Source organism: Mycobacterium sp. (assembly GCF_035697385.1).
In the GTDB taxonomy this organism is placed as follows: Bacteria; Actinomycetota; Actinomycetes; order Mycobacteriales; family Mycobacteriaceae; genus Mycobacterium.
The window spans coordinates 1-40,759 of the sequence record NZ_DASSCY010000018.1; the positions used below are offsets into that span (position 1 = coordinate 1).

General features: G+C 66.5%; 42 protein-coding genes and 1 tRNA gene. 23 read left to right on the top strand and 20 right to left on the bottom strand.

The genetic code is table 11. The features are described from left to right. Nucleotides 1–143 precede the first annotated feature (143 nt). Nucleotides 144–599: a GNAT family N-acetyltransferase gene (locus tag VFH65_RS01625; protein ID WP_353319382.1), complete on the top strand. Its 456-nt coding sequence runs from the start codon at nucleotides 144–146 to the stop codon at nucleotides 597–599. A 36-nt stretch (nucleotides 600–635) separates the two neighbouring features. On the opposite strand, the gene larC is transcribed toward VFH65_RS01625, so the two are convergent. Further along, on the bottom strand, nucleotides 636–1,865 hold the full coding sequence (larC, locus tag VFH65_RS01630; RefSeq protein WP_414688334.1) for a nickel pincer cofactor biosynthesis protein LarC: 1,230 nt from the start codon (nucleotides 1,863–1,865) through the stop codon (nucleotides 636–638). A 300-nt stretch (nucleotides 1,866–2,165) separates the two neighbouring features. On the opposite strand from larC, the gene VFH65_RS01635 reads away from it, so the two are divergent. The 8 genes from VFH65_RS01635 to VFH65_RS01670 are packed head-to-tail and all read left to right on the top strand — an operon-like array spanning nucleotide 2,166 to nucleotide 12,523. Next, a complete protein-coding gene (locus VFH65_RS01635) occupies nucleotides 2,166–3,839 on the top strand; it encodes a class I adenylate-forming enzyme family protein (protein WP_353319384.1) in 1,674 nt (557 codons plus the stop codon). Between the two features lie 17 nt (nucleotides 3,840–3,856). Beyond that, the gene (gene aroF / locus VFH65_RS01640; protein ID WP_353319385.1) at nucleotides 3,857–4,891 is read left to right on the top strand and encodes a 3-deoxy-7-phosphoheptulonate synthase; all 1,035 of its coding nucleotides are present in this window, start codon (nucleotides 3,857–3,859) and stop codon (nucleotides 4,889–4,891) included. A 13-nt stretch (nucleotides 4,892–4,904) separates the two neighbouring features. Continuing rightward, nucleotides 4,905–6,917, top strand: coding sequence for an FAD/NAD(P)-binding protein (locus VFH65_RS01645; protein ID WP_353319386.1), 2,013 nt, complete (start codon nucleotides 4,905–4,907; stop codon nucleotides 6,915–6,917). Continuing rightward, nucleotides 6,914–8,305 (top strand): class-II fumarase/aspartase family protein, encoded by a 1,392-nt coding sequence (locus VFH65_RS01650; protein ID WP_353319387.1) that lies wholly within the window; start codon nucleotides 6,914–6,916, stop codon nucleotides 8,303–8,305. Before VFH65_RS01645 ends, VFH65_RS01650 begins: the two co-directional genes overlap by 4 nt. Continuing rightward, entirely contained in the window at nucleotides 8,302–9,420 is a 1,119-nt protein-coding gene (locus VFH65_RS01655; RefSeq protein ID WP_353319388.1) for a branched-chain amino acid aminotransferase, read from the top strand. The genes VFH65_RS01650 and VFH65_RS01655 overlap by 4 nt, the downstream gene beginning before the upstream one ends. Further along, a complete protein-coding gene (locus tag VFH65_RS01660) occupies nucleotides 9,420–10,019 on the top strand; it encodes a DsbA family protein (RefSeq protein WP_353319389.1) in 600 nt (199 codons plus the stop codon). The genes VFH65_RS01655 and VFH65_RS01660 overlap by 1 nt, the downstream gene beginning before the upstream one ends. Before the next feature lie 18 nt (nucleotides 10,020–10,037). Continuing rightward, nucleotides 10,038–11,303 carry an ATP-grasp domain-containing protein gene (locus tag VFH65_RS01665; protein ID WP_353319390.1) on the top strand — a complete coding sequence of 422 codons (1,266 nt, stop codon included), beginning with the start codon at nucleotides 10,038–10,040 and terminating at the stop codon, nucleotides 11,301–11,303. Next, nucleotides 11,300–12,523: an ATP-grasp domain-containing protein gene (locus tag VFH65_RS01670; RefSeq protein WP_353319391.1), complete on the top strand. Its 1,224-nt coding sequence runs from the start codon at nucleotides 11,300–11,302 to the stop codon at nucleotides 12,521–12,523. The genes VFH65_RS01665 and VFH65_RS01670 overlap by 4 nt, the downstream gene beginning before the upstream one ends. Before the next feature lie 62 nt (nucleotides 12,524–12,585). On the opposite strand, the gene VFH65_RS01675 is transcribed toward VFH65_RS01670, so the two are convergent. Both VFH65_RS01675 and VFH65_RS01680 read right to left on the bottom strand, forming a co-directional pair. Then, nucleotides 12,586–12,990: an HNH endonuclease gene (locus VFH65_RS01675; protein ID WP_353319392.1), complete on the bottom strand. Its 405-nt coding sequence runs from the start codon at nucleotides 12,988–12,990 to the stop codon at nucleotides 12,586–12,588. A gap of 47 nt (nucleotides 12,991–13,037) precedes the next feature. Then, nucleotides 13,038–13,112 (bottom strand) — tRNA-Thr (locus VFH65_RS01680). A 49-nt stretch (nucleotides 13,113–13,161) separates the two neighbouring features. Here VFH65_RS01680 and VFH65_RS01685 point away from each other — a divergent pair. Further along, nucleotides 13,162–13,491: a hypothetical protein gene (locus VFH65_RS01685; protein WP_353319393.1), complete on the top strand. Its 330-nt coding sequence runs from the start codon at nucleotides 13,162–13,164 to the stop codon at nucleotides 13,489–13,491. 2 nt (nucleotides 13,492–13,493) lie between these two features. Here VFH65_RS01685 and VFH65_RS01690 read toward each other — a convergent pair whose 3' ends face one another. Further along, nucleotides 13,494–14,204, bottom strand: coding sequence for a hypothetical protein (locus VFH65_RS01690; protein WP_353319394.1), 711 nt, complete (start codon nucleotides 14,202–14,204; stop codon nucleotides 13,494–13,496). A gap of 94 nt (nucleotides 14,205–14,298) precedes the next feature. Here VFH65_RS01690 and VFH65_RS01695 point away from each other — a divergent pair, with 94 nt between their 5' ends. After that, nucleotides 14,299–15,018 carry a response regulator transcription factor gene (locus VFH65_RS01695; protein ID WP_353319395.1) on the top strand — a complete coding sequence of 240 codons (720 nt, stop codon included), beginning with the start codon at nucleotides 14,299–14,301 and terminating at the stop codon, nucleotides 15,016–15,018. A gap of 43 nt (nucleotides 15,019–15,061) precedes the next feature. Next, on the top strand, nucleotides 15,062–16,495 hold the full coding sequence (locus tag VFH65_RS01700) for a sensor histidine kinase (protein ID WP_414688333.1): 1,434 nt from the start codon (nucleotides 15,062–15,064) through the stop codon (nucleotides 16,493–16,495). Between the two features lie 3 nt (nucleotides 16,496–16,498). On the opposite strand, the gene VFH65_RS01705 is transcribed toward VFH65_RS01700, so the two are convergent. Further along, nucleotides 16,499–16,903 (bottom strand): HIT family protein, encoded by a 405-nt coding sequence (locus VFH65_RS01705; protein ID WP_353319420.1) that lies wholly within the window; start codon nucleotides 16,901–16,903, stop codon nucleotides 16,499–16,501. A gap of 73 nt (nucleotides 16,904–16,976) precedes the next feature. Here VFH65_RS01705 and VFH65_RS01710 point away from each other — a divergent pair, with 73 nt between their 5' ends. Further along, nucleotides 16,977–18,218, top strand: a complete 1,242-nt coding sequence (locus VFH65_RS01710; protein WP_353319397.1) for a glycosyltransferase — start codon at nucleotides 16,977–16,979, stop codon at nucleotides 18,216–18,218. A gap of 279 nt (nucleotides 18,219–18,497) precedes the next feature. Further along, the gene (locus VFH65_RS01715) at nucleotides 18,498–18,950 is read left to right on the top strand and encodes a TIGR03618 family F420-dependent PPOX class oxidoreductase (RefSeq protein WP_353319398.1); all 453 of its coding nucleotides are present in this window, start codon (nucleotides 18,498–18,500) and stop codon (nucleotides 18,948–18,950) included. Here the strand turns inward: VFH65_RS01715 and VFH65_RS01720 are convergent. From VFH65_RS01720 to VFH65_RS01770, 11 genes are all read right to left on the bottom strand, one after another. Then, nucleotides 18,947–19,513: a hypothetical protein gene (locus VFH65_RS01720; RefSeq protein WP_353319399.1), complete on the bottom strand. Its 567-nt coding sequence runs from the start codon at nucleotides 19,511–19,513 to the stop codon at nucleotides 18,947–18,949. The genes VFH65_RS01715 and VFH65_RS01720 overlap by 4 nt on opposite strands. 103 nt (nucleotides 19,514–19,616) lie before the next feature. After that, nucleotides 19,617–20,462, bottom strand: coding sequence for an SDR family NAD(P)-dependent oxidoreductase (locus tag VFH65_RS01725; protein WP_414688335.1), 846 nt, complete (start codon nucleotides 20,460–20,462; stop codon nucleotides 19,617–19,619). 7 nt (nucleotides 20,463–20,469) lie between these two features. After that, nucleotides 20,470–20,904 (bottom strand): nuclear transport factor 2 family protein, encoded by a 435-nt coding sequence (locus VFH65_RS01730; RefSeq protein WP_353319400.1) that lies wholly within the window; start codon nucleotides 20,902–20,904, stop codon nucleotides 20,470–20,472. A gap of 8 nt (nucleotides 20,905–20,912) precedes the next feature. Further along, on the bottom strand, nucleotides 20,913–22,889 hold the full coding sequence (locus VFH65_RS01735; RefSeq protein ID WP_353319401.1) for an NAD(P)/FAD-dependent oxidoreductase: 1,977 nt from the start codon (nucleotides 22,887–22,889) through the stop codon (nucleotides 20,913–20,915). Nucleotides 22,890–22,915: 26 nt separating this feature from the next. Beyond that, entirely contained in the window at nucleotides 22,916–24,046 is a 1,131-nt protein-coding gene (locus tag VFH65_RS01740) for an NDMA-dependent alcohol dehydrogenase (RefSeq protein WP_353319402.1), read from the bottom strand. 93 nt (nucleotides 24,047–24,139) lie between these two features. Continuing rightward, nucleotides 24,140–24,694 (bottom strand): nuclear transport factor 2 family protein, encoded by a 555-nt coding sequence (locus VFH65_RS01745; protein ID WP_353319403.1) that lies wholly within the window; start codon nucleotides 24,692–24,694, stop codon nucleotides 24,140–24,142. A 2-nt stretch (nucleotides 24,695–24,696) separates the two neighbouring features. Next, nucleotides 24,697–24,942 carry a ferredoxin gene (locus VFH65_RS01750; RefSeq protein ID WP_353319404.1) on the bottom strand — a complete coding sequence of 82 codons (246 nt, stop codon included), beginning with the start codon at nucleotides 24,940–24,942 and terminating at the stop codon, nucleotides 24,697–24,699. A gap of 9 nt (nucleotides 24,943–24,951) precedes the next feature. Further along, a complete protein-coding gene (locus VFH65_RS01755) occupies nucleotides 24,952–26,319 on the bottom strand; it encodes a cytochrome P450 (protein ID WP_353319405.1) in 1,368 nt (455 codons plus the stop codon). Then, entirely contained in the window at nucleotides 26,312–27,142 is an 831-nt protein-coding gene (locus VFH65_RS01760) for an SDR family oxidoreductase (RefSeq protein WP_353319406.1), read from the bottom strand. Before VFH65_RS01760 ends, VFH65_RS01755 begins: the two co-directional genes overlap by 8 nt. Further along, a complete protein-coding gene (locus VFH65_RS01765; RefSeq protein WP_353319407.1) occupies nucleotides 27,143–28,345 on the bottom strand; it encodes a cytochrome P450 in 1,203 nt (400 codons plus the stop codon). It lies immediately after the preceding gene. Nucleotides 28,346–28,367: 22 nt separating this feature from the next. Beyond that, a complete protein-coding gene (locus tag VFH65_RS01770) occupies nucleotides 28,368–28,952 on the bottom strand; it encodes a TetR/AcrR family transcriptional regulator (protein ID WP_353319408.1) in 585 nt (194 codons plus the stop codon). 165 nt (nucleotides 28,953–29,117) lie between these two features. On the opposite strand from VFH65_RS01770, the gene VFH65_RS01775 reads away from it, so the two are divergent. From VFH65_RS01775 to VFH65_RS01795, 5 genes are read left to right on the top strand one after another with little or no spacing between them, the layout of a single operon-like run. Then, complete coding sequence (locus tag VFH65_RS01775; protein ID WP_353319409.1) at nucleotides 29,118–30,587, top strand: aldehyde dehydrogenase; 1,470 nt, start codon at nucleotides 29,118–29,120, stop codon at nucleotides 30,585–30,587. 10 nt (nucleotides 30,588–30,597) lie between these two features. After that, nucleotides 30,598–31,350, top strand: a complete 753-nt coding sequence (locus tag VFH65_RS01780) for an SDR family oxidoreductase (protein ID WP_353319410.1) — start codon at nucleotides 30,598–30,600, stop codon at nucleotides 31,348–31,350. Beyond that, nucleotides 31,347–32,198 (top strand): NAD(P)-dependent oxidoreductase, encoded by an 852-nt coding sequence (locus VFH65_RS01785; protein ID WP_353319411.1) that lies wholly within the window; start codon nucleotides 31,347–31,349, stop codon nucleotides 32,196–32,198. Before VFH65_RS01780 ends, VFH65_RS01785 begins: the two co-directional genes overlap by 4 nt. A 4-nt stretch (nucleotides 32,199–32,202) precedes the next feature. Then, nucleotides 32,203–32,643 (top strand): carboxymuconolactone decarboxylase family protein, encoded by a 441-nt coding sequence (locus tag VFH65_RS01790; RefSeq protein ID WP_353319412.1) that lies wholly within the window; start codon nucleotides 32,203–32,205, stop codon nucleotides 32,641–32,643. After that, nucleotides 32,633–33,859 carry a hypothetical protein gene (locus VFH65_RS01795; protein ID WP_353319413.1) on the top strand — a complete coding sequence of 409 codons (1,227 nt, stop codon included), beginning with the start codon at nucleotides 32,633–32,635 and terminating at the stop codon, nucleotides 33,857–33,859. The genes VFH65_RS01790 and VFH65_RS01795 overlap by 11 nt, the downstream gene beginning before the upstream one ends. Here the strand turns inward: VFH65_RS01795 and VFH65_RS01800 are convergent. Together VFH65_RS01800 and VFH65_RS01805 are read right to left on the bottom strand one after the other, a co-directional pair. Continuing rightward, on the bottom strand, nucleotides 33,849–34,466 hold the full coding sequence (locus tag VFH65_RS01800; protein ID WP_353319414.1) for a TetR/AcrR family transcriptional regulator: 618 nt from the start codon (nucleotides 34,464–34,466) through the stop codon (nucleotides 33,849–33,851). The two genes, VFH65_RS01795 and VFH65_RS01800, sit on opposite strands and share 11 nt — an antisense overlap. 27 nt (nucleotides 34,467–34,493) lie before the next feature. Then, a complete protein-coding gene (locus VFH65_RS01805) occupies nucleotides 34,494–35,723 on the bottom strand; it encodes a cytochrome P450 (RefSeq protein ID WP_353319415.1) in 1,230 nt (409 codons plus the stop codon). 51 nt (nucleotides 35,724–35,774) lie between these two features. Between VFH65_RS01805 and purD the strand changes: the two genes are divergently transcribed. Continuing rightward, complete coding sequence (gene purD, locus VFH65_RS01810; protein ID WP_353319422.1) at nucleotides 35,775–37,049, top strand: phosphoribosylamine--glycine ligase; 1,275 nt, start codon at nucleotides 35,775–35,777, stop codon at nucleotides 37,047–37,049. Here purD and VFH65_RS01815 read toward each other — a convergent pair. Next, nucleotides 37,039–37,848 carry an alpha/beta hydrolase gene (locus tag VFH65_RS01815; protein ID WP_414688336.1) on the bottom strand — a complete coding sequence of 270 codons (810 nt, stop codon included), beginning with the start codon at nucleotides 37,846–37,848 and terminating at the stop codon, nucleotides 37,039–37,041. The two genes, purD and VFH65_RS01815, sit on opposite strands and share 11 nt — an antisense overlap. Further along, on the bottom strand, nucleotides 37,848–38,423 hold the full coding sequence (locus VFH65_RS01820; protein ID WP_353319417.1) for a TetR/AcrR family transcriptional regulator: 576 nt from the start codon (nucleotides 38,421–38,423) through the stop codon (nucleotides 37,848–37,850). Before VFH65_RS01820 ends, VFH65_RS01815 begins: the two co-directional genes overlap by 1 nt. A gap of 59 nt (nucleotides 38,424–38,482) precedes the next feature. On the opposite strand from VFH65_RS01820, the gene VFH65_RS01825 reads away from it, so the two are divergent. The 3 genes from VFH65_RS01825 to VFH65_RS01835 form a co-directional block, all read left to right on the top strand. After that, entirely contained in the window at nucleotides 38,483–39,325 is an 843-nt protein-coding gene (locus VFH65_RS01825) for an oxidoreductase (RefSeq protein ID WP_353319423.1), read from the top strand. 50 nt (nucleotides 39,326–39,375) lie between these two features. Then, a complete protein-coding gene (locus VFH65_RS01830; RefSeq protein ID WP_353319418.1) occupies nucleotides 39,376–40,005 on the top strand; it encodes a TetR/AcrR family transcriptional regulator in 630 nt (209 codons plus the stop codon). 14 nt (nucleotides 40,006–40,019) lie between these two features. Next, a partial coding sequence (locus VFH65_RS01835; RefSeq protein ID WP_353319419.1) for an APC family permease occupies nucleotides 40,020–40,759 on the top strand: 740 nt, incomplete at its 3' end.

The window sequence follows — 40,759 nt, forward strand, 5'->3', positions numbered from 1 at the left end:
GGTGAACATCGACAACGGTTATGGCGCGGGCCACCTTGCCGCTCAGATCGCCGCACCGTCCTGATCGCGAGACCCAAGTGCTTGATGATGATGACCGGCCGGGTTCTGGTTACCTCCCGGACCCTGCGGCGCCCGCCTGGTGCGTGCGACCAGTTCCCGCCGCCGAGGTGTGGCCTATCCGCCGCCAGGTGTTGCGTCCGGGACTGCCGTTTGAACGCAGCTGCTACGCCGAAGACGACCTGCCCGGCGCCCGGCATTTCGCCGCGCTCCACGGGGGCCGTCCGGTGGGTGCGGCCTCGGTGTATCACGAGGATCCGCCCGCCGAATTCACCGTGCCGGGCCTGAAACCGGGCCAAGGCTGGCATCTACGAGGTATGGCCACCCTCGACGAAGTTCGCGGCACCGGTGCGGGCAGCGCGCTGTTGCACACCGCGCTCACGCACGCGCGGCTCGCCGGCGCGGGAGCGGTCTGGTGCAAGGCCCGCACTTCCGTCGCTGGCTTCTACCGCAAACACGGATTCCAGACCCTCGGTGAGGAGTTCGAGATTCCGGGCATCGGGCGGCATTTGTTCATGTACTGGATGGACCGGAACGATTGATGACCAACACGGTTACTGCGCCGGCCACCTTGCCGCTCAGATAGCCGCACCGTCCTGAGGTTCGCCAGGCGCGCTTGACCATCGTGCGCCGGGGCGGAGCATCGCGGCGTCGGCGGCCGCGACCGCCTCGTCGAGCACCTGCCGCACCGGCACGTCGCGGGCCCGGGCCAGCGCTGCGGCGTCGTCGAACTCCGGGGTTGCGTGCACGATGCGGTCGGCCCGCAGAGCTACCTTGATCCGCACCTCGCCGCCGCGCAGCGTGACGGCCTGCCAGTCCCGGTGCAGGGCCACGCGCGACACCTGCGTCTCCCGTACGCCGATTGTCGAAGTCAGCGCAAAGACCTTGTCGCGCAGCGCTTCTCGCTTGGCCTCGTTGGCGAGTACGCACAGCGTGTGCGCGGGCCTGCCCTTCTTCATCACGATCGGCACCAGCCACGCGTCGGCGGCGCCCGCTTCGATCAGCGCGGCCAGCACAGTCGGCCACACCCGCGGATCCAGGTCGTCGATGTTTGTTTCCAGTACCCACATGCCGTCGGTCGCCGGCGCGTCGGCCATCGGAATGCCAAGGGCCACACGGACAACGTTGGCCCGGCCGGGGACGTCACGCCCGCCCGCACCGACTCCGACCGCCGTGATCTCCATCGGCGCCATCGACCCACACTCGTCTGCCAGTGCGCGGATCAAAGCCATGCCGGTGGGTGTGGCAAGCTCGCCCTCTCCGCCCGCGAGGACCTGCCACCCTCGGGCGAGTTCGAGAACCGCTGGTGGTGGCACCGGCATGTCGCCGTGGGCCGAGCCGATCCGCCCGGTGCCCACCGCTACCGGGCTGGCCGTCACACGGATTACCCCCAGCTCGGCCAGCGCGGCGCACACGCCGACGATGTCTGCGATCGAATCCCATGAACCAACTTCATGGAAATGCACGTCGTCCGTTGAGACTCCGTGCACCCGTGCCTCCGCGTCGGCAAGCCGCGCGAACGCCGCGAGCGCGGTCGTGCGGACGGCGCTGGGCAGCTCAGCGGTCTCGAGCATCGAACGGATACGTGCCCACGAGCGGTGCGGATGATCCTCGGCGCAACTTTCGACATCAACCTTTAGCGCGCGCAGGCCGGCCCGCTGCACTGTGCTCGTTCGTAGCTCGACCTCGCCGGGCACGACGGCCGATACTGCGAATTCGACTCTGTCGAGCGGTGCGCCCGCGTCGATCAATGCACCCAGCAACATGTCGCCCGCGATGCCCGCGGTGGCGTCCACCCACAGGTGCATTCCGGCAGTGTGCTCCATATCTGCCACGCTATGGCGAATTGTCGCTTTCCCATAGTCCTGTGTTGCCACCGGCGGGATTGTCAGCCGTCGGCGCGGTGCAGGGATGTTTCCTCGCAGCGGTCATACCGATCGTGAATGCGCTTGTGCCAGAAGGTAATCGCGTCTCGACGCTGAGACAGCCGCAGCACATCGAACGAGCTCGGTGCTTGCCCCGCAGATAGGAAAACGTTTCCTATCGACAAGCGAAATCTGGCTTCGCAGCGATTACGCAAGCACGACTTAATCACGACCATTTCAGTCATGACCACGTTCACACACAACACGGTCCTGACGCAGGACCTGCGGGCCAAGGTGGCCGCGGACTCCAGCATCGGCGGTGGCAACCTGCTTCCCTCGATGCTGGCCATCAATCCGTATCCGGACGAGCCGTTCATCAAGTCGCTGACTCCGGTGCCTTACACCGACGGCGAGACGCGGACCGAGTTCAGCCTCCGCGACCTCGACCACCTGATCCAGAGCTGGTCGGTGTGGTACCTGGCGCAAGGCGTGCGGCCGAAGGACCGCGTCGCGGTCTTTCTGCCCGACTCCATCGCATATTTCGTGCACTACTCGGCCATCGCTGCGCTCGGCGCCATCGCCGTGCTCATCAACTGGCGCTCGCCCCGGGAGAGCGCGGTCGCGTTGTGCGAGCGGACCGGCGCGATCGGTCTGTACACCGACGTGGAGCGGTTGGACCGGATGGCGCCCGATCTGGACAAGCTGTCGCTGCAGTGGATCAAGACCATGGAGGAGATGCCGAGTCCGGCTTCGGCGACGCTGAGCGACGAGGCACGGTTTTTTCATAGCCCCGACGACCCGGTGGGGATGATGCACTCGTCGGGCACGACGGGCCTGCCCAAGCCGGTCATCCACACCCACCGCACGATTCTGGAAGGCCCCAAGTTCCGTGCCGTCGACTACAAGGAGGAGCCCGGCGCCCGGATCATGACGGCGCTCCCGCAGTCACACCAGGGCACCATCTCGTTCACCTCCTACGCGGTGTTGACCGGACAGCCGCTGCTGGCGTGGCGGGACGTCCACGGCGAGGAGCTGGCCGCGGCCATCCCGGAGCACAAGCCGACGATGGTGATGGCCTTCGGCCATGCCTACCCCGAGCTCGCCGCGCTGGACACTCCCGCCGGCGCCCTCGACTCGGTGAACATCTGGGTCTCCATGGGGGATGCGGTGCACGAGCGGCACCTGAAGAACGTGCTCGCGCGTCGCTCTGCAGACCTCCCCCCAGCTGCCTTCCTCGACCGCCTCGGGACCACCGAGCTGGGATGGGGCGTACTGATGCAGCCACGCACCCTGACCACTCCGCGTAAGGACCGCTGCGTCGGCCGCTCGGTCGGCTTTGCAGAGGTCGCCATCCTGCGGGAGAACGGCACCCTCGCCGAGCCATACGAGTACGGCTTCCTCGGGGCGAAACCACCGTCGATGACCGTGGGGTACTGGGGCAACCAGGACACCTACTACCGGAGCATTCTCGCCGGCTACTGGCTGACCGGCGACATCGCCTACCGCGACGAGGACGGCTACTTCTACCAGGTCGACCGCGCGGTCGACGTGGTGCACACCGCCCAGGGACCCGGCTACTCAGTGCAGATCGAGGAGCTCGTCCTCAACGAGGTCGACGGCGTCAAGGACTGCACGGTCGTCGCCGGCGGGTACCGAAACGAGAAGGTGGCCGTCGCCGTGGTGACCGGAGAGGACATCTACCCGGAAGAGGTGTTGTTCGCGGCCAATAAAGCGTTGCGCGCCGCCGGGAAGCCGGAACTGGCCGTGGTCGAGGTCGCGAACGGCGAAGGAGACTTCCCGCTCGGCGTCACCGGCAAGTCGCTCAAGCGCTACCTGCGCGACAAGTACGAGGACCTCGCCCTCTACCTCGGCGACCGCCGAAACAAAAACCTCGCTACGAGCGCTGCGCTCACCTAATCCGATCGGAAATCACCGTGACTACTTCAGACACTCTGCTCGTATTCGACCAGACCGTTACCCGCGCCGGCGTCGAGGGATGGATAACGCACCTGGAATCCGCGGGCGCACCCCCCGAGATGTACTGGCTGGGCGGCACTTTGGTCCTTTCGGTATCCGATGTCGACCTCATCCACACAGCGGGGCCGAAGCTTCCTGCGCCGACCCACCGAGTGCTGAGGAACAGTGATGTCTGGTTGGGGCGCAGGGAACTGCGCCCTGGCGGGACCGAAGTCTCCTTCGGACCGACCACCATCGGCGACGGTTCTGTCGCGGTGATCGCCGGACCGTGTGCGGTCGAATCGCCGGACCAAACGCTGGCCACCGCGGCCGTCGTCGCCGAACACGGCGCAGTCGGCCTGCGGGGCGGTGTTTTCAAACCGCGGACCTCGCCACATTCCTTCCAGGGCCTTCAGTGGGACGGCCTTGAACTGCTGGCCGAGGCCAGGGAGCGGACCGGCCTGCCCGTCGTCACCGAGGTCGTCGACCCGGAACACGTCAAGCGGCTGGCCACGGTGGTCGACGCGCTCCAGATCGGGGCCAGGAACATGCAGAACTTCGCACTGCTGACCGCGGCCGGCCAGAGCGGCCTACCGGTCGTGCTCAAGCGCGGCTTCGGCTGCACCGTGGAGGAAACCCTCGCCGCGGCCGAATACCTGCTGCTCGAGGGTAATGACCAAGTGGTGCTGTGCGAACGGGGTATCCGCACGTTCGAGCCGTCGGCACGCTTCACGCTCGACCTCACCGCGGTCGCGCTGTGGAAGCAGCGCACCCACCTGCCGGTCATTGTCGATCCCAGCCATTCCGGTGGGCGGCCAGAACTGGTGGAACCGCTGTCGCTGGCCGCGGTCGCGGTCGGCGCCGACGCGCTACTGATCGATGTCCACGTCCAGCCGGAGCAGGCGTTGTGCGACGGCGCCCAGGCGATCCGCCCACAACAGTTCGCCGACCTGATGGGCCGGCTCGCTCCGGTGGCGGCTGGACTCGGCCGCCGCTTGAGCGGCGTCGAATAGATCGGGGCCGTTGGTGTTTACCGAGAAGCTGCAGCTGGCGATCGTTGGGCTCGGCCCACGCGGCTTGTCCGTCGCCGAACGCCTCTGCGCGAACGCCGAATCACTTCTGCCGCAAGGGCGGGAGCTCGTCATCCACATCATCGACCCGCATGTGTTGGACGGCGGCCAGGTATGGCGCAGCACGCAGGACCGGGTGCTGTTGATGAACACGGTCGCCTGCCAGGTGACAGTTTTCGTCGACGACACCGTCGACTGCGCCGGGCCGGTGGTGACCGGGCCGAGCCTCTACGAGTGGGCCCGCTCCATCGCCTTGATCGGCAGCCCGAATGTGCCGGAAGCCGATCGAGTCGAAGCCGCCGGACTCGGACCCGACGACTATCCGTCCCGTGCGTTCTACGGGAGCTATCTGCAGTGGGCGCGCGATCGCATGATCTGGACGGCACCCCCGGGTGTCAGTTTCGAGTCGCACCAGGCAACCGCCGTCGACGTTCGTGACACCCCAAATGGCTTGCAGGAAGTTGTATTACACAACGGGGAGATCCTCGGCGACTTGCAGGCGGTGGTGCTCGCACTCGGCCACATGCCGCATCACCTCGGCGAGTCCGAGGCGGCGCTGAGCCGATTCGCGGACCGACATGGCCTGCGGTACATCGCGCCGAGCAACCCGGCCGACGTGTCACTGGACGACATACGCGCGGGCGAATCGGTGATCTTGCGCGGTTTGGGCCTGAACTTCTTCGACTACATGGCGCTGTTCACCATCGGTCGTGGAGGCACGTTCGTGCGCGAGTCCGAAAACAGCCCGGCCACCCTGACCTACCTTCCGTCGGGACGGGAACCCAAGCTGATTGCCGGATCTCGGCGCGGAGTGCCGTACCACGCCCGCGGCAAGAACCAGAAGGGGTCGGCAGGCCGGCATCAGCCCCGGTACGTGACCGCCGAGGTGATCGAACGGCTGCGGACCCGCGCCGACGCGGGGGCACCCGCAGACTTCCGTCGCGACATCTGGCCGATGATCGACCAGGAAGTCCGCACGGTGTACTACGCGACCCTGGTGCAGGAGCGTCGATGCATCTGCGACGCAGACGAATTCACCGCGATGTTCGCCACGGCGGAGCCCGCGGCGGTGCCGATCTTCGGTGACCCACTGGCCGTCGAGGAGAGCGACGAGCAACGCACCGTGCTCGCCAAGTTCGATATCGATCCCGAACAGAGTTGGGACTGGCGCAAGATCGCGGCGCCATTCACCGACGACGACGTCTCCTCGACCCAACGGTTCCGCACCTGGCTGCGGTCGTATCTGGACCTTGAAGTCCAGGAGGCCGGCAAGGGGAACGTGACCGGTCCGCGCAAGGCCGCTCTGGACGTCCTGCGCGACCTGCGCAACGAGATCCGGCTGCTCGTGGACCACGGTGGCCTGTCGGGCGACTCCTACCGGGACGAACTGCAGCGCTGGTACATGCCGTTGAACGCCCACCTGTCGATCGGGCCGCCCGCCGAACGCATCGAGCAGTTCGGCGCCCTCATGGATGCCGGTGTGCTCGAGGTTCTCGGCCCGGACGTGCGGGTCGAGTGCTCGGACGGACGCTTCGTCGTGCACTCCGGAGCCTGTCCGGACCTCACGGTGCAGGCCGCCACGCTGATCGAGGCGCGCCTTCCGGAAACCGACCTGCACCGGACGACCGACCCGCTGCTACGCACGCTGCTGCAGCGCGGCGAGTGCCAGCCGTACCGCATTCCGATCCGCGGCGGTGGCTACTACGTCGCCGGGGGTGTCGCAGTGACCCGACGGCCGTACCGGCTGCTCGACGCTGCGGATCGCCCGCACCCGCGGCGTTTCGCGTTCGGCGTGCCCACCGAGTCGGTGCACTGGGTGACCGCGGCGGGCATCCGTCCCGGCGTCAACTCCGTGATCCTCGGTGATGCGGACGCGATCGCCCGCTCCTGCCTACGCATCGCGGCGGATGAGCGGCCACTGCTGCTCGCCGACGATCGTGGCGAACACCCGACCGGGAGATCGGCATGACGGACTACGGAATTCTGGCGCCCGCGTGGGCGGCGACAGGAGCGGCTGACCTCGTCGACGACAACGCGTTGCTGACAGCCATGCTTGCCACGGAAGTCGCCCTGGCCGAGGCGCAGGCCGAGCTGGGTGTGATTCCGCCTGGCGCAGCGAAGGCCATCAGGGACGCCGCCGTGCCCGCTTCCATCGACCTTGCGGTGGTGGCTGCGGGAGTGCGCGAGACGGCCAACCCCGTCGTGTCGTTCGTCGAGCAGCTCACCGCCGCGGTTCGGTCCGTCGACGCGTCCGCCGCCGAGTACGTGCACCGCGGTAGCACCAGCCAGGACATCCTGGACACGGCGCTGATGCTGCTGTGCGCGGCCACGCTGGACCGCATCGAAAACGATTTGATGGCATGCGCCGAAAGCCTTGCCGGACATGCCGATCGGCACCGGGACACGCCGATGGCCGGACGCACCCTGACCCAGCACGCCGTTCCGATCACCTTCGGCCTGAAGGCGGCCACCTGGCTGCATGGGGTGCTCGACGCCGTGGAGCGGGTGTGCCGGACGCGCGCCGCGTTGCCGGTCTCGCTGGGCGGCGCGGCGGGAACGCTTGCGGCATACCACCAGTACGCGCTGGACACGGTTGATCCGGCCGACGCGACGATGCGCTTGCCGGAATTGGTGGCCCGTCGCCTCGGGCTGGCGCAGCCGGCCCTGCCCTGGCACGGAGTTCGCACCCCCCTCGCAGACGTCGCTGCGAGCCTGATGGTCACCACGGGTGCGCTCGGAAAGCTCGCCGCCGACGTCCTCGTGCTCACCCGCACCGAGATCGGAGAGGTCACCGAAGAGCAGGCGCCGGGCCGTGGGGCGTCCTCGGCCATGCCGCAGAAGCACAATCCCGTGTTCTCGACGCTCATTGCGACCGCGGCCAGGCAGCTTCCACCCATCGCCCTCGTCCTGTTCGGCTCCATGGCCGTTGAGGATGAGCGGTCGTCGGGCGGATGGCACGCCGAGTGGCAACCCCTGCGGGAGTGCCTGCGCATCGGTGCCGGTGCCGCCGCCAATGCCGCTCGCCTCGCGGCGTCGCTACGGGTCTCGCCCGAGGCGATGGAAGCGAATTTGCGGCTGACCCGCGGCGCCATCGTCTCCGAGCGCGTCAACGTCGTTCTTGCGCCGCTGCTCGGCAAGGCCAACGCCAAACGCTTACTGGCCGAGGCGACTTCGGCGGCCGAGCGGGACGGTGACGATCTCGCTGACCTGCTCGCCGTCGCGCTTGAGGAGGCCGGAGTGGCTGTCGGCAACGTGCCCGGGCTACTCGATCCGTCCGGCTACACCGGTATGTCTGGTCCGCTGGTCGACCGCGCGCTCGAGCGTCTCGGAAAAGTTCGACAAGGAGAGTTCGCATGAATGATGTTGCCGCGCTGGAGTTCACCCGGCAGTATGCACAGCCGGTCGCAGCCGAGCGGCGGGACGAGCTGCTCGCGACGCCCGGATTCGGCGACACCTTCTCCGATCACATGGTGACGGTGCGGTGGTCCGCCGATGTCGGCTGGCACGACGCAAGCGTTGGGCCGCTCGCCGCGTTGTCGCTTCACCCGGCCACGATGGCATTGCACTACGGCCAGACGATTTTCGAGGGTTTGAAGGCGTTCTGGCGCCCGCACGGTCAGCGGGCCCTGTTCCGGCCCGCCGATCATGCCCGCCGGTTCAACAGCTCGGCGCGCCGGATGGCCATGCCCACGCTGCCCGAGGAGGACTTCGTCGCGGCGACCGACGCGCTGCTGCGGGCCGACGGCGACTGGGTGCCGCGCGTCAGGGGACAGGCTTTCTATTTGCGGCCGTTCATGATTGCGACGGAGACGGGCCTGGGCATCCGCCCCGCAGCCGAATACCTGTTCGCAGTGATCGGCACCCCGGCGCGGCCCGCATGCTCCGTGGACCCGAAGCCCATGCGGTTGTGGGCAGCCACGGAGTACGTCCGTGCGGCGCCGGGCGGCACCGGCGGCGTCAAGTGTGGCGGCAACTACGGCGGCTCCTACATCGCCCAGCGACAGGCCGCGGCAAACGACTGCGACCAGGTCGTGTGGCTTGACGCGCGGGAACGCCGGTACATCGAGGAAGCCGGCGGTTCCAACTTGTTCTTCGTGGAGTCGACCGCCCAAGGCGCCCGCCTCCGCACGCCGCCGCTGAGTGGAACCCTGCTGGCCGGCATCACCAGGGACTCGATCCTGCGATTGGCGACGACGCTCGGTTACCCGGTCGCCGAGGAGCCCCTCACGCTCGATGAGTGGGAGCAAGGCTGCCGAGACGGGCGCATCACCGAGACGTTCGCGTCTGGCACCGCCCGAGCCATCGCCCCGGTCGGGCACGTCGTCTCCGCGCAGCGGGAGTGGCAGGTGGGTGACGGCACCGCGGGCCCGGTCACGTCGCGCCTGCTGGACGCATTGATCGACATCCAGTACGGCCAAACTCCGGACGAATTCGGCTGGATGCGGCTCGTCGACACCGAGAGTGAGGCCTGATGACCACCGTCGATTTCTACTTCGACCCCGCCTGCCCGTTCGCCTGGATCGCCTCCCGGTGGATCCTCGAGGTGGAACCCAGGCGGGACATCGATCTGCGGTTCCGGGTGATGAGCGTGTCCGTGCTCAACGAGGACCGCGAGATCTCCGAGTGGTACCGAGACTTCTGCGACCGTGCGTGGGGGCCTGCCCGCGTCTGCATCGCCGCCGCCCAGCACCACGGGGAGGAGGTGCTGCGCGACCTCTACACCGCGCTTGGCACCCGAATCCACAAGGGGCGCAACAAGAATTACCCGGAGGTGATCGGGCAGGCCCTCGCCGAGGTGGGCCTGCCGCCCGAGCTTGCGGACGCCGCGCACGGGACCGACTACGACGAGGCGCTGCGCAAGAGCCACGCCGCGGCGCTGGAACCGGTCGGCGCGGATCTCGGCACCCCGGCCATCCACATCGACGGCATCGGGTTCTTCGGGCCGGTGCTGACCGCCATCCCGCGCGGCGAGGAGGCGGCACGCATCTTCGACAGCGCCAGGACGCTGGCCGCCAACCCTCATTTCTTCGAGCTGAAGCGGGCTCGCTCCGGCGACCTGAACTACGACTAAGAGAACGGACGAGTGCACATGAAACACATCGGGTTTGTGGAGTCGAACCGCTCCGGATCCGGGTTCGACGCGTTACGTGCGGCGCGGAAGCTGGGTTTGCACGTCACCTTCTTCACCTGCGGGCTGGATCGCTATCACGCGACACCCGGCGGCACGGAGGTACTGGACACCTGCGTCGACGAGGTCGTTTACTGCCCCACCCATGAGCTGGCGCAGCTGCTGGCCGCGGTGAAGGAACTCGACGCGACACATCCGCTCGACGCGTTGCTCTCAGTCGCCGAGTACGAGGTGGTTCAGACCGCCGAGGTGGCCCGCCAGCTCGGCCTGCCCGGCCCCGATCCGGACGCCATCCGAATCGCGCGCAACAAGGCCGACCAGCGGCGGCGCTGGGCAGAATGCGGCGTGCCTATCCCGGCATTCCGCGCCGTGACGACGGCCGAGCAGGCCGCGCAGGCCGCCGAGGAAATCGGACTGCCGTGCGTGGTGAAGCCGGTCGACGAGACCAGCGGGGCCAATGTCGTCCGGTGTACGACCGTGGCCGAGGTGGTCGACGGATTCTCGGCGGTGCGGTCCGAACCGACCAACCGCCGCGGTCAGCCCCGTCATCCCGAGGTGCTCGTCGAGGAATGCCTTGTCGGCTTCGAGGTCAGCGTCGAGGTGCTGGCCGAGGCCGGATCCGTTCGCGTGCTCGGGGTGACCGACAAGCTGGTCGGCGGCGGCAACCGGTTCATCGAACTCGGACATAGCTTTCCGACCGCGCTGCCGACCCGGATCCGGGAGGAGCTGGAACGGACCGCGGTGGCCGCGACCGCGGCGGTGGGCTTCGACCTCGGCATCGCGCACGTGGAGCTCAAGTACACGGCGGCGGGTCCCAAGCTGATCGAGATCAATCCACGACCGGCCGGTGACCAGATCACCGAGCTGATGGACCGCAGCTTCGGGCTGTCCACCATGGAGCTGCTGATCCGCCAGTACCTTGGCGAGGCCGTCGGCGCCATCGAGGCGAATCCCGTACGTGGCGCGGCGATTCGGTACGTCACCGCACCTGCCGGCGTTGTGGACAGTGTCACAGGACTGGAGATCGCCGCTGCGGTGCCAGGGGTCTGCGAGGCCGTGGTGTCCGTCGAGCCGGGTGCGCGGGTCAACCCCTTGCGGGTGAACGAGGACCGGATCGGCCACGTCCTGGCCACCGCCGACGATCCATACCTGGCCGGCCGGATCGCCGAGGCCGCGGCCCAACAAATCGCGGTGCACACCCACCGGGAAGCAGGAGAGACGACATGACGAACCTCGTGATGGTGATGCCCTACCAGGCATACATAAAGAAGGCCCAAGCCGAGGGTTTGCGGATCCACGCGATATGGGATCCGGCCGAGGCCGAGCGGCTGTTCGGCGCGCAGGCCGCCCAGTACCTCCGGGACGTCGAGGCACAAGCCGACGGTTTCCGGTTGGTGGATTTCACCGATCACGCCGCCTATGCCGACGCGATCCGGGCGGCCGTGCGAGAAACCGACGCCGACCACGTGTGGCATGTCGGTAGTGAGGAATCGATGATGCTGGCGTACGAGGTGGCCGACGAACTGGGAAAGGCGGTCAACTCACCGCGCTCGGTGGCCCTGCTCAACGACAAGCTCGCCATGCGAACCCTGTTGCGCGACAAGGGCATCTCCGCGGTCCGGTTCGCCATCGCGGAGCACTGGTCGGACGTCGCGGCACTGCTGTCGGACTTCACGCTGCCGGTCGTCGTCAAGCCGACCACGTTGTCCGCCAGCAGGGGGATCTATCTGCTCACCGACCCGGCCGACCTGCCCGCCTGGGGCGAGGAGCTGGCCGCCTACTCCTACGACGGGCCGCTGCTCGTAGAGGAGTACCTCCGCGGCCCGGAGTTCAGCGTGGAGACGCTGACGGTGCGCGGCGAGCACCACGTGATCGGCGTGACCCGCAAGCTGCTCGGCCCACTGCCGCACTTCGTCGAGCGTGGGCACCTGTTCGGCGCGTCGGCCACGGCGGAGACCAGTCGGGTGGCCGCCCTCGCGGTGGAACTGCTTGACGCCGTCGGGTACCAGTGCGGCCCAGCGCACACCGAGGTCATCCTGACCGCGGACGGGCCACGGATCGTGGAGTCGCAGGCCCGGCTTGGCGGGGACAAGATCCCGGACATCATCCAGATCGCACAGGGTTTCGACATCAAGCAGGCGATTTTCGGAGCCCTCGCCGGCCGGGCGCCCCAGCCCGGCCCGGCGGAGTCCATCGGGCACATCGCGTACCTGTGCTTCCCCAGCGGGGTCCTCCAGTCGGTGTCGGGCATCGACGAGGCACGCGGGCTGGATTTCGTTCACACCCTGAACTTCCCGTTCTCGGCCGGGGACGTGCTCCCCGAGACGGTGAGTTCCAAAACGCGGCACGGCTTCGTGATCCTCACCGCCTCCGAGGATGCCGCGCAGGCCCTGGCTCGCGCGGACCTGGTGCGCGAACTGATCAAGGTGGAGGTTGCGGCCACCTGAATTACATTGCGCCGTAACGAGAACGGGCACCCTGGCCAACGACGTTTACGGACGGAGGTTTCCTAGAAGGACTGGCCGTCGGCGTATCGCTGCCGGCGGTAGTGGCGCCCGTTGCCACGGTTGCGACTCTTGTACGTCGCAAGCTGTGGGTCACAGTTCGGACAGACCAGCCGCAGGTTTTCCCGTCGATTGTTCGTCGGGTCCCCATCGATGTGGTCCAACACCAATGCGAGAGGCAGGCCCAACCACTCGCTGGCTCCGCCGCAAATCGCGCAACAGCCCGACTGAGCGGCGGCAAGATATAGGCGTATGTAGTGACTGTGCTCGGCGTTGACCCACGCCTGGCCGGATTCGAGCCAGCGTTTCGTACTGGTCTCGCGTCGAACCACTGCCTGACATGCATTACTGCAGTAGACCTTCTGGCTGCGCTTCGAGAGTGGCGAACCGCAGCCGCGACACTGTCTCACGTGTAGGACGCTACGACCGGCTACCGACAACTGGCCGTGCCAGGCTGTGGAGCCTCCTATCGGGATTGAACCGATGACATTCCGCTTACAAGGCGAACGCTCTACCACTGAGCTAAGGAGGCCTGCGGGCTCCGAGTTTATCGGGTCGCTCGTACGGGCACCCCGGTGCCCGTGAGTGTCAAAGACGATCTGCTCGGTGACTTCCCGCATATATACCCCGGCCTGACGCGGCCGGAGATCGAGCAGTTACTGACTCTCCTCGACAAGAGCTCAAGTACCGAGGGTCGCTTGGGCCTGAGCATTGCGACCGCCCTCAAGCCGTTGGTGCCCGACGTCGCAGGCCGGATCGAGTCATGCCGGTCATCGGGCGATGTCGATGAGTACGTGCGCATGTTGCGGGGCGCCGCTGTGTTGCTGCTTCAAGCGTGGCGACCCGACGAGCAGCCGCCGACGCCGGAGAGCATGTCAACCATGGTCGAGACGGTTGAGGCCGACGACTGACCTCATTCGTCGGCGTCGATGACCCGCTGCGACGGCACAGGCCGCGTCGACGGCGGCCGGCTTCGCGGACGGCGGCCGGGGAACGGAATGCGGTCGGCGATGTTGCTCAACGGGTTGACCACCTGACTCAGCGTGATCACGGCCTCGCGCAGCGCTTCGATCGTCGGCTCCAACGCCTCGAGCCCCGGCGTCAGCCGGTTCAGTGTGTCGGCCACCGTCGCGAGTTGCTCGAGCGGACCATTCTTCGCGGTCAGGGTGTCGATCACCCCACCCTCGGCCAGCAGCCGATCGGCCACGCCGTCCTCGGCCAGCACCCGCTCGATCAACCCGTCCTCGGCCAGCAGTTGATCGACAAGGCCGCCGGGTTCGATCGCGCGCATCAGGCCGCTGTTCTCCTCGGTCAGCCGGTCCAGCACACCGCCTGGCATGGTCAGCTTGTCCACCAGCCCGCCGGGCTGCAGCAGCCGGTCGACCGGCCCTCCGGGCGCCATCGCCCGGCCCAGCGGCTGGTCCTCGTCCATCAGCCTGGCCAGCCGGTTCGCCCGCTCGACCGCATCCTCGATGCCCAAGACGCCGGCCACCGAGCCTGACCTGGCACGCGTGTTCGCCTCGCCCAGCGCCCGTTGAGCCATGCCAATGCCGACGTCGGCGACCGAAAGCCCGACGCGCACCGGGGTAAGAGCCAGGTCCGTGAGGGCTTTGCCGAGATCCATTTCCCCAGTCTATGGACCGCGCAAGGCCAAACTCACAGGAAGTGCACAGCGATCGTGCAGGATTATCCCAAGGCAAGTCGTGGACAGTAGCGAGATGGCGATGGCTGCACTACCTGAGAACATGCCCGAGGCCCGGGTCCTCGTCGTCGACGACGAGGCCAACATCGTCGAGCTGCTATCCGTCAGTCTGAAATTCCAGGGATTCGAGGTCTATACGGCCTCCAGCGGCTCCGCCGCGCTGGACAAGGCCCGCGAAGTGCGGCCGGACGCGGTGATCCTCGACGTGATGATGCCCGGCATGGACGGCTTCGGGTTGCTGCGCCGGCTGCGCGCCGACGGCATCGACGCGCCCGCGCTGTTCCTCACCGCCCGAGACTCGCTGCAGGACAAGATCGCCGGCCTCACCCTCGGTGGCGACGACTACGTCACCAAGCCCTTCAGCCTCGAAGAAGTGGTCGCGCGCCTGCGAGTCATCCTGCGCCGGACCGGTCGCGGCGTCGAAGCCCCCCGCAACTCCCGGCTCACCTTCGCCGACATCGAACTCGACGAGGACACCCATGAGGTGTGGAAGGCCGGCCAGCCGGTCTCGCTGTCACCGACGGAGTTCACGCTGCTGCGGTACTTCATCATCAATGCGGGCACCGTGCTGAGCAAACCCAAGATCCTCGACCACGTGTGGCGTTATGACTTCGGCGGCGACGTCAACGTCGTCGAGTCCTATGTTTCCTACCTGCGCCGCAAGATCGACACCGGCGACAAACGCCTGCTGCACACGCTGCGGGGCGTGGGGTACGTCCTGCGCGAACCGCGATGAGCGCTTGCGTGAAGAGCCGACAGCAAAGCTGAACAATAAAGGGGTGGCCGCACTGAGCGCGCGAGGCATACCCCTGAAGGTTGCGCTGGTGGCCGCCACCCTGGTGCTGGTGGCCTGCGGCCTGCTGGCGTCGGGAATCGCGGTCACCTCGATCCTGCAGCACAGTCTGACCAACCGCGTCGACCAGACGCTGCTCGACGCGTCGCGGAGCTGGGCGCAGGCCCCGCGACGGCTGCCCATGCCGCCGATGGAGGGCCCCAACCCGGCCCGGCCGCCGACCGATTTCTACGTCCGCGGCATCGATCCCAGCGGCCGCATCTGGATGGCGGTCAACGACCGGGCCGCCGAACCACTGCTGCCTGCCGACAACGATGTGGGCCCGGTGCCGGTCACCGTCGGCTCCATCGACCACTCGAACGTCCAGTGGCGCGCGATGACCGTCCGCGGCCCTGGCGGTGAGCTCACCACCGTCGCGATCGATCTCTCCGAGGTCCAGTCGACGGTGCGCTCATTGATCTACGCGCAGGTTGGCATCGGCGCGGCGGTGCTGCTGGTGCTCGGCGTCGCCGGCTATGCCGTCGTGAACCGCAGCCTGCGCCCGCTGGTCGAAGTCGAGCAGACCGCCGCGGCGATCGCCTCCGGGCAACTCGACCGCCGCGTTCCACAACGTGACCCGCGCACCGAGGTGGGCCGATTGTCGTTGGCGCTCAACGGAATGCTCGCCCAGATCCAGCGGGCGCTGGCGTCGTCGGAGTCCTCTGCCGCTCAGGCGCGCAGTTCCGAGGAACGCATGCGCCGGTTCATCACCGACGCCAGCCACGAACTGCGCACGCCGCTGACCACCATCCGCGGCTTCGCCGAGTTGTATCGCCAAGGCGCGGCCAAGGACGTCGAGATGCTGATGAACCGCATCGAGAGTGAATCCGCCCGCATGGGTCTGCTCGTCGAAGATCTTCTGCTGCTGGCCCGACTCGACGCGCAGCGACCGCTGGAGCGGCACCGCGTCGACCTGCTCGCTTTGGCCGCCGACGCCGTGCACGACGCACAGTCGATCGCGCCGCAGCGCAAGATCACGATGGAGGTTTTCGACGGCCCCGGCACCCCGGAGGTACTCGGGGACGAGGCCCGGCTGCGGCAGGTGCTCGGCAACCTGGTGGCCAACGCGCTACAGCACACCCCGGAGACCGCAGGCGTCACGGTGCGCGTCGGCACCGACGGCGCAAACGCGGTGCTCGAGGTATGCGACGAAGGCCCCGGCATGAGCAGCCAGGACGCGCATCGGGTGTTCGAGCGCTTCTACCGGACCGACTCCTCGCGGGCGCGGGCCAGCGGCGGCACCGGCCTCGGGCTGTCGATCGTGGACTCGCTGGTCTACGCGCACGGCGGCACCGTCAGCGTCACGACCGCACCTGGGCAGGGCTGCCGTTTCAAGGTCAACCTGCCGCGGATTGCCGACGTCGCCTCTCAGGTCAGTTGAGGCTCAAGACAATTCGGCTATCGCCGCTTTGATCTTTGCCTGTGCCTCGTCGAGCGATTCCGGCGACGGGTTCTGGTCGGCATTGGCGAAGCCGAAGTCGCTCAGGTTGCGTGCGGGGAAGACATGCACGTGCAGGTGCGGCACCTCGAGACCCGCGATGATCACCCCGGCGCGCTCGACGTCGAACGCGTTGGTCACTGCCTTGCCGATCAACTGCGCGACGCCCATGACCTTGTTGAACGCGGGGGCGTCGACGCCCTGCCATTGATCGATCTCTTCGCGGGGAACCACCAGCGTGTGGCCCTGGGTGATCGGCGCGATCGTCAGGAAAGCGACGGTGTCGTCGTCTTCGTAGACGAACCGGCCCGGAATCTCCCCATTGATGATTTTGGTGAAGACGGTCGCCATGGGCACGAGCATTCCAGGAAGCTCCCAGCCGCGCCGCAGTGGGGTAGCAGCTTGTTCGGTGACCGTGAACATCATGACCGACCTGGTGGTTCGCACCTATGCCCTCGACATCGTGATCCCGGTGTACAACGAGGAGCGCGACATCGAGGGGTGCATCCGTCGCCTGCATCGCTACCTGGCCACTGAGGTGCCCTACTCGGCCCGAATCACGGTGGCCGACAACGCCAGCACCGACAACACGCTGGCCGTCGCACGGCGGTTGGCAGATGAACTGCCGGACGTCGAGGTCCTGCACCTGGACGCCAAAGGACGCGGCGGCGCGCTGTGCGCCGCATGGATGGCGTCGGATGCCGACGTGGTGGCCTACATGGACGTCGACCTTTCCACCGAGCTGTCGGCGCTGATGCCGCTTGTGGCGCCGCTGATCTCGGGGCACTCCGACGTCGCGATCGGTTCGCGGCTGGCGGCCTCCTCGCGTGTGGTGCGCGGGCCGAAGCGCGAATTCATCTCTCGCAGTTACAATTTGATCCTCCGCGGCGTGCTTGGCGCGCGCTTCTCCGATGCGCAATGCGGGTTCAAGGCCGTGCGCGCTGACGTGGCCCGGCGGCTGCTGCCGCTGGTCGCCGACACCGGCTGGTTCTTCGACACCGAGTTGTTGGTGATCGCCGAGCGGGCCGGCCTGCGCATTCACGAAGTGCCCGTCGACTGGGTCGACGATCCCGACTCCCGCGTCGACATCGTCCACACCGCGATCGACGACCTCAAGGGCTGCTGGCGAGTCGGCCGCGCGCTGGCCGGTGGCAGGCTGCCACTGCGCGAGCTGCAAGGCAGCCTTGGCCGCGAGCCGCTGGTGCCAGGCGTTCCGCACGGCATGGTCGGCCAGATGGTCCGGTTCGGCATGGTCGGCATCGCCAGCACGCTGGCCTACGCGCTGCTGTATCTCCTACTGCACCCCGTGATGGGCGCCCAGGCCGCCAACCTGACGGCGTTGTTGCTCACCGCGATCGGCAACACTGCGGCCAATCGCGCGTTTACGTTCGGCATCCGCGGTCGCCGCGGCGCGGCGCGTCACCAGTTTCACGGGCTGCTGGTGTTCGCGTTCGGTCTGGCCATCACCAGTGGATCGCTGTTCGTGTTGCACCGCTTCGACCCGACGGTCGACAAGGCCGTGGAGCTGTCGGTGTTGGTGGCGGCCAACCTGGTCGCGACGCTGATCCGATTCGTCGCTCTGCGAAGGGTTTTCAGCGGCACGCCTTTCTCTGGTACGCCAGTGGTGGTTACGCCTCGAAATCGGTTGTTGAAACTGCCCGCATAGCGAGCGACAACCGAGCGGTGTCACAACTTGTCGCCATGTGTCGCGCACACCACGTTGCTAGCCTCACAACAAGTGCTGCCGCGGAGCTGTCGACTCATGCTGCGAGTAACGTCCGGTCAAGCGCCGTATTCGAGCTGTGCAACAGCGCGGTTTACGATGTTGTCGCTCGCTACGCGGGCAAATTCACACCCGTACTTCCGCCGGCTAAATACGTCGAGATATCCGACGGGCACCGTGGCACCGCCAGGCCCGCCGTCTCGAGAAATGGATTGATGCCGTATGACTGATATTTCCGCGTTCGCTGAGTTGTTGCCGATGGATCACGGCCTTTGTGTCGTCACCACGTTGCGCGGCGATGGCAGCGCCCAGTCGTCCGTCGTCAACGCCGGTGTCATGCCCCATCCACTGACCGGCGAGCAGGTCGTCGGTCTTGTGGCCATCGGCGGGGCGCGCAAGCTGGACAATCTGCGCGCCGATCCCCGCGTCACCGTCGTCGCGCGCGCCGGCTGGCAATGGGCGACCGTCGAGGGCAACGCCGAGATCATCGGACCCGACGACCCGCATCCCGACATCGACGCCGAGGGCCTGAGGACGTTGTTGCGCGACATCTTCCGCTCCGCCGGCGGAACACACGACGATTGGGACACCTACGACCGCGTGATGGCCGAGGAACGCAGGGCGGCCGTGTTTGTCGCGCCTCGCCGCACGTATACAAACCCGCCGGCCGGCTAGGCCTTGGGTATCGCGGCGTGCGCGCCGACGACCAATGGGCCGCGCCCTTCCGCCAGTGACATCGCGGCGTCGATCAGATAGGTCTTGGCCACTTCTTCGGCCTCTCCGGGTGTCAAGGGCTCGCAGACGAACGCCGGGACAGGGCCGGACGCACGCCTCAAGAGCTCGCGGCAGCCGGGACCGAATTCCGTGCGCACGGTCGTGAACCCGTCTGCCGGACCACTCAACGGAATGACGCGCTGCGCGTAACGAACCAACACGGCGTGCGTGTTCACCCCGTAGCCCGTAAGCGTCGCCTCGTCGGCCTTCACAGTCAGCGCCCAGAACGGCGGCGCCAGCCGGTACCGGCGCACGATCTCGCGGCTGGTGCCTCCTGCGACGGGGCGGTCGGCGGCTCCGATCCATCCTTCGACTGCGTATTCGTGCTGGCGCACCCGACAGCGATGCATCAAGTACACGAACGCCTCGGCGGCTGCTCGTCCAGCTAACGACCGCGACGGCCAGCCCGGGATCGTCGACGTGAACCCGTCACTGAGCTCGGGGTGGCTTAACGGCAGGACCATGCAACGGAATGTTATTAGCTGAGTCGGGATTTGTCGCGTGTTCCCGCTAGTTCTTAGATTTGCCCAGCTATTTCACAGGAAGACGGATTGCCCGAGCGGCTGGCTAGCTCCTGGTAATCATGCCGTGAAGCTCAGCAATCGACCACGGCGGTGAGCCATGGTGATCCCGATAGCCAAGGAACGCCGGGGTCTGCCGGTCGAATCGGCCGACGAAGCCACCCGCGGCGATGAAGACTTCACCGGTCACATCCTTGGCGAGGTCGCCGGCCAGGTAGCCGTACATCGGAGCCACATACTCAGGCGGCCCCGCATCGAGCGCTCCCTGCATGGTGGCCTCGTCGAGCAGACCGCGACGATGGAGGTCGGCGATTTGGGCTTCGTAGTCGGGCCCCGTCGACAGCCGGGTCTTGGCGCCGGGGCAGACGACGTTCGCGCGCACCCCGTGCTCCTTCAGTTCGGCCGCCATGGCCATCGTCAGGCCGTTGACCGCACCCTTGCCTGCCGGGTAACCGGTGCCGCCATAGTCGCCGAGGAACGCGAACGAACTGGTGTTGATGATCGAACCGCCGCCCTGCGCCACCATCTTGGGCGCCGCGGCGCGACACGTCTCGAATGCAGTGTTCAGGTGTGCGTCGAGCAGGGCGCGAAACTGCGCGGTGGTGATGTTCAGGATCGACGAGCCCGGCGGCTCTGGCGTGCCCGCGCAGTTCACCAGGATGTCGATGCGCCCGAACTGCTCAATGCATTTCTCGATCAGCGCATCGGCAACGGCTGGGTCCGACGGTGACCCCGCGTACCCGACGCCCGAAATGCGTTGCGCCGCAGCCTCGACAGCTGTTCCGTCCCGGCCGTTGACGACCACACCTGCGCCCTGCTCGGCCAGTAGTTCGGCCACTGCCAACCCGATGCCGCGGGAACCGCCGACGACGACCGCGGCGCGCCCGGTCAGTGATTCGCTAATCGGCCTCGCCCTCCTGGGCGAACTGCATGGCGTCCATGTTCCAGTAGCCGCGCAGGTTCGTGATCAGCCCGGCGTCGTTGACGCGATAGGTGAACACGCCCCGCACGGTTGCGGTGAAGCCGTTGGGAAACTCGGTGTGCAGCACCAGGATGTAGGCGATCTCATTGGGAGAGCTGGACGGAAAGCTCGCCTCGCGGGTGACCGTCAGCTGGTTGGGCCCGATGTTGGCGTCGTAGAAGGCGGCAACGGCCTCCTTGCCCCGCACCCCGTTACCGTCCGGGTTGGTGACCGCCTCACCGATCGGATCCTCGATGACGATGTCGTCGGCCATCAGGGCGAGCCAGCCCTCCCTGTCGCCGGATTGCACGCACCGCCACGAGGACTGCGACGCGGTGACGACGGGCGTCTGCTGAACGGTCTCTTGCGACATGGTTCTCCTTAGATTGCACAGGCGGCACGGGCGCCGTCTTCGGCGGCCTTACGGATGAGCCCCAGCCCGGTGCAGTCACCGGCGGCACTCACCTTGATGCCGGGCAGGGCGGCGACGAGCTTCTCGTAGAGTTCGGTGTTCGGTTCCAGGGTTCCGGCGACGACGACGCTGTCCGCGGCAAGGCGGCGGCCGGTGCCACCGTACGGCGTGAATACCACACCGTCGGAAACGATCTCGTCGACGACGGCACGCACGTGCACGGTCACGCCCAGCCGGTCGAGCCGGTCCATGTGTTCGGTCTTGCGCTTGTTGCCGAGTTCGGGTGCGATCGCCTTGCCTTCTTCGACCACCGACACCAGACGACCGCGGGCCGCGAGGAATTCTGCGAGCTCCAGCGCCACCAGGTCTGCGCCGATGATCACCACGCGGCGGCCCAGCGGCATCCACGCCTTCGAAGCCATCCGGACGGCTCTTGGTCGGACCATGCGCTGGCGCCACCCGCCGAACCGTTCCCGCAGCGCTTGTCCAGTCTGCACATGCGGCAGCCCGTCGCCGGCGAATCGCGGAAGCACGACCTGACCGCCGTTGGCCACCACCACCGCGTCAGGGTGCAGCGCCACGACGTCGTCGGCCGAAAGCTCTTGTCCCAGCTCGACCTTCACGCTGCTGCGGGCGACCTCATCGCGAAGGTACCGCAGGAACGGCTCGTTCTCGGGATGCAGGATCGACGCCCACAGCAGCGCACCGCCAGTCTGGTTGCCGCGGTCGAACAGCGTGACCTGGTGTCCCCGCGCGGCGGATACCCGCGCCGCCTCCATGCCTGCCGGACCGCTGCCGATCACCACCACCTTCTTGACATGCGATGCCCGGTGCACGGCCAGCTCCCGCTCCTTGCCGGTTCGCGGGTTGACCGCGCAATCTACTGAGAACCGTTGTTCCATTGCGTCGATGCAGTTTTCGCACGATATGCACATGCGGACGCGGCTGGGATGCCCGGCCGCCACCTTGTTGGGCAGTTCGGGGTCCGCCAGCATCGGGCGGCCCATCGCGATGAAGTCGGCCCGGCCGTCGGCGAGGATCTGCTCTGCGCGCTCGGGATCGTGGATGCGGCCGACGGCGATCACCGGCACATCCACGACCTGCTTGACCGCAGCGGCCGCTCCAACGTTGAGGGCATCACCGTCGTCGGCGCCGTTGACCATGCCCGTGACCAGCCGATCGATCACCCCGCCGCTGACGTGAAACGCGTCGACCCCGGCCGCCACCAATTGCGGTGCGACCTGGGCGGTTTCGAACATCGGCCGGCCGCCGGCAACCCGCTCGTAGCCGGAGATGCGAAGTGTGATGGGCAGTGCGTCGCCGATCTCCGATCGGATCGCCGCCAGCGCCTCAAGCACCACTCGGATGCGGCCCTTGACCGAGTCGCCGCGGTAATCGTCGGTGCGGCGATTGCGCTGCGGCGCCAGAAACGAGCCAAGGAACATGTATCCGTGTGCGGCGTGCAGCTCGATGCCGTCGTAGCCGGCTTCGGCCGCCCGCCGCACCGCGGCCCTGAACAGGTCGAACACCTCGATCAGTTGCTCGTGGGTGACCTCCGCCGATGGGCGCCCGGTCAGGTACGACGGAATGACCGACGGCCCAATAGAAGTGACACCGTGGATCTCCGGCCCCAGCCCGTCGGGTCCGGCGTGCACGATCTGCGGCTGGATCTTGGCGCCGTGCTCGTGCACCGCTTCGACAAGCGCGCGGTGGGCGTCGACGGCCGCGTCGGTGCCCAGGTGCAGCCCGCCCGGCGTCTCGGGATGATGATGATCGATGCCGGTGGCTCCGACGGTGATCAAGCCGACGCCACCCTTGGCTCGTGCGGCGAAGTAGTCGCGCGTGCGTTCGGACGGCAACCCGTCAGGCGTGCCGTACATGGTCTCCATCGGCGACATCACCAGCCGGTTGCGCAGCGACATCGCGCCGATGCTGCCCGGCGCCAACAGGTGCGGAAACCGCTTGATCTTGGCTACCGATCGGCGTCCGTGTAGCGGATGACGCCGCGAATGTTCTTGCCGTCCAGCATGTCCTGATAGCCCTCGTTGATCTGCTCCAGCTTGTACTGCCTGGTGATCATGTCGTCGAGGTTGAGCTTGCCGGCCTTGTACATCGACAGCAGCTGTGGAATGTCGTAGTGCGGGTTGCCGCCGCCGAAGATGGTGCCCTGCAGGTTTTTCTGCATCAGTGTCAGCATCGCCAGGTTCAACGTGACCTGCGTGTCCAGCAGGCTGCCGATCGCGGTCGCTACGCACGTGCCGCCCTTGGCGGTGATGTTCATGTAACTGTCGATGTCCTTGCCGTGCAGCTCGCCGACCGTGAGGATCACCTTGTGGGCCATCAAGCCGGCAGTGGCCTCCATGATGCCCATCAACGCGGTGTCGATGTCGGGATACGCATGCGTGGCACCGAATTTCAGCGCGGCATCGCGCTTCCACTCGACAGGTTCGATGACGAAGATGTTGCGCGCACCGGCATTGACCGCCCCCTGCAGCGCCGACATGCCCACGCCGCCGACACCGACGACCGCGACGTCCTGGCCGGGCCGGATGTCCGCGGTGCGGGTCGCCGAGCCGTAGCCGGTCGTGACGCCGCAACCGACAAGGCAGGCCACCTCGAACGGGACCGACGGGTCGATCTTCACGACCGAGCTCTTGTGAACAACCATGTACGGCGAGAAGGTGCCCAGCAGGGTCATGGGGAAGACGGGCGTGTCGTTCTTGGCCTTGATCCTGAACGTGCCGTCGGAGACCGCGGCGCCGTTGAGAAGGCCGGCGCCGAGGTCACACAGGTTGCGCATACCGGCCTGACACGACGGACACCTGCCACAGGAGGGGATGAACGACAGCACGACGTGGTCGCCGGGCGCGATGTCCTCGACCCCGGGGCCGACCTCGGTGACGATGCCTGCACCTTCGTGTCCGCCGAGGACGGGGAATCCGCCCATCGGGATGCCGCCGGTGACCAGGTGGTGGTCGGAGTGGCACATCCCCGCCGCCTCCATCTGGATCTTCACCTCGTCCTTGACGGGGTCGCCGATTTCGATCTCCTCGATCGCCCACGGCTGGTTGAACTCCCAGATGAGAGCGCCCTTTGTCTTCATCCGTTTGTGCCTTCCGCTAGAGCCAGTGTGGCCAGACTAGAGCCATTAGTTAGATGCGTCACACCCACCCCCAAGCAACCGCTTGGCCGGGCGTCACCAGATCGGGACGGGCGCCTGGCCCAGTGGGTAATAGCCGGGCAGCTTCTCTCCGGCCAGGCTGCGTTCGATCCGCTCCTGCATGCCCTTGGACAGCTTGCCGTCCTTCATCAGGTCCAAATAGAGCTTCTGCACGTGGCCGAAGTCGAAGAAGTCGCGCTGCCACTCGATCTTGGCGTTGGCGTTGAGCCGGAACCAGCTGCCGCCGATGCCGTAGATCTCCCGCTCGGTGCCATCCGGATCGTCAGGGTCCGTCACAACCTGTTTCCAGAACCCGACGATCTCACCGATCTTGTCGTCGATGATCACCTTCTGGTACGGGTAGCGCCACCCCTCGAGACCCGCCATCTCCAGGCCGAGCGCGATCTCGCGGATCTCTTGCACGCCGACACACATCACGTCTTCCTTCGGGCCGATGTTCCAGCCGTAGGTGGCGTCGTCGGCGTAGAAGTCCGCCAACGATGTCCAGTCACCGGCCTTCTCGGCGTCGCGGTTGACCTGAAGCCACCGCTCGACCCAGTCTTCGAGTTGCTCACGGGGAAGTGCGGCCATGTTCAGTCATCCTCTCTCTTCCCCCGGGTCGCTTCGCTCCTGCCCCCAGGGGTCTCTTTGATGGAAAGTGCTTGCGTGGGACATGCCCACACGGCTTGCTCGATCTGGCCCCGATCTTCTTCGGGCGCTTCGTCATTGACGACCTCGACCTTGCCGCGCTTGGGCACCGTGAAGTAGTCGGGTGCTTCCAGCTCGCACATGGCATGGCCCTGGCACAGGTCCATGTCGACCTCGATCTTGATACTCATCGCGGCCTCCTAGACGCGCTTGCGGTAGCGGACCTTCGCGGGCCGGGCCAGTTGGACGACCATCTTGGAGTGGTCGTTGCGATAGCTGTCGGCAGGCTGCGCCATCTCGAATTCATACTCTCGCAAGAGAACCGAGAAGATCGCCTTGATCTGCATGGTGGCGAATGCGGCGCCGACGCACCGGTGCCTGCCAGCACCGAACGGGATCCACGTCCACCGGTTGGCGACGTCGGCCTGCTCAGGCTTGTTGTATCGGTCCGGATTGAACGCGTCGGGATCCGGGAAGTCCTCGAGAATCCGGTTCGAGATGGCGGGTGAGGCAGCCACGAAGTCGCCGTCGTGGATTGGAAAACCCTGTACCTCGAACTCTCCCTTGGCGACCCGCATCAGGATGATCAGCGGTGGGTGCAGGCGCAGAGTTTCCTTGACCACGTTGTCCAGCTTCGGAATCTGGCGCAGCGCATGGAAACTCACCTCCTGCCCGTCGGCGTAGAGCTCCTCGAGCTCGGCCAATACCTCGGCGTACACCTCGGGGTGGCGGATCAGCTCGATGAGCGTCCACGACGACGTGCCCGAGCTGGTGTGGTGGCCGGCGAACATCAGCGAGATGAACATGCCGGTGACCTCGTCGGCGGAGAACCGGGCGTTGCCGTCCTCGTCCTTGATCGACACCAGCACGTCGAGCATGTCGCGGTCGCTCTTGTCCTTCGGCGGGTTCGCCAGACGGCCGTCCATGATCTCCTGGACCAGCGCCACCAGCTTCACGCGTGCCTCGTCGCGACGCTTGAAGCTCTCGATCGGCAGGTACGGGTCGACGTAGCACAGTGGATCCGTGCCGCGTTCCAACTCGTGGTAGTAGTTCGCGAACCGTGCGTCCAGCTGATTGCGGAACTTGAGCCCGATCAGGCACGCGGTCGAGGTGTAGATGGTCAACTCGGAGAAGAAGTCGAGCAGTTCGATCTCGCCTTCGTCGCCCCAGTCGGCGATCATCTTCTTCACTTCGCCCTCGATGGTGGCGGCGTGACCCTTCATCTGCTCACCGCGCAGCGCCGAGTTGTGCAGCATTTCCTTGCGCCGCTCGGGGCTGGCGTCGAACACCACTCCCTTGCCGAAGATCGGCGTCATGAACGGGTAGGCCTCGGCCTGGTCGAGATCCTCGTCGGCGGAACGGAAGAAGAACTCGTTGGCCTCCGCACCCGACAGGAAGATGACATGTTTGTCGACCAGTTGGAACCAGCCGACGTCGCCGCATTCCTCGCGGATGCGCTTCATCAAACCGATCGGATCGGTGCGGAACTCTTCGAGATGGCCGTGTTCTTCCTCGCCGCCCGAGACGCGAGGAACGATCGCGGTGTTCGCCGTAGTGGATTCAGCCATGTCCTGGCATCCCTTCTTCACCTAAGGCGAGCTTCTGGCGGTTCTTGTTGTCTGCCAACGGCGCTTCGGGCTGCAGTTCCATGTTGGCGATGAAGCCACCGCGCGGCGTCTCGGCGACGAACGCGATGGCCCTTGCCAGATCTACCGGCCGCAGGAAGTAGTCGTGGCGGGCCTGGCCCCACTTGGCCCAGTCCTCCAGCGCCGGACCGATCGCTTCGGCAGGCAGGCTCCAGCCCATGCCGGTCTTCGTTGGGCCGGGATGCACGATCGACGCGCGAACACCGGTGCCCTCCAACTCCATCTGCAGGTTGGTGACCATCGCGACCAGCGCGGCTTTGGCGGCACCGTAGGCCCCCATGTGCGGTCGTTGCCGCAGCGCGACGTCGGAGCCGACGAAGATCAGGTCGCCGCGTTGGCGCTCCACCATGCCCGGCAGCACCGCGGTGGCCAACCGGTTCGCGCCGATGAGGTGGATCTGAACCTGCGATTCGAATGCGTCCGTGCTGATTTCGTGCAGCCGGCCGAAGTAGGTGTCGCCGGCGCCTGCGACCAGCAGCTCGATATCGCCGAACTCATCGGTGGCCTTGTGCACGAAACCCTTGACCGAGTCGGCATCCGTCACGTCGAGCGGCAGGGCTACGGCTTCTCCGCCGCTGGACCGGATCTGGTCGACGAGCTCCTCGCACTTCTCCACCCGGCGCGCACCAAGCGCAACGGGGAAACCGCGACCGGCGAGTTCGACGGCTGTCGCGGCGCCAATCCCGGACGATGCACCCGCGACGATCGCGGGCCTGCGGTCGGGCAGTGGTTCAAAACGGGGCATTTAGCGGACCTCCACCGTGATCGGAAGATGGGCGAACCCGCGGACATTGCTGGAGTGGACGCGGACGGCGTTGTCCTCGTCGACCTCGTATCCGCGGATTCGCTTGAACAGTTCGGCCAGCGCCACCCGCGCCTCCATCCTGGCCAGGTGCGCACCGAGGCAGAAGTGGGCGCCGCTGCCGAAACTGACAAGCTTCGAACCGATTTCACGGCCGATGCGGTACTCGTCGGCGTCCTCGAACACCCGGTCGTCTCGGTTGGCTGAGCCGGGCAGCAGAAGCAGCACATCACCGTCGGTCAGTGTGGTGTCGTAGAGCGTCAGTGAGCCGTCGACGGTGCGCGCAAGGATCTGGCTCGACGTGTCGTAGCGCAGTGTCTCCTCCACCCACAGCGGGATCCTGGAGTGGTCGTCGTAGACCGTCGCCAGCTGGTCGGGGTTCTTCGCTCCCCAATATGCGGCGTTGGCAAGCAGTTTGGTGGTGGTCTCGTTGCCGGCGACAACCATCAGGAACAGGAACGCCATGATCTCTTCGTCGGTGAGGCGGTCGCCGTCGACCTCGGCTTCCAACAACGCCGACGTCAGATCGTCGCTCGGCCGCTTGCGGCGCTGGGTGACCATGTCGGCGTAGTAGACGAGCAGATCGGCCGACGCCTGCATCGCCTCCCCGGGTACGTCGGATACGCCGTCCTCGCGGTGCATAACGCCGTCGGCCAGCGCGCGGATGCGGGCCCGGTCCGGCTCGGGCACCCCCATGAGCTCGGAGATGACGTCCATCGGCAGCTTGCCTGCGAAGTCGTCGACGTAGTCGAAACTGTCGGACTGCAGCGCGGCGTCGAGGTGCTGCACGGCGATCTCGGTGACGCGTGGCTCGAGTTCACGAATTCGGCGCGGTGTGAACCCCTTTGAGACAAGGGTGCGCAGCCGCAGGTGCGCGGGGTCGTCGAGCGCGAGAAAGGACATCACCTTGTGCGCGTCGGAGTTTCGCGAGATCGGGTCGAGCGAGACGCCGTACTTGTTGGACAGCGCGGTGCTGTTGCGGAAGCCGGCCAGCACGTCGCCGTGTCGCGACAATGCCCAGAAGTTGAGCTCGTCGTTGCGGTACAGCGGCGCCTCGTCCCGCAGCCGCCGGTAGTACGGGTACGGGTCTTCGTGGAAGTCGTAGTCGTACGGATCCAGGATCAGGTCGCTGGTATCGACGGTCATCTTTCGTCTCCGAGACCGTGTTTCATTGATCCTCTCCGAGGATAAGGCCGACCACGTAGGTGAGGCGGTCGGCGATTTGGTGGTAGGTGACAACCCCGCTGCCGGCATGGACCAGCGCCCCGAAGTAGGTCATCTCCAGCGCCGAGACCGTCCGCGGGTCGGCGTCCGGACCGACTGCTGAGCGGATCCGGCGGTGGATCTCGGCGCCGATGCGGTCTCGGACGGCGCGCACCGCCGCGTCGCCGTTGCTCAGCAGCGCCGTCGTGCACGCGGCCGCCACCTCGGGTTCGTCGGCGATCATCAGCGTGAGCTCCCGCAGCGCCTTCTCCACCCGAGTCGTGGTGCTGTCGTTGACGTCGGTGAAGTACGGCACCTGGCGGACGAGGTCGAGATACACCTCGGCAATCAGGTGGTTCTTCGACGAGAAATACGTGTAGGCGGTCGCGGGGGCGACCTTGGCCCGAGCGGCGACCGCGCGCACCGTCAGATCGGCGTACGAGGACTCGCGCAGCATCTCCACGCCCGCGGCGAGCACCTTGCGGAAGGTCTCTTCCTGTCTACGGTTTCGCGGCGACTCTGTGATCGCAACCACTGCATCGCTGGACACATGTCCAACGTATCTGACCGGGTCCACGACAGGCAAGTCTGATGCATGAATCAGCAGATAGACACGTTTCTCTAGGCCTCGTCCTTGCCTCGGCAGGCGGGTTGCGGCTATGGTTCGAATGAACTGAGTCGGACAGTTGTCCAGCAATGAGGAACGGGAGTTCGGATGGGGATCCTGGCCGATCGCGAGAGTCGACTGCTTATCGACGGCGAGCTTGTCGCCGGTAGTGCGGGCACGTTTCAAACGGTCAATCCGGCCACCGAAGAGGTGCTCGGCGTCGCCGCCGACGCGAGTGCCGAGGACATGGGCCGTGCCATCGAGGCGGCCCGCCGCGCGTTCGACGACACGGACTGGTCGACCAACACCGAGCTGCGTGTGCGCTGCATCCGGCAGCTGCAGGAGGTGCTGACCAAACACGTCGAGGACCTTCGCGAGATCACGATCTCCGAGGTGGGCGCGCCGGTGATGCTCACGGCCGCCGCGCAGCTGGAAGGTCCGATCGCCGACCTGTCCTTCTGCGCCGACACCGCCGAGTCATACCAATGGACAACCGACGCCGGCATCGCGTCTCCGATGGGGATCAAGACCCACCGGACGATCGCGCGAGAAGCCGTCGGCGTCGTCGGGGCCGTCACGCCGTGGAACTTCCCGCATCAGATCAACCTCGCCAAGATCGGCCCGGCGCTGGCGGCGGGAAACACCGTCGTCCTCAAGCCGGCTCCTGATACCCCGTGGTGTGCGGCCGCGATCGGAGAGCTCATCGCCGAGCACACCGACCTGCCGGCGGGCGTTATCAACATCGTCACCTCCAGCGATCACGGTGTCGGTGCGCAGCTGTCGAAAGATCCACGTGTGGACATGGTTTCGTTCACCGGTTCGACGTCGACCGGACGCGCCGTGATGGCCGACGCGGCCGCCACGCTCAAGAAGGTGTTCCTCGAACTCGGCGGCAAATCGGCATTCCTCGTCCTCGACGACGCCGATCTCGCGGGCGCATGCTCGATGGCGGGGTTCACCGCGGCGATGCACGCGGGGCAGGGATGCGCCATCACCACCCGGTTGGTGGTCCCTCGGGCGCGCTACGACGAAGCCGTCGAAGCCGCGGCGGCCACCATGGGCTCGATCAAGCCGGGGGATCCGACGAATCCCGGCACCGTGTGTGGGCCGCTGATCTCGGCCCGGCAACGCGACCGCGTGCAGGGTTACCTGGATTCGGCGATCGACGAAGGCGGCCGGTTCGCTTGTGGCGGAGGCCGTCCCGCCGACCGTGACACCGGTTTCTTCATCGAGCCGACGGTGATCGCGGGCCTGGACAACAACGCCAAGGTGGCCCGCGAGGAGATCTTCGGGCCGGTGCTGACGGTGATCGCCCATGACGGCGACGACGACGCGGTGCGCATTGCCAACGACTCGCCGTACGGGTTGTCGGGCACCGTGTTCGGCGCCGATCCCGACCGCGCCGCGGGCATCGCCGCGCGGCTGCGCGTCGGCACGGTCAACGTCAACGGCGGGGTCTGGTACTCGGCCGACATGCCGTTCGGCGGATACAAGCAATCCGGCATCGGCCGGGAAATGGGGCTGGCCGGTTTCGAGGAATACCTGGAGACCAAAGCCATTGCCACGGCAGCGAATTAAGGAGTAGTAAATGGGTCAGTTCGACGAGAAGGTCGCGATCGTCACCGGATCCGGTGGCGGCATCGGCCAGGCCTACGCCGAGGCGCTGGCCCGCGAGGGCGCTGCCGTGGTGGTCGCCGATATCAATACTGAAGGCGCGCAGAAGGTCGCCGACGGCATTAAGGGTGAGGGCGGTAACGCGCTGGCGGTACGGGTGGACGTGTCCGATCCGGAGTCCGCCAAGGAGATGGCCGCCCAGACGCTGGCCGAGTTCGGCGCGATCGACTACCTGGTCAACAACGCGGCGATCTTCGGCGGCATGAAGCTGGATCTGCTGCTGACCGTCGACTGGGACTATTACAAGAAGTTCATGAGTGTGAATCTCGATGGCGCGCTTGTGTGTACGCGAGCCGTGTACCGCAAGATGGCCAAGCGCGGTGGCGGCGCGATCGTCAACCAATCCTCGACGGCCGCATGGATGTACGCGAACTTCTACGGCCTGGCCAAGGTCGGAATCAACGGCCTTACCCAGCAGCTGTCACGTGAGCTCGGCGGGATGAACATCCGGATCAACGCGATCGCACCGGGGCCCATCGACACCGAAGCCAACCGCACCACCACGCCACAGGAGATGGTCGCCGACATCGTGAAGGGAATTCCGCTGTCGCGCATGGGCGAACCTGAGGATCTGGTCGGCATGTGCCTGTTCCTGCTGTCGGATCAGGCCAAGTGGATCACGGGCCAGATCTTCAACGTCGACGGCGGACAGATAATTCGATCATGAGTGAGCAGGTCAAGCTCGGCTACATCGGCCTCGGCAACATGGGCGCACCGATGGCCAAGCGCCTGGTCGAGTGGCCGGGCGGGGTAACAGTTTTCGACGTGCGCGCCGAGGCGATGACACCGCTGGCCGAAGCAGGCGCGACGCTCGCCGACAGCATCGCCGACGTCGCGACCGCCGACATCATCAGCGTCACGGTGCTCAACGACGAGCAGGTGCGCGAGGTGGTCGGCGAGCTGGCCGCCAACGCGAAACCGGGCACCGTCATCGCGATCCACTCGACCATCAGTCCGGACACCGCCGTCGAGCTCGCCGAACAGCTTGCACCGCAGGGCATCCACATCGTCGACGCGCCCGTCAGCGGCGGTGGTGGGGCGGCGGAGAAGGGCGAGCTGGCCGTGATGGTCGGCGCCGAGCGTGAGGTGTACGAGCGCGTCAAGCCCGCGTTCAAACAGTTCGCGTCGATGGTGGTGCATGCCGGCAATCCTGGCGCGGGTACGCGAATGAAGCTGGCGCGCAACATGTTGACGTTCATCTCGTATGCAGCCGCCTGCGAGGCGATGACGCTTGCCGAGCAGGCCGGAATCAACCTGCAACAACTGGGTCGGGTGGTGCGGCACACGGACGCGCAGAGCGGCGGGCCGGGCGCCGTCATTGTGCGGGAGAACATGGCGGCGCTGGAGCCGGACAACTTCCTTTACGGACCGTTGGCCCACGCCCGCGACCTCGGCGAGAAGGATCTGAGCCTGGCACTGGCCCTTGGCGAAGCCGTCGGTGTCGATCTGCCGATGGCCGAAATGGCACTGAAGAACTTGGCAGCCGGTCTCGGCGTGCCGCGCACGAAGGAGTAAAACCGTGGACGAACTGCGTCGCAAGGGCCTCGAGAAGATGAACGAGGTCTACGGCTGGGAAATGCCTGACATGCCCGGCGACTACTTTGCGCTGACCGCAGACCACCTCTTCGGCACCATCTGGACGCGGCCTGGCCTGTCGATGCGCGACAAGCGGATCATGACGCTGACCGTCGTGACGGCGCTCGGGATACAGGACCTCGCTGAGGTTCAGGTCAATGCAGCGATCGCGAACGGCGAACTAACCGAGGACGAGCTCAAGGAGATGGCGATCTTCCTCACCCATTACCTGGGCTTCCCGTTGGGCTCGAAGCTCGACGGGGTTGTGACAAAGGTTGCGAAACAGCGCAAGAAGGGCGAAGGGCGGGACACGGCCGAAGAAAAGCGAGCGAACGTCAATGCCGCGCTGAAGATGCACTCGGGAAGCAGTCTCGATGACAAGTAGGTACGCCAGCCTGTCGCGCAAGGAGCTGGCCGTCCTGCTCCCCGAGCTGCTGCTGATCGGCCAGTTGATCGATCGGTCCGGAATGGCGTGGTGCATCAGCAATTTCGGTCGCGAGGAGATGCTGCAGATCGCGATCGAAGAGTGGATGGGGGCCAGCCCGATCTACACCCGGCGGATGCAGAAGGCCCTGCGCTATGAGGGCGAGGACGTCGTCACGATCTTCAAGGGCCTACAGCTCGACATCGGGGCACCGCCGCAGTTCATGGACTTCCGCTACACCGTGCACGATCGCTGGCACGGCGAATTCCACCTCGACCACTGCGGGGCGCTGCTCGACGTGGAGCCGATGGGCGAGGACTATGTGCGCGGCATGTGCCACGACATCGAAGACCCGACGTTCGACGCCACCGCGGTGGCCACCAACCGCAGGGCGCAGATCCGCCCGATTCACCGGCCACCCCGGATACCGGCCGACCGTCATCCGCACTGCGCGTGGACGGTCATCATCGACCAGTCGTATCCGCCGGTGGAGGACCACCCCGCCATGGACGTTGTGCGCCGAACACGCGCGGCGAGAACAGAACTCGAGCCCATCGACACCTCCGACGAGGGCCAGTCGGACTACTCCGGCGAACTGGTCTCGGACTTCGACTTCGCCGCGTACTCACACTCGGCGCTGGTGCGCATGGCCGATGAAGTGTGCCTGCAGATGCATCTGCTCAACCTGTCGTTCGTGCTCGCGGTGGGTAAGCGCGCAGGCACCAACGTCGAATTGGCCAACGAGATCTGCACCAAACAGCTGATCGGGCTCGCCGGTGTGGCCGCCGAACGTATTCACCGCGCGCTGGAACTACCCAGCGGGGTCGAAGGCGCGATGAAGGTGCTCGAGTTGCACCCGGTGTTCAATCCGAGCGCTTACGTCACCACCGAGTTCGGGCCCGACGTGGTGCACGTCAGCCGGTCGCCTGCGCATGAGGACGGGGCATGGATCTCGCTGGTGACACCCGCCGAGATGCGCCCGCTGCAGGCGATCGTCGCCGCGGTGGACCCGCACCTGAACGTGGAAGTCGGCGGCAACGAGACCGAATGGACTGCGCGGGTGTTCGAAACCAACACCGCGGCAAAGGAATTCCCGGAGGTGTCGGTGGCCAAGGTCAGCGGCGGGTCGACGTTCGTGTTCGAGCCGAGGAAGTCCCTGCCGCTGACTATCGTTTGATCGTCGCCTCCGGCGACGGAAGTACGGCCGACCCCACCCAGCGCCTCAGGTAGTCGCGCAGCTCGTCCCCGCGTCGGGGCGGGCGGCCGGGGTCGATGACGAACGACTGGATGATGCGAAGCAGATGCTCGGCCAGTTCGTCGAGGTCGGCATCGGTGAAGCCGAGCCCGGCCCAGTCGACGTCGAATCGCCGCAGCATGGAGTTCGCGAACTTCACCGCGACATCGGAGGTGACCGATTCCGTGTGCGCGGTGGGCTTGCCGGGAACGATCAGCAGACCGATGTGCTTGTCTTTCGGCAACCATTCCAGCGCCGTGGCGATGCCCTCCGTGACCGCTTCGGCGGGATCGGTGATGCCGACCAGGTGCTCGGCCATCCGGTCGAGGAAGTCGGTCGCCGCGTGCACGGCGGCGGCCACCAGTAGAGCGTCGGTGCTGGGGAAATACCGGTAGACGGTTTGGCGCGTGACGCCAAGGGTGCGGGCCACGTCGGCGATGCTGATGTCGGCACCGCGCTGGTCGATCGCCTTGTTCGCGGCGGCAAGGATGCGGGCGATCGCCTCGTCGTCGGTGGCAGGCGCCGCTCCAGACCAGCCGTGGGTACGCACGAGCGAATGGTACGTCAGCCAGCCAGTTCAGCCTCGGTAGGAGACGGCCAACCGCTTGACTCCGTTCAGCCAGCCCGACCGAAGGCGTTGCGGCTCGGAGAGTTTGGCGATGTCGGGCAGCTGGTCGGCGATCTCGTTGAAGATCAGCTTGATCTCCATGCGCGCCAGGTTGGCGCCGATGCAGAAGTGGGCGCCGTTGCCGCCGAACCCGAGATGCGGGTTGGGGTCGCGCAAGATATTGAACTCGAAAGGCCGGTCGAACACCGCGTCGTCGTAGTTGGCCGAACTGTAGAACAGGCCGGCGCGCTGTCCCTCGCGGATGGTGACGCCGCCGAGTTCGGTGTCCGCCAACGCCGTTCGCTGGAAGCAGTGCACGGGCGTGGCCCAGCGGACGATCTCGTCGGCCGTCGTCTCCGGCCGGTCTCGCTTGAACAACTCCCACTGGTCGGGGTTTTCGAAGAACGCGTTCATGCCGTGCGTCATCGCGTTGCGGGTGGTTTCGTTGCCTGCAACGGCGAGCAGAATCACGAAGAACGCAAACTCGACGTCCTGCATTGATTCACCGTCGATGTCGGCCTGCACCAGGCGTGTGACGATGTCGTCGGCCGGGCAGCGGCGCCTGTCCTCGGCCATGGTGTAGGCGTAACCCATCAGCTCGGCATTGGCGGCGACGTAATCCGCCTCGAAGTCCGGATCGTCGGTGTTCATGATCGCGTTGGTCCAGTGGAACAACTTCTCCCGATCTGCCTCGGGTACGCCGATGAGGTCGGCGATCGCCAGCAACGGAAGCTTCATCGCGATGTCGTCGACGAAGTCGCCGCTGTCCTTCTCCTTTGCGGCGGCAACGATCTCGCGGGCAGCGACGGCGAGCTTGTCTTCGAGTGTGGAGACGGCTCGCGGCGTGAACAGCCGCGACACGATCTTGCGCAGCCGGGTGTGTTCCGGCGCGTCGTGGTTGATCAGCAGCGCCTTGGTCAGCTCGAGTTGGTCCGCGTCGGTGCCCTCGGGCATCCGCATCACTACGCCCTTGCGGTTTGTCGACCAGAGGTCACCGTTGCGCGAGATCTCCTTGATGTCCGCGTGGCGGCTGATCACCCAGTAACCGCCGTCGCCGAAGATCGATTCCCGCTGCTCGTTCCACCACACCGGCGCGGTCTTGCGCAGTTGGGCGAATTCGGCGACCGGGATGCCCTGCTGCAGGACGTCCGGGTCGGTGAAGTCGTACCCGGCGCCAAATGGGCATGTGCTCTGCGTCATAGTTCGACCATACACTGTGATGTCAAGTGTATGGCCGTAGTCTTGGCAGTTGTGCGCGTCCTGGTGATCGGATCCGGAGCCCGAGAACATGCGCTGCTGCTTGCGTTGCGGCAGGACCCCGAGGTCGAGGAATTGGCTGTCGCGCCCGGCAACGCGGGGACCGCGATCATCGCCGACCAATACGACGTCGACATCTCCTCCGGGGACGCGGTCGTCCAACTGGCCCAGCGCATCGGCGCCGATCTGGTGGTCATCGGGCCCGAAGTGCCACTGGTGCTCGGCGTCGCCGACGCCGTGCGGAATGCAGGCATCGCCTGCTTCGGGCCGACGAAGGACGCCGCGCGGATCGAGGGCAGCAAGGCGTTCGCCAAGGACGTGATGGCCGCCGCCGGTGTGCTCACCGCGACCAGCGAGATCGTCGACAACCCTGCGCACCTCGACGCCGCCCTCGACCGGTTCGGCCCGCCAAGCGGTGATTCCGCATGGGTGGTCAAGGACGACGGCCTGGCCGCGGGCAAGGGTGTGGTGGTGACCGCCGACCGCGACGCCGCGAGGGCCCACGCCGCCAGCCTGCTCGACGCCGGCCACCCGGTGCTGCTCGAATCGTTTCTCGACGGGCCCGAAGTGTCACTGTTCTGTGTGGTCGACGGCGAAACCGTGGTGCCGTTGCTGCCCGCACAGGATTTCAAGCGGGTCGGCGATAACGACAGCGGCCCCAACACCGGCGGCATGGGAGCCTACGCACCGCTGCCGTGGCTGCCCGACGGCGTCGTCACCCAGATCGTCGACAATATTGTGAAACCCGTTGCCGCCGAATTGGTTCGACGTGGCAGCTCATTCTCCGGGCTGCTTTATGCCGGCCTGGCGATCACCTCGCGAGGGCCGGCGGTGGTCGAATTCAACTGCCGCTTCGGCGATCCCGAGACTCAGGCAGTGCTCGCGCTTCTCGACAGTCCGCTTGGCCAGCTGCTGCGTGCCGCTGCCACCGGCCAATTGGCCGAAGCGCCCGCATTGCAATGGCGCGACGGTGCCGCCGTGACGGTGGTGGTGGCCGCCGAGAACTATCCCGGACGCCCGCGGGTGGGCGACGTGATCGTCGGCGCCGAAGCCGACGGCGTGCTGCATGCGGGCACCGCGCGCCGCGACGACGGCGCGATCGTGTCGTCAGGCGGCCGGGTGCTGTCGGTGGTCGGCACCGGCTCCGACCTGACCGCCGCCCGCGAAGCGGCCTACACGCTTGTGAAGTCGATTCGCTTGCCGGGCAGCCATTTTCGCAACGACATCGGGCTGGCCGCCGCAGAGGACCGGATATCGCTCACGCAGTGAGAAGCGGCGAGATCCAGGCCAGCTCGCCTGGCAGCTGCGAGCTCCAGTAGGCGCCGTCGTGTCCGCCTGGGGAGAATCCGCCTGCCGGCGGGTTGGGTAGCTGCGCGATGAACTGTCTTGTCGCTTCGGCGAACGGATCGCCGTCGCCGCAATCGATCCGCAGCGGAATCGAATTCAGCTCAGGGCGGGCCCACACGCTATGGGCTTCGTAGTCCGCGGGGCCATCGAAGGCGTACGGGGCCGCTGCGCCGGCCGATGTCCACAGCGCCGGGCTGACAGCGCAGATGGCCGCGGTGCGGGCGGGACCAAGTCGGGAGCCGAGCAGCAGCGCGCCATAGCCGCCCATCGACCACCCCATGAATGCGACGCGCGACGTGTCGATCTCTTGAGTGCCCAGCATCGGGATGAGCTCGTCGAGCACCATCGCCCCGGCATCCTCACCGGACGCCCGTTTGTGCCAGTAGCTTCCTCCGCCGTCGACCGCGACCACCGCGACCGGCGGCAGGCCCGCTGCGACGGCTTGGGCCAACCCGTGCTCGACACCGCCGGCCATCACGCCTGCGGCACTTTGACCCTTGCCGTGCAGCGCGATGATGGGCCGCAGCGGTCCGGTCTGCCCGGGCGGGCGGGCGATGGCCCATTGGGTGAGCACGCCGCCGCGCGCGGCCGACATGAAGAATCCGCTGGCGAACGTTGGGGCCGCGGAGGCGGGTGCGGTGGCACCCAACGCGTAGGCGCCGACCGCGCCTAAGCCAAGACCCAGAATTGTGCGACGGTTCAGTTCTGGCATGCGGGCCATCATGCCAAAGGGGTTGCGACGATCGCGGTGAACACCGCCTCCAGCACGTTGACCAGCTGGTCGGGGTGCGTCTCGTTGAGGGCGCGGGTGACGACCACGCGTCGCATCAACAGAATTCCTGCGATCACCGCCAGCATGGCTTCGGTGCGGATCTCGCGCCCCGCTTCGGGAAGCTGCCGGGCCAACCGGCTTCCGACATGGCGTTCGATCGCGTCGCGCACGATTTCGACGGCGCGTGGATTCGACACCGACCGCAGCATGATCAGGAAGGGCTCGAGCGGCTCGGCGTCCCGGTTTGTGCGCTCGACGAGCGCAGTGGCGGCGTCGTGCGCCAGCGAGTCCGAATCGGCGGCAACCACCACTGGGGCGGTGAACGCGGTATCGACGGCCTCGGCGAAGAGCCGCTCCTTCGACCCGAAATAGCGATTGACCATCATCGCGGTGACCCCGGCGGAATGCGCGATCTCGCGGACACCGACGCCGTCGTACCCGGTGCGGGCGAAGGCCTCGATAGCCGACCGCAGGATCGCCTCACGCGTTGCCGCAGCGTTTCGTGGACGGTGGCGTGACGTCATGCTCCGACGGTAGGGGAATAGAAGCCGCTAAGTCTACGATTGTAGACTTCATGAAAGAAATGTCCCCCGCATCGAAGGTTTGGCTCATCACCGGCAGCGCCCGCGGATTCGGCGCCGAGTTGGTCCGCGCGGTCCTCGCGCACGGCGACCGGGTGGTCGCCACCGCCCGACATCCCGAGCAGTTGCGCACCCTCGTCGACGGCCACGCTGAGCGGGCGCGCGTTTTTGGCCTCGATGTGACTGACGCCGACGCCGCGACCGCCGCAATCGAATTCGCGGTCGCTGAATTCGGCCGGATCGACGTGGTAGTGAACAACGCCGGCTATGCCAACAGCGCGGCCATCGAGGAAATGGAACGAGACGACTTCCGCGCCCAGATCGAGGCCAACCTGTTCGGCATCGTCAACGTAACGCGCGCAGCGCTACCCGTGTTGCGAAAGCAACGATCCGGTGTCTTCGTTCAGTTCTCATCGGTCGGCGGTAGGGTCGGTGGAACCCCGGGTATGGGCGCCTACCAGACTGCGAAGTTCGCCGTCGAGGGTTTCTCCGAAGTGCTCGCCAATGAGGTGCGGCCGTTCGGTGTGAGAGTGATCATCGTTGAACCCGGCGCCTTCCGCACCGACTGGCAGGGATCGTCGATGACGATGCACGAGCCGGGGCCCGACTACAGCGAGACCGTCGGCCGGATGCACGAAATGCGTCGCTCCACCAACGGAACTCAGCCGGGCGACCCTGCGCGTGCCGCCGAAGTCATCATCGATGTCGTCAACGCGCCCGAGCCGCCGCGGCGTCTGCTACTGGGGCGCGGCGCGGTCGAACAGGCACTCGCCAGTGGCGCGGAACGCAACGAGGAAGCCCGACAGTGGGCGGCAGTCAGCAGCAGCGCTGACTTCCCTGAGTAAAGCCTGATGATTGGCTGAAAAGGCAATGCCGCCACCCCCCAACTGGCAGCATGCAAGAGGTGACGACAGCGGCCACTCCAAAGGGAGAACGTCGGCGGTATGCGCTGGTTAGCGCTGCCGCTGATCTCCTCTGCGAGGGGGGCTTCGACGCGGTGCGACACCGTGCCGTCGCGCGCCGCGCGGGTCTGCCGCTGGCGTCGACGACGTACTACTTCTCGTCGCTGGACGACTTGATCGCAAAGGCCGTCGAACATGTCGGGCTGCGCGAGGCGGAGCAGTTGCGCGCGCGGGTGGCCGCGTTGTCGCGCCGACGCCGCGGTGCCGAGTCGACGGCGGAGATCTTGGTCGATCTGTTGGTCGGCGATACTCCGGGACAGCGGATGAGCGACCAGTTGATCTCGCGCTACGAGCGCTACATCGCGTGCGCGCGTCAGCCCGGACTTCGCGAGATCCAGCAACGAATCTTGCAGCAGCGCACCGACGCCGTAGTCGAAGTGGTCGAGCGGTCTGGGCGGTCGGTGCGCGCCGAACTTCTGACGGCGTTGGTGAACGCCGTCGACGGAGCTGTGGTGGCGGCACTGGTGGGCGACGGTGACAGCCCGCGTGCGACGGCTCGCGCGACGTTGATCGACGTGATAGACGTGTTGGCACCCATCGACGAGCGGGTCGCGCAGGTGTGACCTGAAGGAGGGCAATGACTCAGGCTGAGACGGTCGAGGAGCAACCACAGCTGCGGCGAGTCATGGGCCCAGGCCTGCTGCTCTTGTTCATTGTCGGTGACATCCTCGGGACCGGCGTCTACGCGTTGACCGGTGACGTGGCCGCCGAAGTCGGTGGGGCGGCGTGGGTTCCGTTCCTCGTCGCGTTCCTCATCGCGACGGTCACCGCGTTCAGCTACCTGGAGTTGGTGACCAAGTATCCGCAGGCGGCCGGCGCTGCGCTGTACGCGCACAAGGCTTTTGGCGTGCAGTTCATCACGTTCTTGGTCGCGTTCATCGTGATGTGTTCGGGCATCACGTCGGCCTCAACAGCGTCGCGGTTCTTCGCCGCCAATCTCTCTACCGCGTTCGATTTGAACTGGGGCAAGTTCGTCCTCGCCGCGGTCGCGCTGCTGTTCATGGCGATGCTGGCCGCGGTGAACCTGCGCGGGGTGGGGGAGAGCGTCAAGCTCAACGTCGGGCTCACCATCATCGAGATCACTGGCCTGCTGCTGGTGATCTTGGTGGGGCTGTGGGCTTTCACCGGGGGCGGCGCGGACGTCGACTTCTCGCGCGTCGTCGCATTCGACACCGCAAGCGACAAGAACGCGTTCATGGCCGTCACCGCCGCTACGTCGTTGGCGTTCTTCGCGATGGTCGGTTTCGAAGACTCGGTGAACATGGCCGAAGAGACCAAAGACCCGGTGCGGGTGTTTCCCAAGGCGTTGTTGACGGG

Coding starts and splice junctions, on each gene's coding strand:
- larC (WP_414688334.1), bottom strand. CDS start 1,865: ATGCACCTGTGGGTGGACGCCACCGCGGGCATCGCGGGCGACATGTTG.
- VFH65_RS01635 (WP_353319384.1), top strand. CDS start 2,166: ATGACCACGTTCACACACAACACGGTCCTGACGCAGGACCTGCGGGCC.
- VFH65_RS01650 (WP_353319387.1), top strand. CDS start 6,914: ATGACGGACTACGGAATTCTGGCGCCCGCGTGGGCGGCGACAGGAGCG.
- VFH65_RS01655 (WP_353319388.1), top strand. CDS start 8,302: ATGAATGATGTTGCCGCGCTGGAGTTCACCCGGCAGTATGCACAGCCG.
- VFH65_RS01660 (WP_353319389.1), top strand. CDS start 9,420: ATGACCACCGTCGATTTCTACTTCGACCCCGCCTGCCCGTTCGCCTGG.
- VFH65_RS01665 (WP_353319390.1), top strand. CDS start 10,038: ATGAAACACATCGGGTTTGTGGAGTCGAACCGCTCCGGATCCGGGTTC.
- VFH65_RS01670 (WP_353319391.1), top strand. CDS start 11,300: ATGACGAACCTCGTGATGGTGATGCCCTACCAGGCATACATAAAGAAG.
- VFH65_RS01690 (WP_353319394.1), bottom strand. CDS start 14,204: ATGGATCTCGGCAAAGCCCTCACGGACCTGGCTCTTACCCCGGTGCGC.
- VFH65_RS01695 (WP_353319395.1), top strand. CDS start 14,299: ATGGCGATGGCTGCACTACCTGAGAACATGCCCGAGGCCCGGGTCCTC.
- VFH65_RS01705 (WP_353319420.1), bottom strand. CDS start 16,903: ATGGCGACCGTCTTCACCAAAATCATCAATGGGGAGATTCCGGGCCGG.
- VFH65_RS01710 (WP_353319397.1), top strand. CDS start 16,977: ATGACCGACCTGGTGGTTCGCACCTATGCCCTCGACATCGTGATCCCG.
- VFH65_RS01715 (WP_353319398.1), top strand. CDS start 18,498: ATGACTGATATTTCCGCGTTCGCTGAGTTGTTGCCGATGGATCACGGC.
- VFH65_RS01720 (WP_353319399.1), bottom strand. CDS start 19,513: ATGGTCCTGCCGTTAAGCCACCCCGAGCTCAGTGACGGGTTCACGTCG.
- VFH65_RS01730 (WP_353319400.1), bottom strand. CDS start 20,904: ATGTCGCAAGAGACCGTTCAGCAGACGCCCGTCGTCACCGCGTCGCAG.
- VFH65_RS01740 (WP_353319402.1), bottom strand. CDS start 24,046: ATGAAGACAAAGGGCGCTCTCATCTGGGAGTTCAACCAGCCGTGGGCG.
- VFH65_RS01745 (WP_353319403.1), bottom strand. CDS start 24,694: ATGGCCGCACTTCCCCGTGAGCAACTCGAAGACTGGGTCGAGCGGTGG.
- VFH65_RS01750 (WP_353319404.1), bottom strand. CDS start 24,942: ATGAGTATCAAGATCGAGGTCGACATGGACCTGTGCCAGGGCCATGCC.
- VFH65_RS01755 (WP_353319405.1), bottom strand. CDS start 26,319: ATGGCTGAATCCACTACGGCGAACACCGCGATCGTTCCTCGCGTCTCG.
- VFH65_RS01760 (WP_353319406.1), bottom strand. CDS start 27,142: ATGCCCCGTTTTGAACCACTGCCCGACCGCAGGCCCGCGATCGTCGCG.
- VFH65_RS01765 (WP_353319407.1), bottom strand. CDS start 28,345: ATGACCGTCGATACCAGCGACCTGATCCTGGATCCGTACGACTACGAC.
- VFH65_RS01775 (WP_353319409.1), top strand. CDS start 29,118: ATGGGGATCCTGGCCGATCGCGAGAGTCGACTGCTTATCGACGGCGAG.
- VFH65_RS01780 (WP_353319410.1), top strand. CDS start 30,598: ATGGGTCAGTTCGACGAGAAGGTCGCGATCGTCACCGGATCCGGTGGC.
- VFH65_RS01785 (WP_353319411.1), top strand. CDS start 31,347: ATGAGTGAGCAGGTCAAGCTCGGCTACATCGGCCTCGGCAACATGGGC.
- VFH65_RS01795 (WP_353319413.1), top strand. CDS start 32,633: ATGACAAGTAGGTACGCCAGCCTGTCGCGCAAGGAGCTGGCCGTCCTG.
- VFH65_RS01805 (WP_353319415.1), bottom strand. CDS start 35,723: ATGACGCAGAGCACATGCCCATTTGGCGCCGGGTACGACTTCACCGAC.
- VFH65_RS01815 (WP_414688336.1), bottom strand. CDS start 37,848: ATGGCCCGCATGCCAGAACTGAACCGTCGCACAATTCTGGGTCTTGGC.
- VFH65_RS01820 (WP_353319417.1), bottom strand. CDS start 38,423: ATGACGTCACGCCACCGTCCACGAAACGCTGCGGCAACGCGTGAGGCG.
- VFH65_RS01825 (WP_353319423.1), top strand. CDS start 38,483: ATGTCCCCCGCATCGAAGGTTTGGCTCATCACCGGCAGCGCCCGCGGA.
- VFH65_RS01830 (WP_353319418.1), top strand. CDS start 39,376: ATGCAAGAGGTGACGACAGCGGCCACTCCAAAGGGAGAACGTCGGCGG.